The organism is Actinomadura sp. 7K534, from assembly GCF_004348575.1.
In the GTDB taxonomy this organism is placed as follows: Bacteria; Actinomycetota; Actinomycetes; order Streptosporangiales; family Streptosporangiaceae; genus Spirillospora; species Spirillospora livida.
This window is the reverse complement of the sequence record NZ_SMKB01000040.1, coordinates 1-42,578: the sequence shown is the minus strand read 5'-3', so window position 1 is coordinate 42,578 and position 42,578 is coordinate 1. Positions and strand designations below refer to the sequence as shown.

Below are 42,578 nucleotides of genomic sequence, written 5' to 3'. Positions count from 1 at the left end.
GGGGGAAAGTGGTGTCCCCGTCCGGGATCAGAACCCGATCACCGTGGAGCACAATGGTTCCGCGTTCAACACGAACATCGCGGAGGGCGTTCCGACGACGTACTGTCGGTTGGGCGGGCGCAAAGGGCGACGCACCGGCTCGCGGTAGGGCGGCCCCTCCGAACACGGACGGGCCCGGCAGGGCCCTCAGGGTCAACCGCGCGGCCGGACGGCTGAGGAGGGTTTGGTGGCAGTAGGAACGCACGGCGAGTCGTTCATGGAGACCGACCCCCCGGCATCCCGCCCGGCCCGCCGCGCCGACGCAGGGCGCACCGGGCCGGGTCCAGGGCTCGACGGCCTCGCCCAGGTCGCGAACAAGATCAGGGACGCGGTCGAGTCGGTGATCGAGGGCAAGCCCTCGGTGGTGCGGCTCGCGCTCACGGTGCTGCTGGCGGAGGGGCACCTGCTGATCGAGGACGTGCCCGGCGTCGGCAAGACGATGCTCGCCAAGGCCCTCGCGCGCTCGGTCGACTGCTCGGTGCGGCGCGTGCAGTTCACGCCCGACCTGCTGCCCAGCGACATCACCGGGGTCAGCGCCTACAACCAGGAGCTGCGCGAGTTCGAGTTCAAGCCGGGCCCGGTGTTCGCCAACATCGTGGTCGGCGACGAGATCAACCGCGCGTCCCCGAAGACGCAGGCGGCGCTGCTGGAGTGCATGGAGGAGCGGCAGGTCACGGTGGACGGCACCACCTACCGGCTGGAGCCGCCGTTCATGGTGATTTCGACGCAGAACCCGGTGGAGATGGAGGGCACCTACGCGCTGCCCGAGGCCCAGCGGGACCGCTTCACCGCCCGCATCGCGATGGGGTACCCCGACCCGGCCGCCGAGATGGAGATGCTGGAGAACCACGGTGAGGCGTCCCCCCTCGACCGGCTGAGCCCGGTCGCGCACGCCGCCGACGTCCGCGACCTCATCGAGGTGGTGCGCAAGCAGCACGTGTCGACGGCGGTGCGGCAGTACGCCATCGACCTCGTCTCGGCGACCCGCAGCCATCCGGAGCTGCGGCTCGGCGCCTCGCCGCGGGCGACGCTGCAGCTGGTCCGCGCCGCGCGGGCGTACGCGGCGCTCGACGACCGCGACTACGTCGTCCCCGACGACGTGCAGGACCTCGCCGTCCCCGTCCTCGCGCACCGGCTGCTGCCCACGGCCGAGGCGCAGGTGGAGCGGCGCCGCCCCGAGCAGGTCGTCGCCGACCTGGTGAAGCGCCTGCCCGTTCCCTCTCCCCGGAAGTGACGTGAGACGAGCGCTCGCCGGCCTCACCACGCGCGGGCGGTCCTTCGTGGCCGCCGGCGCGACCGCCGTCGTCTGCGCGTTCGTCCTCGGCGAGCGCGACCTGCTGCGCGCCGGGGTGCTCGTGCTCGCGCTGCCGCTGCTGTGCACGCTGGCGGTGGCGCGGACCCGCTACCGGCTGGCGTGCGCGCGGCGGCTGGACCCGCCGCGGCTGCCGGTCGGCCGCGAGGCCCGCGTGGACCTGCGGCTGGAGAACGTGTCGCGGCTGCCGAGCGGGCTGCTCATGGTGGAGGACCGGGTGCCGTACGCGCTCGGGGGGCGGGCGCGGTTCGTCCTGGACCGGATCGAGCCGCACGGGAAGCGCGAGCTCGGCTACCGGATCCGCTCCGACGTGCGCGGGCGCTACCGGGTGGGGCCGCTGACGGTGCGGCTGGCCGACCCGTTCGGGATGGTCGAGCTGATCCGCTCGTTCAGCCTGTCCGACACGCTGACGGTGACGCCCGCGATCGTCCCGCTGCCGTCCGAGCGGCTGAGCGGGGCGTGGACGGGCGGCGGCGACAGCATCGCCGGCGCGGTGTCCGCGGCGGGCGAGGACGACGTGATCCCGCGCGAGTACCGGCACGGCGACGACCTGCGCCGCGTGCACTGGCGGTCCACCGCCCGGCACGGCGAGCTCATGGTCCGGCGGGAGGAGCAGCACTTCCAGAGCAGCGGGACGCTGTTCCTCGACACCCGCCGCTCCGCGCACTGGGGCGACGGCGTCGGCGGCTCGTTCGAGCAGGCCGTGTCGGCCACCGCGTCGATCGGGGTGCACCTCGTACGGACCGGGCTGCACCTGCGCTACGTCACCGACGCCGGCGAGGCGCTGCCGGCCGCGTCCGCCGACGGCGGGTTCGAGGGGCTCCTGCTGGACACCCTGGCGGTGGCGCGCAGGTCGAAGGGCACGTCGCTGACGGCCGGGATCGCGGCGCTGCGCGGCAGGACGGGCAAAGAGGCGGACGGGCTGGTCATCGCGGTGTTCGGCGTCCTGTCCGCCGAGGAGGCCCGCTCCGTCGCGGCGGCGCGGCGCGGCACCGGGACCTGCGTCGCGGTCCTGGTCCGGGGGCACGGGCCCGCGGGGCACGCGGGCGGCGGGGCGAGCGGGAGCGCGGGCAGCGACCCGGCGGGGCTGCTGCGCGCGAGCGGCTGGCGCGTGGTGGCCGTCAGGTCGGCGGCGGACCTGCCCGGGGTGTGGGCGCAGGCCGGCCAGGCCGGTGAGGACTTCGTCAGGGACGGCGCATGAGAATCCGCATGACGGTCATGGCGGGGCTGGCGACGCTCGCCGGCTCGATCGGCCTCTACCCGCTGTTCGAGGAGCACGGCTGGTTCGCGGCGGGGCTCGGAGCGGTGCTCGCCGTCGCAGCCGGCGGGCTGCTGGCGCGGCGGCTGCGGCTGCCCGCCGCGTTCAACGCGCTGTTCGGCCTCCTCGCCCTGCTCGCCTATCTGAACCTGACGTACGTTGCCGACGCGGCGTGGCTGGGGTTCATCCCCTCGCCGGAGTCGATCAACCGGCTGGCCTCGCTCAACGAGGCCGGCTGGCAGGCCGCCAACCGGTACGCGGCACCCGTCCCGCTGCTGCCGGGGATCTCGCTGATGGCCGCCGCCGGGATCGGGCTGGTCGCCGTCCTGGTCGACCTGCTGGCCGTACGGCTGCGCCGCACCGCCCCGGCCGGGCTGCCGCTGCTCGCCATGTACAGCGTGCCGGCCGCGGTCCGCGAGGACGGCGTGAGCTGGCTGGCGTTCGGCGTCGGCGCGCTCGGCTTCCTGGGGCTGCTGATGGCCGACGCCCGCGAGCAGGTCGGCGGCTGGGGCCGGACGGTGACGACGCACCGGCGCCAGCGCGACGTGCCGCTGGCGGGCGCCGAACCCCGCCCGGAGGAGGCGGCCGCGAGCCTCGACGCGGGGGCGCTGGCGGCGAGCGGCCGCCGGATCGCCGCCGCCGCCGTGGCCGTCGCGGTGCTGGTGCCGGCGGCCGTGCCGGGGCTGCAGCCGCGCGGGATGTTCGACCTCGGCGGCGGCTCCGGCGACGGGACCCAGACCGTCACGACGCCCGACCCGCTGGTCAGCCTGAAGCGGGAGCTGACGCGGCTCGACGACTCGGCCGTCCTCACCTACCGGACGGACGACCGGCAGGCGCCGGACTACCTGCGCCTGTACGCCCTCGACCGCTTCGACGGCGACAGGTGGACCTACAGCCCCCTGCAGAGCAGCTCCCGGGACCGGCTGACCGGCGGCGAGCTCCCACCGCCGCCGGGCCTGACCGTCGCCTCCTCCAGGAAGGTGACGACCAGGGTCGAGGTGCGGCCCGAGGTCAAGAACATGACCTTCCTGCCGGTGCCGTACGCCCCGTCCAAGGTGTCGATCAAAGGCGACTGGCGGGTGCACGGGCCGTCGCTGATGGTCTACTCGCTGCGCGACTCCGCGGGCGGGCGCTCCTACACCGTCGAGAGCCGGCGCGCGGAGCCGACGACCGCGCAGCTCGCCGGCGCCGGCAACTACCCCGCCGAGGTCGTCGCGCACTACACGGCGGTGCCGCGGAACATCCCCCGGCAGGTCAGGGACCTCGCGCAGAACGTCACCGCCGGGTCGGCGACCGCGCTCGCGCAGGCCGTGAAGCTGCAGCGCTGGTTCAACCAGAGCGGCGGGTTCAGCTACGACCTGTCCGCGCCGGCTCCGCAGCAGGGCAGCGACCTGGTCGACTTCCTGCTGCACAGCAAGCGCGGCTACTGCGAGCAGTTCGCCGCGTCGATGGCGCTGCTGGCCCGGATCATCGGCATCCCGTCGCGCGTGGCGATGGGCTACACGCCGGGCTCGGAGGTCAGGCCGGGCCAGTGGGTCGTCCGGTCCCGCGACGCGCACGCCTGGCCGGAGCTGTACTTCCAGGGCACCGGCTGGGTGCGGTTCGAGCCGACCCCGGCGGGGGCGGCCGGGCAGGGCACCGCCGACGCCCCCTCTTACAGCCTTCCCCAGATCACCGGCGGCGGCGGGCCGGAGAGCCGGTCCGAGCCCGCGCCGGAGGCGTCGGCGCCCGCCGAGGACGACTCCGCCGAGCCCAGCGCCGCCGCGCGCAACCGCAGCGACACCGGCCCCGAGGGCGAGGCCGCCGCGCAGGAGGGCGAGGAGGACGGATTCTCCGCGGTGCCCTGGCTCGCGGGCGGGCTGCTGGTCCTGCTGCTCATGGCGGTCCCGATGGCGCTGCGGGTGCTCGCCCGGCGCCGCCGCTGGGCCGCGCTGACGGCGCCGCGCGGGCCGGAGGACGGGCCGCGGCCGGGACACCCCTCCCAGAGACCGCCCGGCGCGGCCTACGGCGGGCGGCCGCGGACGCCGGACCCGGCGGACGCCGCGCACGCCGCGTGGCGGGAGATGCGCGCCGACGCGCTGGACCACGGCCTCGAATGGCGCTCCAGCGATTCGCCGCGTGCCACCGCCCGCCGCCTCGGCGAGCTGCTGGAACTCGACCCGGAGGGCGCGGGAGCCCTCGGCCGCATCGCCCGCGCGGAGGAACTGGCCCGGTATTCGCTGTCCCGCTCCCCCGAGCCGCCGGAGCGGCTGCGCGCGGACGTCCGCACCGTCCGGGAGGCGTTCGCCGCGTCGGTGGGCCGCCGGGCGAGGCTGCGGGCCCGGCTGCTGCCGCCGTCCACGATGGAGCAGACGCGGGAGACGCTCCGGTCCGCGACCGACCGGGTGCTCGAACTGGGCACGCGCGTCAACGAGCTGCCGTCGCGCCTCCGCCGCAGATGACCCGTCGCAGATGACCCGCCGCGGGTGATCCACCGGGGGGGTGGCCCCGGAGCCGGGGCCACCTTGCGCACGCGACCCTGTACGCACAGCCCGCACACGCGGGCCCCGCGCGCAAACCCCCGGGCACACGAACGTCCCGGTTCCGCTCGGTGGGGCCGTGCGGAGCCGGGACGATCAGCGGACCGGCGGCGTCAGTCGCCTTCGGTGCGGCGGCGCCAGCGCTCTTCCATGCGCTCCATGAAGCCGGACTTGGCGGGCTTGGCCTGCCGGCCGCCACCGCCGCCCGGGGCGCCGGGCGCGCTGGGCGCGGGGTCGCTTCCGATACCGGTCATCCGCTTCCAGCTCGTCAACGCCCAGACGCAGCACACCACCATCAGCAGGAACCCGGTCACGCTGATCGCGATGGTCGCGGTCCCCGCGTTGATCACGAGCCCGGCCATCAGGGCGAAGACGCCGACGACGAAGCCGAGGGCGGCCTTGACGATCCGGCGCTTGTAGTGGATCTGCGGGTTGGTCGAGCGAACCGCGTGAGCGAACTTGGGATCCTCGGCGTACAACGCCGATTCGATCTGTTCGAGCATGCGCTGCTCGTGCTCAGAGAGCGGCACGGCACCTCCCAACGACAGCCCCGCGGCGGGGTATCCGATGCAGGACGCGAACGTCAACGGTGATATGCCCAGAATACGAGCACTGTCGAGCGTACGAAAGCGAACGGCCCGTCGAGGGCCCGGTGCCGGTCACCTCACAGCCTTCTTTCATTGTCTTCCGTCCCTGCCGTCACGTCCGTCACATCGGTCACATCGGCACGCGGGACGAGCGCGGCGGGGCGGACCGCACCGCGGCCGAACCTGTGCGCGACCTGGTCCATGGCTCGCTCGGCCTCACGCCAACCGCGTTCCGGCTCGTCGAAGGCGAGCTGACGGGGGGCCTCGCCGGCCGGGCCCAGGTTCTCCACCCTGACCCCGACCAACCGGAGACGTACCCCGTCGAGCCCCGCACCCTCATAGAGGGCGCAGGCTGTGACATAGATCACACGAGCGAGATCGGTCGGCTCGTCCAGCGTCCGCGCCCGCGTGATCGTCTTGAAGTTCGCCATCCGGAGTTTGACGCTCACCGTCCGGCCCGCGTTCCCGCTCTCCCGGAGCCTGGCGCCGACCTTCTCGGCCAGCCGCAGCAGCTCCCGGCGGACGACCTCCGGGTCGTCGATGTCGGTGTCGAAGGTCTCCTCGGCGCCGATGCTCTTGTCGGGGGTGTGCGGGACGACCTCGCGGGGGTCGCGGCCCCACGCCAGCTCGTACAGGTGGGCGCCCGTCGCGTTGCCCAGCTCGCGCTGGAGCGTCGCGAGCGGCGTCTCGGCGAGCTGCCCGACGGTCCGGAGCCCGATGCGGGTCAGCGCCTGCTCCGTCCGCTCACCGACGCCCCACAGGGACGCGACGGGGAGCGGGTGCAGGAAGTCGGTGGCGCCGTCGGCGGGCACCACGAGCAGCCCGTCGGGCTTGCACCGGGTGGAGGCCAGCTTGGCGACGAACTTGGTGCTCGCGACGCCCACCGAGCAGGTGATCCCCTGCTGGTCGCGGACCTGCTCGCGGATCATGGCGGCGATCGCGGCGGGCCGGCCGAGCCGCCGCCGGGCGCCCGCCACGTCGAGGAACGCCTCGTCCAGCGACAGGCCCTCCACCAGCGGCGTGACGGACCGGAAGATCTCGAACACCGCCGCGGACACGCGGGAGTACTTGCCGTGGCTGACCGGCAGCACGACCGCCTGCGGGCAGAGCCGGCGCGCCCGGCTCATCGGCATCGCCGAGTGCACGCCGAACCGCCGGGCCTCGTAGGACGCGGCCGACACCACCCCGCGCGGCCCCGCGCCGCCCACGATGACGGGGCGGCCGCGCAGCTCCGGGCGGTCCAGCAGCTCGACGCTGACGAAGAACGCGTCCATGTCGACGTGCAGGACGGTGCATCCGGTGTCGTCGGCGGGCGGCCCCGGCTGCGGCCCCGGCCGGTGCAGCTGCTGCTTGCGGCTCACGCGTCACCCGGCCGGTTTGTCGGCCACCAGGTGCAGCTGGGTGGCGAGGTCCCGCAGGACGGGGTGGACGGCCGCGACCGCCTCCAGGGCGATGAGCGCGTCGGCCGAGTCGGCGTCGGAGTCCAGCATGCCGCTCGGCACCAGGTCGGCGAAGATCCGCACGCCGTGCATCTCGGCGACGCGGAGGTGGGCGCCGCGCACGAGCGACGACAGCGTCTCGCGGGTGAACCGGCGGGGCATCCGGTCGCCCTCGCCCCACCGCCCGGACGGGTCGGTGAGCACCGCGCGGGCGTCGTCGAAGTGCCCGGACACCGCGCGGTGCAGCGCCGCGGCGATCTGCCCGGCGACCAGCACGCTGACCGACCCGCCGGGGCGGACGGTGGCGGTCAGCGCCGCCATGGCGGCGGCGGGGTCGTCGACGTACTCCAGGACGCTGTGGCACAGCACCAGGTCGGCGGCGTCGCGGCCCAGCAGGTCGGGCAGGTCGACGGCGTCGCCCTGCATCGCGCGGACGGTCACCCCGGACTCGGCGGCGCGGCGTTCCAGCGCCGCCAGCGCGTCGGGGTTGGCGTCGACCACGGTGACCCGGTGCCCGAGCTCGGCGAGCGGGACCGCGAAGCCGCCGGTGCCGCCGCCGACGTCGACGACCTCGCTCCGCCCGGCCTCCGGGGCGATGCGGTCGAGGACGGTGCGCAGCGCGTCCCAGAGAACCGCGCTGCGCACCCGGCTGCGTCTCATCGCGGCGTCCTTGGCGGTCGGGCCTTGGAGGCCCTCCCCTCGGCGGACACCGCGTGCGATCGCAGCGTGGTCGCGACGCCGGCTGACGTGATCACAGTAATGAGAACCGCTTGGCCTTTCATCTCCGCCACCGCTTGCTCCCAGGCTAGAGGGTCAGTGATGGTTTCAGCTGCTGGAGGCGCGAGAGGAGGCCGTTGACGAAGCGGGGGGACTCGTCGGTGGACAGCTCGGTGGCCAGCACGACCGCCTCGCTCACCGCGACCCCGTCGGGGACGTCGTCGACCCACAGCAGCTCGTAGGCGCCCATCCGCAGGATGTTGCGGTCGACCGCGGGCATCCGCTCCAGCGTCCAGCCGGTGGCGTAGGTCGCGATCAGCTCGTCGATGCGCTCCCGGTGCTCCTGGACGCCCTCGATCAGCCGGACGGCGTGCGGGTACTCGGCCGGCTCGTCCTGGTTGGGGCGGCCGCGCCCCTCCAGGACCGCGGTCGGCAGCTCCTCCCGCAGCTCCGCCGCGAACAGGATGTCCAGCGCGAGCTTGCGCGCCTTGGTGCGAGCGCTCATGGTCCCGCTCCGCTCGGAAGTTCCGCTCCCATCCTCAGCCGCGGCCGAGGTATTCGCCGGAGCGGGTGTCGACCTTGACCTTCTCGCCGGTCGTGATGAACAGCGGCACCTGGATCTGCGCGCCGGTCTCCACCGTGGCGGGCTTGCTGCCGCCGGTGGAGCGGTCGCCCTGCAGTCCGGGCTCGGTCTCGGTGATCTCCAGCACGACGGCGGCGGGCAGCTCGACGTACAGCGGGTTGTCGTTGTTGAAGGCGATCGTGGCGTTCTGCTCGGGGAGCAGGTAGTTCGCCGCGTCGCCGACGACGGCGCCCGGGATGTGCGGCTGGTCGTAGGTCTGGGTGTCCATGAAGACGAAGTCCTCGCCCTCGCGGTAGAGGTACTGCATCTCCCGCTTGTCGACGCTGGCCACCTCGACCTTGGTGCCGGCGTTGAAGGTCTTGTCGACGGTCTTGCCGGACAGGACGTTCTTCAGCTTCGTTCGGACGAACGCGCCGCCCTTGCCGGGCTTGACGTGCTGGAACTCCAGGACGGTCCACAGCTGGCCGTCGAGGTTCAGCGTCATGCCGTTCTTCAGGTCGTTCGTCGTCGCCACTGGCTGTTCTCCCGGTCGCGGTCCCGCGCGCTAGAGCACGAGCAGGTCCTTGGTCGTTGTGGTGAGGAGCTCCGGACCGTCCGCGCGGACCACGAACGTGTCCTCGATGCGGACCCCGCCCCGGCCCGTGAGGTAGACCCCCGGCTCCGCTGTGATCGGAACTCGGTCCATCAGCTTACCGGTCTTGTCGTACCCCAGGAGCGGAGCCTCGTGGATCTCCAGGCCGACGCCGTGCCCGAGCCCGTGCGTGAACGCGTCGCCGTGCCCGGCGGCCTCGATGACGTCGCGGGCGGCGGCGTCGACGTCCTTGGTCTCCGCGCCGGGGACGGCCGCGTCGAGCCCGGCGCGCTGGGCGCGGTGGACGAGGTCGTACACGTCGCGCTGCCAGCCGGCGGGCTCGCCGATCGCGACGGTGCGGGTCATGTCGGCGTGGTAGCCGCCGTACCGGGCGCCGAAGTCCATCGTGACGAGGTCGCCGCGGCGGAGCTCGCGGCCGCCCGGATGGTGGTGCGCGATGGCGCCGTTCGGCCCGGACGCGACGATCGAGGCGAAGGCGGGGCCCTCGGCGCCGAGGTCCACCATCGCCCGTTCCAGCGCGACGGCGACCTCCCGCTCGGTGACCCCGGCGCGGATCCCGGGGAGGGCGGCCTCGAACGCGCGGTCGGTGATGGCGCACGCCTCGCGCAGGAGGGCGATCTCCTCCTCGTCCTTGACCCGCCGGAGGTCCTCGACCAGGTGACCGAGTGCGGCCAGCTCTATCTCGGCCTGGCCGCGGAGCTCCGCGTGCTGCTCGACGGTGACGTCGTGGGCCTCGAAGCCGAGGCGGGCGTGGCCGTCCGCGGCGGCGCGCGTCACCAGCGCCGCCGCGACCTGCCGGTCGACGATGACGGGCAGCTCCGGGCAGACCTGCGCGGCCATGCCGGCGTACCGCCCGTCGGTCGCGAGCACGGCCGCGCCGTCGGCCGGGACGAGCAGCGCGGCCCTGGAGCTGTCGAGGCCGGTCAGGTAGCGGACGTTGACGAGCCGGGTCACCAGCAGGGCGCCGGCGTCCCGCTCGGCGATCAGTGCGGCGAGCCGGCGCCGCCGGGCGTGGTGCGTCTCCCCCATGGTCAGGACTCTAGGGCACGGCCGGGGACGCGGGGATCCCCGGCGCCGCACGGACTCGGCGCGGTCACAAAACATGAAGAACCCTCGACTTTGCCGCGCGCGCTGCCCTAGCGTTACCGGCCGTGTGACCGTCCGTCCCCCCGCTTCTGGACTCCCCCCAGGAGGATCACGTGACCCGAGTCAGCCGCCGCAGACTGCTCGGCACAGGTGCGATCGCCGCCGCCGGAGCCGCCGCCGCCGGAGCCGCCGCCGCCGGGGCCTCCGCGGCCGCGGCGCCGGCCGCCGCGGCCCGCACCTCGCCCGCCGCCACCGCCGACGTGGTGATCGTCGGCGCCGGCCTGTCCGGCCTGACCGCAGCCCGCGACCTCGTCGCGGCCGGGCGGTCGGTCCTCGTCCTCGAGGCCAGGGACCGGCCGGGCGGGCGCGTCTACGGCCTCCCGCTCGGCGACGGCACCACCAGCGAGGGCGGCGCCGAGTTCATCGGGCCCACGCAGGACCGCATCGCCGCGCTCACCCGCGACATGGGCGTGGAGACCTTCAAGACCTACAACACCGGCAAGAACGTCTACTTCCGCAACGGCACCCGGTCCCTGTACGAGACCGACGGCATCCTCGGCGCGGTGCCGCCGGACTGGGGCGTCATCGACCTGCAGATCGCGCTGCTGCGGCTCGGCGAGATGATCAAGCAGGTGCCGGTCGGCGAGCCGTGGAAGGCGCCGAAGGCCGAGGAGTGGGACGCGCAGACGTTCTACACCTGGTCCCGGTCGAACTCGCTCAGCGGCGGCGCGCGGTTCCTGATGGACGCGTTCGCCTCCTCGACGCTGTCGATGCGCTCGCAGGAGGTGTCGCTGCTCTACCTGCTGCACTACGCCGCCGCCGCGGGCAACGAGACCACGCCGGGGACGATCGACCGGCTGATCAACACGAAGGGCGGCGCGCAGGAGTCCCGGTTCGTCGGGGGCTCGGAGCAGGTGCCGATCCGGCTGGCGGCGCGGCTGGGCGACATCGTCCGCTACAACTCCCCGGTGCGGTCGATCGTGACCGGTGCGGACGGCGTGACCGTGACCGCGGACGGGATCACGGTGTCGGCGAAGCGGGTCGTGGTCGCGATGTCCCCGGCCATCGCCGGCCGGATCGACTACTCGCCGGCGCTGCCCGCGAGCCGGGCGCAGCTGATGCAGCGGTACCCGATGGGCTCGATCGCCAAGTTCGTCGGCGTGTACGACACGCCGTTCTGGCGGGCGGACGGCCTGACCGGGCAGGCGGTCGCCGACAGCGGGGCGATCGACGCGACGTTCGACAACAGCCCGCCGGACGGGTCGCGCGGCATCCTGATGGGCTTCATGAACCAGGCCAACATCCGGCGGCTGGACGGCGCGTCGGCGGACGAGATCCGCAGCGCGGGGCTCGCCTCGTTCACCAAGCTGTTCGGCGACAAGGCCGCCGCACCGCGGATCACGGCGTTCCAGCGCTGGGACAACGAGATGTGGAGCGGCGGCGGCCCGACCGGCATCGCCCCGCCCGGCGCGCTCACCGCCTTCGGGCCCGCGCTGCGGGCGCCGTGCGGCCGGATCCACTGGGCGGGCACCGAGACGTCCGACTACTGGACGGGCTACATGGACGGCGCCGTCCGCTCCGGCGAGCGCGTCGCCGCGGAGGTCCGCGCCGCCCTCTGAGCGGGAGTCCCGGGTCCGGCCGCCGCGCGGCGGCCGGACCCCGGCGACGAGGGGGGTCCGCCTACAGGTCGGCGGCCATCTCCTTGACCTTCTCGACGAGGGCGAGGCGGCCCTTGTGGTCGCCCGCGATCGGGGAGACGTTCAGCGTGGTGACGCCGGACTCCTTCATCGCGGCGAGCCGCTCGCGGACGTGGCCCTCGGAGCCGATCAGCGACATCTTCTCCAGCAGCTCCTGCGGGACCTTGGCGGCGGCCTCGTCCTTCTTGCCGTCCAGGTACAGGTCCTGGATCTCCTCGGCCTCCTTCTCGAAGCCGTACCGGCGGGCGAGGTTGTTGTAGAAGTTCTTGCCCTTGGCGCCCATGCCGCCGATGTAGAGGGCGGCCATCGGGCGGCCGAACTCCAGGTAGCCCTGCACGTCGTCGCCGATGGCGAGCGGGGACTGCCCGACGACGTCCAGCTCGCCGAGGGCCGGGTCGCGCTTGGCCTTCCCGGCGGCCAGGGACTCGCCCCAGACCTCCTGCGCCTTCTCCGGCATGTAGAAGATCGGCTCCCAGCCGTTGGCGATCTCGGCGGTCAGCTCGACGTTCTTGGGCCCGATCGCGGCGACCATGACGGGGATGTCGGCCCGCACCGGGTGGTTGATGATCTTGAGGGCCTTGCCGAGGCCGGTGCCCTGCCCCTCCGGGAGCGGCAGCTGGTAGTGCTTGCCGTCGTGCTGCACCCGCTCGCGCCGCCACACCTTGCGGCAGATCTCGATGATCTCGCGCGTGCGGCCGAGCGGCGCGGTGTAGGGCACGCCGTGGAAGCCCTCGATGACCTGCGGGCCGGACGCGCCGATGCCGAGCGTGAACCGCCCGTCCGAGACGTAGTCGAGGCCCGCGGCGGTCTGCGCGATCGCGGTCGGCGTCCGGGAGTAGATGTTGAGGATGCCGGAGGCGATCTCCAGCCGCTGGGTCTTCGCGGCGATGTAGCCCATCTGGCTCACCGCGTCGAAGCTGTACGCCTCCGCGACATAGACGATGTCGAGGCCGGCCTTCTCGTAGTCGGAGAGCTCCTCGACGGTCTCCTTGAAACCGCCGGAGTAGCTCAGCGCCATCCCGATGCGCATCGACGTCCCTTCCCGTAACCGAATGTGATTCAGTCGAACGTAACCTACTCCGGCGGCCCGCCCGGGGGCGAGGGTCAGCCGAAGGCCGGGCCGGTCAGCGCGGCCAGCGCCGGCCCGTACAGGTCCGTGCGGATCTTCCCCACGGTCCCGCCGTTCTTGCCCGCCAGGGAGGCCGCCCACTCGACCGCGGCGGGCAGGACCTCCGCCTCCGCGGCCGTGCGCTGGACGATCCCGGCCGCCACCGCCTGCTCCGCCGTGTACCGGCGGCCGGTGATCATCGCCTCGTGCGCGGTGCGCTTCGGCAGGCGCGCCTGGATCAGCGCGCTCATCCCGGGCGTGAACGTCATGCCGAGATCGACCTCGGGCAGGCAGAAGTAGCCCCGGTCCGTCCGCATGACGGCGAAGTCGTGGGCGAGGGCGAGCATCCCGCCGCCCGCGAACGCGTGCCCGTTCAGCGCCGCGACCGTGGGCATCGGCAGCGACAGCAGGCGCGCGTACAGGCCGTGGACCCGGCCCAGGTACTCCTCGAACCGGTCCTGGTTCGCGCCGAGCCAGTCGAGGTCGAGGCCGTTGGAGTAGAACTTGCCGGTCCCGACGGTGACCAGGGCGCCCGGCCCGTCGTTCTTCGCCACGGTGTCGAGCGCGCCCTCGGCCGCGCCGAGGAAGTCGGGGCTGAAGCGGTTCTCGCCCGCGTCGAAGCGCAGGACGAACACGTCCCCGTCGCGCTGGAGGTCGATCACGAGTCTCTCCTTCGTCCCTGCTCGACACCCGCCGGCCGGTATGACGTCCGGCATATGCCAGGGTTCCTATGACATGCGTCATGGTCAATGCGGACACCTTATGATGAATGTCATAATCAGGCCATGGGGACCGACAGCCGGGAACGCATGGTGCGCAGCGCCGCCTTCCTCTTCCGCGAGCGCGGCTACAGCGGCACCGGCTTCCGCGACGTGATCGCGCACAGCGGCGCACCGCGCGGGTCGATCTACCACCACTTCCCCGGCGGCAAGGCGCAGCTCGCCGAGGAGGCCGTCCGCTACGCCGGGGACTTCCTCAACGCCGGCATCCTCGCCGCCACCGAGGGCGGCGACCCCGCGTCCGCCGTGGACGCCTTCGTCGGCTGGTGGCGGCAGGTCCTGATCAAGAGCGAGTTCCGCGCGGGCTGCCCGGTCGTCGCCGTCACCGTGGAGAGCCACGACGAGGCCCCGCAGCTCGCCGCGGCCGCCGCGGCGGCGTTCGGCCGCTGGCAGGACACCCTCGCCACCGGCCTCGGCAACGCCGGCGTCGCCGACGACCGCGCCGCCCGCCTCGCCCGGCTGATCGTCGCCGCGGTCGAGGGCGCCACGATCCTGTGCCGCGCCCACCGCGACGTCGCGCCCCTCGACGACGTCGTCACCGAGCTGAAGGACATGACCCGGAAGGCCGTCCGGGAGGGCTAGGACCCCTCGGCGGCCAGCTCCGCGACGGCCTGGAGCGCCAGGACGTACGACATCGTGCCGAAGCCCGCGATGGTCCCGGTCGCGACGCCCGCGACGACGGAGGTGTGGCGGAACTCCTCGCGCGCCGCGGGATTGGTGATGTGCACCTCGATGAGCGGCGCCGTGAGCTGGGCGAGCGCGTCCCGCAGCGCGTACGAGTAGTGGGTGAACGCGGCCGGGTTCAGCACGACCGGGACGCGCTCGTCGGCGGCCTCGTGCACCCAGCGGATCATCTCCGCCTCGTCGTCGGTCTGCCGGACCTCGACGGCCAGGCCCAGGCCGCGGCCGGTGTCCCGGCACAGCCCGGCCAGGTCGTGGAAGGTGGTCGTCCCGTACTTGTCGGGCTCGCGGATGCCGAGGCGGCGCAGGTTGGGCCCGTTCAGCACGAACACGCGGGTCATCGGCTGCTCCTTTCCGGGGGACGCCCCCCGGACCCCCGGCCGATCGGCCGACGATCCTCGCTCCGCTGGAGCTCCACTGCGGTCATCGGCCGATCTCCCGGTAGGCGGCGGCGAGCAGAGTCTCGTCGGGGGCCTCCAGGCGGCCCGGCTCGGCGATCCCGTCGAGGACGACGAAGCGGAGCGTGGCGCCCCGCGACTTCTTGTCGATGCTCATGGTGGCGCGCAGGCCCGGCCAGTCGGCGGCGTAGGAGACCGGGAGGCCGACGGAGGCCAGCACGTCGCGGTGCCGCTGGACCACGTCCGCCGGGAGGCGTCCGGCGAGCCGGGCCAGCTCCGCGGCGTAGACCATGCCGATCGCGACGGCGTGGCCGTGCCGGAACCGGTAGTCCTCCGCCTTCTCGATGGCGTGGGCGAGGGTGTGGCCGTAGTTGAGGATCTCCCGCAGGCCGCCCTCCTTCAGGTCGGCGGACACCACGTCCGCCTTGACCTGGACGGCGCGCTCCACCAGCTCGCGGGTGTGCGGGCCGTCCGGGGACGCGGCGCCCGCCGGGTCGTCCTCGACCAGCTCCAGGATCTTCGGGTCGGCGATGAACCCCGCCTTGATGATCTCCGCGAGGCCGCTGATGTAGTCCTCGCGCGGCATCGTCGGCAGCGTGGCCAGGTCGCACAGCACCCCGGCCGGAGGGTGGAACGCGCCGACGAGGTTCTTGCCCTCGGGGACGTTGATGCCGGTCTTGCCGCCGACCGCCGCGTCGACCATGCCGAGCAGCGTCGTCGGGACCAGCACCACCCGCACCCCCCGCAGCCACGACGCCGCGGCGAACCCCGCGAGGTCGGTGGTCGCGCCGCCGCCGACGCCGACGACGACGTCCGTGCGGGTCATGCCGAAACCGGCGAACGACGACCAGAGCCCGGCGAGGACGCCGACCTCCTTCGCGGCCTCCCCGTCCGGGACGGGCAGCGCGTGCACGGCGTATCCGGCCCGCTCCAGCGCGCCGCACACGGGGCGGGCGATCTCCGGCAGCCCCTCGGCGTGGACGACCGCGACCGTGCGGGCGCGTTCGCCGACCAGGCCGGGCAGCTCGCCGAGGACTCCCGTCCCGATGACGACGTCGTACGGGTCGGCCCCGCCGACATGGACCCGCGCCTGCGTCACGCCGCGCCCTCCAAGCCCTTGACGATCTCGTCGACGATCTCGGCGGGCGCGCGGCCGTCGGTCTCGACGGAGACGGTGCCGAGCCGCTCGTAGATCGGCAGGCGCTCCTCCAGGAGCTTGCGCATCTGGCTGCGCGGGTTGAGGACCAGCAGCGGCCGCGCCGACGCGAGCCCCACCCGCTTGATCGCCTCCGACAGCCCGACCCGCAGGTAGACGACGGTCTGCCCGGCGAGCGCCTGCTGCGTCTCCGCCGCGAGGACCGCGCCGCCGCCGAGCGCGACGACGCCCTCGTGCTCGCGGAGCGCCGCCGCGACGGCCGCGCGCTCCAGCTCGCGGAACCGCTCCTCGCCGTCGTCGATGAAGATCTCGCCGATCGGCTTGCCCGCCGCCCGCTCGATGTCGGTGTCGGTGTCGCGCAGCGGGACGCCGAGCCGCTCGGCGAGCGCGCCGCCGATCGTGGTCTTGCCGGAGCCGGGCGGCCCGATGATGACTGCCTTCGGTCGCATGGTCAGCGGATCCAGTTCACTTGGCGGAGTTCACTTGACGGGCAGCGAGGACAGGTATCCCCGCAGGTTGCGGGCGGTCTCCTCGGCGGAGTCGCCGCCGAACTTCTCCAGCGCCGCGTCCGCGAGGACCAGCGCCGCCATCGCCTCGGCGACGACCCCGGCGGCGGGCACGGCGGTGACGTCGCTGCGCTGGTTGATGGCCTTGGCGGGCTCACCGGTCCGCACGTCGATGGTGTCGAGGCGGCGCGGGACGGTCGAGATCGGCTTCATCGCGGCCCGCACCCGCAGCGCCTCGCCGGTCGTCATGCCGCCCTCGACGCCGCCGGCGCGGTTCGTCCGCCGCCGGACGCCCTCGGGCGTGCCGTCGATCTCGTCGTGCGCCCGCGAACCCGGGCGACGCGCGGTGGTGAACCCGTCGCCGAGCTCCACGCCCTTGATCGCCTGGATGCCCATCAGGGCCCCGGCGAGCCGCGAGTCGAGGCGGCGGTCCCAGTGGACGTGGCTGCCGAGGCCGGGCGGCAGCCCGTAGGCGAGGACCTCCACGACGCCGCCGAGGGTGTCGCCCGCCTTCTTGGTCTCGTCGATGTGCGCGACCATCGCCGCCGAGGCCGCCTCGTCGAAGCAGCGCACCGGGCTGGCGTCCACCACGGCGAGGTCGCCGGGGCCGGGCAGGACGCCGTCGGGCGCCTCGACCTCGCCGAGCGCGATCACGTGGCTCAGCACGTCCACGCCGAGGGCCTGCTTGAGGAACGCCTTGGCGAACGTGCCGAGCGCGACCCGTGCGGCCGTCTCCCGCGCGCTCGCCCGCTCCAGTACCGGGCGGGCGTCGTCGAAGCCGTACTTCTGGATGCCGACGAGGTCGGCGTGGCCGGGCCGCGGCTGCGACAGCGGGGCGTTCCGCGCCTGGGCCGCGAGGACGGCGGCGTCCACGGGGTCGGCCGACATGACCGTCTCCCACTTGGGCCACTCGGTGTTGCCGACCTCGATCGCGACCGGCCCGCCGAGCGTCACCCCGTGCCGGACGCCCCCGACGATCGTCACCTGGTCCTGCTCGAACTTCATCCGGGCGCCCCGCCCGTGCCCGAGCCGCCGGCGGCGCAGTTCCTCGGCGATCTCCCCCGAGGTCACGCGCACACCGGCTGGCAGCCCCTCCACGATCGCGGTCAGGGCCGGGCCATGGGACTCCCCCGCGGTCAACCAGCGCAGCATGCCCCCGATCCTATTGACTCCGCGCCCCCGCCCGTGCCGCCGTCCACCATCTGAGAGGCTCGGCGGCGGAGGTGGGCGATGAGGAAGGCACTGCTCGTCCAGGCGCGGGAGTGCGCGCAGCTGGGGTCGCCGATGTACGCGGAGCTGCTGACGCGTGCGGCGGACGACCCCGGCGGGACGGTCGCGGAGGTGCTGGGGGGCCGGGCGGTGCCCGGGGCACTCCTGCGGATGCTGGGAACGGTCCACCGGCTCGTCCTGGAGGGCCGGGCACCGGACCTCGCGGCGCACTACCCGACCGCGGGCGGGACCGAGGACCCCCTCGCCGCCTGGCCGGCGGTCCGGGACGTCCTGGTGGAGCACGCGGCGGAGATCCGCGCGGGGCTCGCCGTCCCGCCGAAGACGAACGAGGTCGGGCGGTCGTCCGCGCTGGTCGGAGGGCTGCTCTCGGTGGCCGCGGCGACGGGCCTGCCGGTCAGGCTGCTGGAGCTCGGTTCGAGCGCGGGCCTGAACCTGCGCGCCGACCATTTCCGGCTCCGGCACGAGGGCGGCGCGTACGGGCCCGAGTCGCCGGTAGTGCTGGAGAACGCCTGGCGCGGCCTTCCGCCGGTGGACGCGCCGCTCGCGGTCGCCGAGCGGCTGGGGTGCGACCCGGACCCGCTGGACCCGGCGGCACCGGAGGCGCAGCGGCTGCTCCTGTCGTACGTGTGGCCCGACCAGCCGGTGCGGGTCGCGCGGCTGCGGGCGGCGTTCGAGGTGGCCGCGCGGGTCCCGGCGACGGTCGTGCGCGCCGGCGCCGCCGACTTCCTGGCGGACCTGGCCCCGAAGCCGGGCGTGGCGACGGTGGTGTGGCACTCGACGATGTGGGCCTACCTGTCCGAGGACGAGGCGGCCCGGCTGCGCCGCCTCCTGGAGCGCGCCGGAGCGGCCGCCACCGGGGACGCCCCGGTCGCGCACCTGTCGTTCGAGCCCCGCGACCCGTCCCGGCTCGATCCGGCCCAGGTGGTGACGCTGCGCCTGTGGCCGGACGGGGGCCGAACCGTCCTGGGAGAGGGTCCGGCGCACGGCCTGCCGATCACCTGGGCCTAGCGCCCGAGGCCGCGGTCGATCGCGATCCTCACCGGCGACGACGCGGGGAGCGGGCCGGAGGGGAGCAAGGGCGGCTGCGCCATGAAGCGGGGTTCCGTGCCGTGGTGCGGCTGGGCGGCGTGGACCAGGAACGGGTGGCACAGGTAGACGTCGCCGGCCTCGCCGGTCGCCAGGGCGACCGGGCGGTGCTCCGAGGCGGGGACGGCCCTGGCCGCCAGCTCCATGAAGGGAAGGCCCGTCTCGCCCACCGGTTCGAGGATCGGCGGGACGTCCAGGTGGGAGCCGGTCCGGATGCGGGTGGGCGCGTCGTCGTCGCTCACGTCCGAGAACAGGAACAGCATCAGCAGGGCGCGGCCCTTAGAGTCCGCGTTCACCCGGTAGGACATGAAGTCGGCCGGGTCGTCGCCGGGGAAGCTGGCGTCGATGTGCCAGCCGTCGTCGCCCGGCTCCTCTTCGCTGGGGAACCGCACCGGGAACGTGCCGAGGCCGCCGCGCGGCAGCCAGGCGCCCTCGCCGACGACCGCGTCGAACGCGGCGTGCAGCCGGGGTGCGCCGGCGGCGGCCCGGAACGGCTCCTGCGCGTAGTCGCCCAGGCGCACGACCGGCCGCGTCCACGTCGAGCGGTCGGCGGGGTCGCAGCCGGTGTCCCGCCAGAGGATCTCGCGGCAGTCGGCGGCCAGGTCGCGGGAGAAGGCCCCCTCAACCCGGACGAAGCCGTCGGCGATAAACGAATCGACGTCGATCATGCCGCCAAGCGTGCCGCCGGGCGGGACGGACCGCCAGCGAATTATCGGCGCCCCGCTTGCCCCGGGCGCCGCCTACCGGCGGACGACGTTCAGTTCGACGCCGCCGACGATGCGGCCGCGCAGCACCTCGGCGAGCCGGTCGGAGACGCGCTGTACCGTGCGGCGCTCGTCGTGGCCGGGGACGACGGCGAACCGGACTGCCACGTCGGCGGACGTGCCCTCGGTGACGCGGACCCCGGTCACGGACTGGTCGGAGCCGAACGCGGCCTCCACGGCGGCGAGGACGTCGGGGTCCTCGTGGGGAGCCGGGATGGGTCGGCCCTCGGCGAGCAGGTGCAGGCGCAGGCCGTCCACGGCGAACGGGACGGGGCCCGCCACGTCCACGACCAGCGCGTCGGCGCCCTCGTCGAGGGTGGCGCGGCACGCGTCCTCGGCGCGGACGGCGACGGGACGGGCGTCGGCGCGCCACGCCTGCATCGTCTCGGTGCAGGTGAAGCCGAGCACGCCGCGCCGCCCGTCGTCGCCGATCAGCGTGGGCAGCGCCATGTCGCTCGACTTCTCGCGGCGCAGCTCGCCGGGGGCGACGTCCTCCTCTTCGGTGAGGACGGCGACGATGGGCACCAGCAGCCGCGCCTTCCGCAGCCGCCGCAGCACGGTGTGGACGCCGACGCGCCCCGCCGCGTACCCGGCGAGCGCCTCGCACAGCCGCGGGTCGGCGCTTCCGTCGTCACCGGGGAACTGTGGTTCGGGAATGGTCAGTCCGGACACGCCAGGAAGGCTATAACCTCCGCCGGACACCGTGGGTGACTATCCGGACACGATACGGCTTCAACCCGGTCGGCCGAGGTCGGCGATCGCCGCGACGGTGCCGCCGCCCGACGGACCCTGGTGGACGGCCGCGACCGACACGAACACCGCGGGGTCGCCCGTGACGGACGCCGCGACGCCCCCGACGCACGCCTTGATCTGCCGGTGCCAGTGCACGTCCGAGTCGTCCAGCATGATGTTGCGGCGCCCTCGAACCGAGCCGCCCGGGTCGGCCTCGCACTTGATGAAGACGTTGACGAGGCGGTCGCCGAGGTCGGCCGTGCGGGGCCGTTCGGGCAGGTCGAGGCCGGTCGCCCGGATCGCGTCCCAGATGCCGTCGGCGTCGAGTGCGTCCTTCATCACACCGTGCCCGGCGCGGTACCGGCCGCCGATGCCGCGCACGTTGCCGACGACGACGATCTGCGCCCGGTCGAGCTCCACGCCGGACGAGCACGACGCCACCGACGAGTACAGCGACAGGTCCCTGTGGATCTGCCCGGCGGACGGCGGCTCGATCTCGCCGAGCGCCACGGCGATGCCGAGCGCGGTCGTGGAGTTGGAGATGTCCATCGACTTGAGGGTGTCCTCGGTGACGACGTCGCGGCCGCGGGACTTGGCGTCGTTGATGGTGTCGAGGGTGAGCAGCGGCGTCTTGGTCTGCACGTAGTGGACGTCGGCGGGGTCGTCGATGCCGGCGGTCTTCATGGCCTCGCGGACGCCGGCGGCGACCGTCTCGACCATCGCGGGGCGGCCGATGTCCTCGGGCAGGATGACGTCGCTCATCGCGACGCCGACCGAGAGGCGCGGCTCGTCCGTCTTCGGCACCGCGGCCGGGTCGACGGTGGCGAACACCGTGGCGTGCGGGCTGAGGACTCCGTCGGTCCCGCCCGACCACACCAGCGGGACGCGCCCCACCTCGTCCGCCGGGCGGGTCCCCTTCTCGATGAGCACCTCGCGGAACGCGCGGTCGGCCAGCAGGCGGGTGTAGTCGTTCACGCCGCCGTTGCCCTCGGTCTTGCCGACGACCGCGAGGACCCGGTCGGCCTCCAGGACGCCGTCGTCGATCAGCCGGGCCAGCCCGGACGCGTCGGTCACGCTCTCGATGGGGATCTTGCGTACTTCGATCGGATCGGGCACGTCATCGCTCCTCAGCTGCTCTGATCACTCGGTCACCACCCTGGTCGCGCTCTACCCCGGTCACGCCTCGACGACCGTCCCGGAGGCGCCGTGCGCGGCGTCGCCCAGCCGCTCCAGCGACGCGATCGCGGCGCGCCGGCCGCCCGCGGCGACGAACCGCCGCACCGCCTCCACCTTCGGGCCCATGCTGCCGCCGGCGAAGTGCCCGGCGGCCGCGAGCCGGGCCAGCTCCGCGGCCGTCGTCCGGCGCAGGGGGCGCGCTTCCGGGGTGCCGAACCCGGTCATCGCGTGCTCCACGTCGGTCGCGATGACCAGGATCTCCGCGCCCAGCCGCCGGGCGAGCAGCTGGGCCGCCAGGTCCTTGTCGACGACGGCCTCGACGCCGCGGAGCGTCCCGGCCACCTTCGCGACGGGCGCGCCGCCGCCGCCGGCCGCGACGACGATGTGGCCGGCGTCCAGCAGCGCCGCCGCGGCGCCGGCGTCCAGGATCTCCAGGGGCTCCGGCGAGGCGACGACGCGGCGCCAGCCGCGGTCCCCGAACTCCCGCCACGTCTCGCCGTGCGCCATGGCGCGCCGTGCCTGCTCTTCCGGGAAGTAGCGGCCGACGGGCTTGGCGGGGCCGGCGAACCCGGGGTCGGCCGCGTCCACCAGCGTGCGGGTCACGACCGTGGCGACCGGGCGGGACACGCCCCGCGCGGCCAGCGCCCGCTCCAGCGCGTTCATGATCATCACACCGATGGTGGCCTGGGTCTGCGCACCGCACCAGTCCAGCGGGACGGGCGGCACCACGCCCGCCGCCAGCTGGTTCTTGATCAGCAGGTTGCCGACCTGCGGCCCGTTGCCGTGCGTGAGGGCGACCCGCGCGCCGGCCGCGACCAGGTCCGCGACCGGGGCCATCGCCCGCTCGATCGCCGCCGCCTGGGCGTCCGGCGTGGCGCTGCCGTCCGACGCGGTCATCGCGTTGCCGCCGAGCGCGATCATGATGCGCGCACCCGTGATCCGCTCCCCGCCGACGCGCTCGCCGTCGAGCGCGTCCCCGCCGTTCCAGCCCACGGCCGAACGCTAGCCCGCGCGGAGGACGGCGCTCATGGGCGAAAGCAGCCCAAGGAGCGCCGCCCGTTCGGCAATCTCCGCCCAACCGCTCAGGGCCGTTGTCTTCAGCGCAGGCGGGCGAGGCGTTCGACGGCCTCGTCGATGACCTCGTCCCGCTTGCAGAACGCGAAGCGGACGAAGTGCGCGCCGGCCTCGGCGTGGTCGTAGAAGACCTGCGAGGGGATCGCGACGACGCCCGCCTTCTCCGGCAGGGCGCGGGTCAGCTCGATCCCGTCGGTGAACCCCAGCGGCCGGATGTCGGCCTGCACGAAGTAGGTGCCCTGCGGCCGGAAGGCGGTGAACCCGGCGGCCTCCAGGCCGGTGATGAGGCGGTCCCGCTTGGCCTGGAGCGACTTGCGCAGCTCCTCCACCCACGGGATCTCGTTGGCCAGCGCGTACGCGGCGGCCCGCTGGTAGGGGGCGCTGACCGCGTAAGTGAGGAACTGCTTCACCGTCTGGACGGCCCGGATGTAGGGGGCGGAGGCCATCACCCAGCCGGTCTTCCAGCCAGTGACGGAGAACGACTTGCCCGCCGACGACACCGACACCGTCCGGTCGCGCATCCCGTCGAGCGTGGCCAGCGGGATGTGCTCGGTGTCGTCGAACGTGAGGTACTCGTAGACCTCGTCGGTGATCGCCACCAGGTCGTGCTCGCGGCAGACGTCCGCGATGGCCTCCAGCTCCGCGCGGGTGAACACGGTCCCGGCCGGGTTGTGCGGCGAGTTCACCAGGATCGCCCGGGTGCGGGGGCCGATCGCGGCGCGCAGCTCGTCGGGGTCGAAGGTGAACCGGCCCTCCGCCGGGCGCAGCGTGACGGGCCTGCGGACCGCACCGGCGAGCGCGATCACGGCGGCGTAGGAGTCGTAGTACGGCTCGAACACGACGACCTCGTCGCCCGGCCCGGCGAGCGCCAGCACCGACGCCGCGATGCCCTCGGTGGCGCCGACGGTGACGAACACCTCGGTCCCCGGGTCGTAGGAGAGCCCGTATCGGTGGAGCCGCTGCGCGGCCACGGCCTCCCGCAGCTCCGGGAGCCCCGGCCCGGGCGGGTACTGGTTCGCCCCCGACCGGATCGCGTCCACGGCGCTGTCGAGCACGGCCTGCGGTCCGTCCTGGTCGGGGAAGCCCTGACCGAGGTTGATGGCGCCGGTCCGCACGGCGAGAGCCGACATCTCGGCGAAGATCGTCTCGCCGAATCCCTGCATGCGCGCTACGAGAGGCTCACCCACGCGACCAGACTAACCGCGCCGGCCCGGCCCATCCGCCTGCCACCGGTCAGCGGGCGACGGCGACCGTGTGCCCGATGGCGGACGCGTCGTCCGCGAGGTCGAGCAGGGCCGCGGCGAGGTCTTCCCGGGCCAGGGAGAAGCCGCCGAGGATGTGGCGGTCGACGGCCTTGCGGTAGCGGCCGGCGCCCGCGCCCTCGGTGAGCCGCGGCGGGCGGACGATCGTCCAGTCGAGCCCGGAGCCGCGGACGACCTCCTCCGCGGCGCGCATGTCGGCGAACGCGTGCTTCAGGATCCGCTGCAGGATCAGCGGCTTGACCACGAACCGGGTCAGCGGGTCGTCGCCGGGCCCTGCGTCCAGTCCGGACGCGCTGACGGCCACCAGCCGCCGGCTCCCGGCGGCGCGCATCGCGGCGACGATGGCGCGCGTGCTGTCGGCGCAGACGGTCGTCGGCGCGCGGCCCTCGCGGGTCCCGATGGCGGTGATGACGGCGTCGCTCCCCTTCACCGCCTCCTCGATCGCGGCGGGGTCCACGACGTCGGCCTGGACGACGCCGGCCGCCTCCCGCAGTCCGCCGGGCAGCCGTGCCGGGTCGCGGACGACGGCGGTCACCTCGTCCCCGCCGTCGAGCGCGCGCCGGACGAGCCGGACGCCGGTGCCGCCGGTCGCCCCGAAGATCGTGAGTCTCATGCCCCACCTCGGTTAGTGAATTTTTACTAACCCCTACCCTGGTCAGTGTTCACTCACCTGTCAAGGCGGGCTTCGGCGCAAGGGAGCTTCATTGGGCGCGCGGGAACGGATTCTGGACGCCGCGGCGGACGTCATGCGCCGGGACGGGGTGGCCCGCGCCACCACCAAGGAGATCGCGAAGGCCGCCGGCTACTCCGAGGCCCTGCTGTACAAGCACTTCCGCGACAAGGAGGAGCTGATGCTGCACGTGCTGAAGGAGCGGATGCCGGCCTTCACCGCGTCGCACGCCGCCGGCGAGGGGACCGTGGAGGGCAACCTCGTCGCCGTCGTCCACGGCGCGCTGCGCTTCTACCGCGCCGCGTTCCCGATGATGGTCTCCATGGTGGCGCAGCCGCGGCTGATGGAGACGATGCGGGACTCGCTGCGCAAGTACGGCGCGGGCCCGCGGGAGCCGGTCCTGGCGCTGGCCCGGTACCTGGACGCCGAACGCGAGCTCGGCCGCGTCGCGGCGGGCGCCGACACCGGCGCCGTCGCGGCGCTGCTGATGGGCGCCTGCTTCCAGCAGGGGTTCCTGCGCTACTTCGCCGAAGGCCCCGCCGGCTCCGACCCGCCGGAGTCGGCGGCGCGCGACCTCGTCCGGCCCGTCCTGGCCGAATTGGCCCCGGGAGCTAAGGCGCCAGGCGGGTCTTGACGACCTTGCCCATCGCGTTGCGCGGCAGGGAGTCGACCAGGTGCACCACGCGGGGGCGCTTGTGCACCGACAGACTGCCGGCGACGAAGTCGATGAGCTGCCTCTCCCCCACCCCGTCCGCGACGACGTAGGCGGTGACCTGCTCGCCGAGGTCGTCGTGGGGGGTGCCGACGACCGCGGCCTCCCGGACGGCGGGGTGCGCGAGCAGCGCGTTCTCGATCTCGCCCGCGCCGATGCGGTAGCCGCCGCTCTTGATGAGGTCGGTGGACGCGCGGCCGACGATCCGGTGCCAGCCGTCCGGGCCGATGGTCGCGATGTCGCCGGTGCGGAACCAGCCGTCCCCGGTGAACGACTCCGCGGTGGCCTCGGGGCGGTTGAGGTAGCCCTTGAACAGCAGCGGCGCCCGGACGTGGAGCTCGCCCGGCGTCTCCCCGTCGCGCGGGGCCGGGCCGCCGTCCTCGGCCGCCAGCCGCGTCTCGACGCCGGGCAGCGGGGTGCCGACGTAGCCGGGGCGCCGGTCCCCGGCGGCGCGCGCGCTGACCGTGATGAGGGTCTCGGTCATGCCGTAGCGCTCGACCGGGCGGTGCCCGGTGAGGTCCGCGAGCCGCTCGAAGACCGGCACGGGGAGGGGCGCGCTGCCGGAGACGAGCAGCCGCGCGCCGCGCAGCGCCCGCGCCGCGGCCGGGTCGGCCGCGGTCCGCGACCAGACGGTGGGGACGCCGAAGAACAGGCTCCCGCCGTCGTCCTGCGCCGCCGCCGCGTACGCCTCGGGCTTCGGGCGGCCCGTGTGGACGAGCGGCGACCCCACCCGCAGTGCCCCGAGGACCCCGAGGACGAGGCCGTGCACGTGGAAGAGCGGCAGCCCGTGGACGAGGACGTCGCCGGGCGTCCAGGCCCAGGCCGCGGCGAGGGCGTCGAGCCCGGCGGCGATCGCCCCCCGCGAGATCAGCACGCCCTTGGGGGCGCCGGTCGTCCCGCTCGTGTAGAGGATCATCGCCGTCGCACCGGCGTCCGCCCCGGTGCGCTCGCCTCCGTTGCGCGGGAGGGCGTCGACGGGGACCAGCGGCGGATCGCCGTCCGCCCGCTCGGCGCCGCCGGCGGCCAGCAGCAGGCTCGCCCCCGAGTCGCCGAGGATGTGCGCGCGTTCGGCGGGCCCGGAGTCGGGCGGCAGCGGCACCACCGGGACGCCTGCGAGCACGCCGCCGACCACGGCCGCGACCGTCTCCGCCGTCGCGGTGGCGTGCACCGCGACGGCGTCCGCGCCGCGGATCTCGGCGGCGACGGCCGACGCCCAGCCGAGCAGCTCGTCGCGCGCCAGTTCCCGCCCGGCGATCCGCACCGGGCCGCCCGACTCTCCGAACAGGTCCATCACTCGCCCCTCTCCCGCTCGTCCTGCGTGTCCATCTCGTCCAGCCAGGCCAGCACCGCCGCGTTGTGCTCGCCGAGCAGGGGCGGCGCGGTGTGCTCGCGCGGCGGCGCGCCGTCGAAGCGCAGCGGCGGCCCGGGCAGCTCGATCGGCCCGAGCCGCGGGTGGTCGACCTCGATGACGAGGCCCTGCGAGCGGGTCTGCTCCCACTCGTACACCTCGTCGATCGACCGGATCGCCCCCGCGGGGACGCCCGCCTCGCCGAGGCGCGCCAGCCAGGTGTCGCGGGTGTCGCCGCCGAGGACCCGCTCGATGTCGGCGGTCAGCGCGGCGCGGTTCGCGGAGCGGTCCGGGATCGTCGCGTACCGGGGGTCGCCGGGGTCGAGGCCGACGACCGGCGCGAACCGGCGCCAGATGTTCTGGTTGGCGACGCCGATCTGGAGCTGCCCGTCCTTGCAGCGGAACGTTCCGTAGGGCGCGATCGCCGGGTGGTCGTTGCCGGCCGACTCGGGGACCTCGCGGGCGACGGTCCAGCGCGTCCCCTGGAACATGTGGGCGCCGACCACCGACGCCAGCAGCGACGTGCGGACGACCGTGCCGCGCCCGGTGCGGGCCCGCTCGTACAGGGCGGCCAGGACCCCGGCGACGCCGTTGCCCGCGGCGAGGAGGTCGGCAATCGACAGCCCGACCTTGCTCGGCGTGCCCGGCGGGCCGGTGACGCTCATGATGCCGGCCTCGCCCTGCACGATCGCGTCGTAGCCGGGGCGCCCGCCCTCCGGCCCGTCGTGCCCGAACCCGCTGATCGACAGGACGATCAGGCCCGGGTTCAGCTCGTGCAGCCGCTCTACCGGGAAGCCGAGCCGGTCGAGGACGCCCGGCCGGAAGTTCTCCACGAGGACGTCGGCGTGCCGCACCAGCCTGGCCAGGGTGTCGCTGCCCTCGTCCGACTTCAGGTCGAGGGTGACCGACTCCTTGTTCCGGTTGATCGACAGGTAGTAGGTGCTGATCCGGTCGTCGCCCGCGAACGGCGGGCCCCAGCCGCGGGTCTCGTCGCCGCCGGGCTGCTCGACCTTGATCACTCTGGCGCCGAGGTCGGCGAGCGTCATCGTGGCCTGCGGGCCCGCCACGACGCGGCTGAGGTCGACGATCACGACGCCTTCGAGCGGTCCGGGCAAGGACGTCCTCCTTCGGGGGGCGGCACCAGGCAGTATGCCGTCCGCCCCCGGCCGGGCGGGACCCGCCCGGCGCGGCCTCACCGGCTCAGCGCGGTCTCCCGCTCGATGCGCGACAGCTTCTCGGGGTTGCGGACGATGTACAGCCCGGTGATGAGGCCGTCCTCGACCCGCATGGCCACGGCGCCGTGGAGCTCGCCGTTCATCCGCAGGACGAGGCCGGGCCATCCGTTGAGCTGGAGCGGCACGCCCGTCAGCCGGCCGCCCACCTTGTCCCAGCCGACGGCCAGCAGGCGCGCCACCTTGCGGGCCCCGGCGACGGGCCGCGGCACGGCCTTCCTGACTCCGCCGCCGTCGCTCATGAGGACGACGTCCGGCGCGAGGACGTCCAGCAGCCCCTGCAGGTCCCCGGTCTCGACCGCCCGCTGGAACGCCTGGACGGCCGCCCGGGTCTCGGCCGGGGACGCGGCCTCGCGCGGCCGCCGGGCGGCGACGTGCGAGCGTGCCCGGTGCGCGGTCTGGCGGACCGTCGCGGGGTTCTTGCCGACGGCTTCGGCGATCTCGTCGTAGGGCACGTCGAACACCTCGCGCAGCACGAACACGGCGCGTTCCACGGGGTTGAGCGACTCCAGCACCAGCAGCATCGCCATCGAGACGCTCTCGGTCAGGACCACGTCCTCCGCCACGTCGGGCGTGGTCAGCAGCGGCTCGGGCAGCCACGATCCGATGTAGGACTCCCGGCGGCGGCCGAGCGTGCGCAGCCGGGTCAGCGCCTGGCGGGTGGCGATCCGCACCAGGTACGCGCGCCGGTCCCGGACCGTGGCGAGGTCGACGCCGACCCACCGCAGCCAGGTCTCCTGCAGCACGTCCTCGGCGTCGGCCGCCGACCCGAGCATCTCGTAGGCGACGGTGAACAGCAGGTCGCGATGGGTGACGAAGGTGTCGGTGGCGGAGTCCATGCCCATGGGACTCCACGCCCGCTCTCCGTGTGACATCCGGAGCCGGTGGCGCACATCACAGGACGGCCCTGTCACGGGGGGTTGGGCCGCCGGCATCTCTTGCGTGACCAGACGTCCTACCAGCGAACCTTGCCACCAGGAGAACCTCGTGAACATCGCTTTGTGGATCGCCGCCGGCCTGCTCGCCGTGATCGCCCTGGGCGGCGGCGTCACCAAGACGTTCCTCCCGAAGGAGAAACTGTCCGCGCACAGCGGCGGCGAATGGACCCGGCACGCGCCGGCCGGTTTCGTGAAGACGCTCGGGGTCCTCGAGCTGCTGGCGGCCGCCGGCCTGGTCCTGCCCGGAGCGCTGGACATCGCGCCGGTCATGGTGCCGGTGACCGCGGTCTGCTGGGTCCTGCTCATGATCGGCGCGATGGTCACCCACGGGCGCCTGGGCCAGTTCGGCCTCGTGCTGCTGAACGCCTTCTACCTCGCCGCGGCGGTCTTCGTCGCGGTCGGCCGTTTCGCCGTGGAGCCCTTCACCGGCTGACCTGTGCGCACGCCCGGCCCGGCTCGGCACCGGGTAAATCGCTGGTGCGGTGATCTTGGCGGCTGCCAGGATCACCGCATGACCGTTGCGCGCGTGGACATGCTGAACCGGCAGCTCGACATCGCCTGGGCACTGCTCGAATACCACCTCGACGGCCTCGACGACGCGCTCTGCCTCTGGGAGCCCGAGGCGTACTGCTGGACGGTCCGGCCGGACGCCGAGGGACGCTGGGTCGCCGACTGGGAGGTGCCGGAACCCGATCCCGTCCCGGCCGTCACGATCGGCTGGGTGACCTGGCACATCGGCTACTGGTGGACCACCACGCTCGGGCACTGCTTCAAGGGCGGCGCGCCCGAGCGCACCGAGATCACCTGGCCGGGCGGTGCCGATGCGGCGGCCCGCTGGCTGCGCGAGCTGCACCAGGAATGGCGGACCGGCCTGGCCGGGCTGGGCGACGCCGACCTCGACTCCGCCGACCGGACCGCCGGGCTGCCGTGGGCGGCGGAGCTGACGATGGGGGACGTGGCGGGCTGGGTGAACATCGAGCTGACCAAGAACGTCGCCGAGATCGGCCTGCTGCGCAACCTGCACGGCGCGCGCGGCATCACCGCCGGCCGCTGACCGGAGCCGGCGCGGCGGTGCCGTCCTTGGGGGCTAGGTAGCATCGGCACCGCGCGCCGGGGGGAGGGCACCGCATGCCGATCGAGAGCGACCACCGCGGGTCCGACTCGCCGTACATCGCGCGTGTGTGGCGCGGGCGCGCCAGCGGGACGGGGCGCCTGACGTCGGTCGCGACGTCGCACTGGGAGTTCGTCTTCTGGGAGTTCGAGGGCGTCCTGCACGCCTCGCTCCGGGGTCCGGAGACGGCCGCGTCGACCGTGGAGATGGCGGGCGAGTCGGAATCGTTCGGGATCGCGCTCGCGCACGGGACGTCGATGCCGCATCTGCCCGCCGCCCGGCTCGTCGACTCCGAGTTGGAGAGCCCTCACGCGGACGGGCGCGTCTTCGTCCTGCGGGGCGAGGAGTGGGCCATCCCCGGCTTCGACAGCGCGGAGGACTTCGTCGGGAGGCTCGTGCGCGAGGGCGTGCTCAGACGCGACCCGCTCGTGGACGAGGTCGTGCAGGGCGGTACCGCCGGCGTGGGGGCCCGGTCCGTTGAGCGGCGCGTCGCCGCCGCGACGGGACTGACCCAGGGCGCGATCCGGCAGATCGATCGCGCCCGGCACGCCGCCGTGCTGCTGCGTGAGGGCCTGCCGTGCCTTGAGGTCGTGCACCGGCTCGGCTACTACGACCAGCCGCATCTGGCGAGGTCGCTGCAGCGGTTCATCGGCCGGACGGCGACTCGGCTGCGGGAGCCCGAGCGCACCGCGGAGCCCCTGTCGCTTCTGTACAAGATCGAGGGCGACGCGCGTTTCTAGGGTTGGTCCCCCGCGGCGAACGACCGCGCGGACCGACCTCAGAAAGGCACGACCCTATGTCGCAGGGCACTGTCACTTCGGCCGACGGCACCGCCATCGCCTACACCGCGTGGGGCGACGGCGACCCGATCGTCCTGATCGACGGCGCGACCGCGCACCGCGCCACGACCCCGGAGAACGCGCAGACGGCGGAGCTGCTCGCCGGCGGGTTCCTGGTGATCAACTACGACCGGCGCGGGCGCGGGGACAGCGGGGACACCGCCCCCTACGCCGTCGAGCGCGAGTTCGAGGACCTCGCCGCGATCATCGAGCGGGCGGGCGGCGGTCGTCCGGCGACCGTGTTCGGCTGGTCGTCCGGCGGGCACCTCGCGCTCAACGCGGCGCAGGCCGGCGTGCCGATCGCGCGCCTGGCGCTGTTCGAGCCGCCGGTCATCGCCGACGACGGCCATCCGCCGCTTCCGCCCGACTACGTCGAGCGGCTCGACGCCGCCGTGGCCGAGGGCCGCCCCGGGGACGCCGTGGAGCTGTTCCTGACCGCCGTCGCGGGGATGCCCGAGGAGGCCGTCGGCGGGATGCGCGAGGCCGACTTCTGGCCGGCGCTGGAGGCGGTCGCGCCGACGATCGCCTACGACGGCCGGAACGTCGGGGACACCATGTCCGGCAAGCCGCTCCGCGGCGACCTGTGGGACAAGGTCGGCGTGCCCGTCCTCGTCCTCTACGGCGAGGACACCTGGCCCCACCTCGCCACCGGCGCGCGGGCGCTGGCCGACCACCTGCCGACCGCGACGCTGAAGGCGGTCCCCGGCGAGAACCACAGCACGAGCCCGTCCGTCCTCGCGCCGGTGCTGCGCGACTTCGCCGAGGGAGCCTGACATGGGGAAGATCGTCGTTACCGAGTTCATCTCCCTGGACGGCGTCGTCGAGGCGCCCGGCGGCGAGGACTTCAAGTACCCGAACTGGAGCTTCGAGTTCGACCGCGGGCCGGACGGCGAGCAGTTCAAGACCGACGAGGCGCTCGCGTCCGAGGCGCTGCTGCTGGGCCGCGCCACCTACGAGGGGTTCGCCTCCGCCTGGCCGCACGAGGAGGGCGAGCTGGCCGACAAGTACAACGGCATGCCGAAGTACGTCGTCTCCGGCACGCTCACGGACCCCGGATGGAACAACACGTCCGTGCTCTCGGGCGACCTGGCGGAGGAGGTCGGCCGGCTGAAGCGGGACGTCGGCGGCGAGATCTCGGTGGCGGGCAGCACCCGGCTCGTCCAGGGGCTGCTCGCGGGTGACCTGGTCGACGAGATCCGGCTCATGTGGTTCCCCGTGATCCTCGGCCACGGCCGGCGGCTGTGGACGGAGACGCCCGACATGAGCGCCTGGACCCTGACCGAGACGACGAGATACGGCAAGGACGCACTGGTGACCATCCACCGGCGCGCCCGCTGACGTCCGGGTTCCGCCTGCGGCCGATCACCGGGGCGGAAGGGAGATCGCGCCGGGCGTGTAGGGGGTGATCTCGATCTCCGTGACGAGCCCGGCCCCGAGCCGGAAGCGGACCAGCGCGAACGCGTGGCCGCCCGGCGCGATGACCGCTCCGGGGTGCCCGGCCACGAGGACCGGTGCGGCGGCGGCGATCCGGTCGATGAAGGACCTCGTCTCCTCGGCCACGGCCGCGGCCCCGCTGACGCGGCCCTTCGCGCCCGCCGGAAGCAGCCGGGGATCGGCGGTCCGGACGGCGTCCGGCGCCATCAGGGTGACGAGCCGCGCGATGTCACCGCCGCGCGCCGCCGCGAGGAAGGCCTCGACGATCTCGAGGTGCCCGGGATGGGCGGCGGGCTCGGCCGGGCGGGGCCCGCGGAGCCTGGCGCGCGCACGGCTGGCGAGCTTCTTCGCCGACGCCGGTGTCGTGTCGAGCACGGCGGCGATCTGGTCGAACGGGACGGCGAACAGGTCGTGGAGGACGTAGGCCACCCGCTGTCTCGGTGACAGTTCGCCAAGGAGCACGAGCAGCGCCCTGGACACGGCCTCGCGGCGGAGGAACGCCTCGTCGGCGCCGAGCTGCTCGCCCGGGATGTCCGCGGACGCCAGCGGGAGTTCGCCGCGCCGCTCGCGGGCCCGGAGGAGGTCGAGGCACAGCCGGGCGGTCACGGTGGTGAACCAGCCGTCCAGGTTGGTGATCTCGGCCGTGTCCGCGGCCTGCACTCGCGCCCACGCGTTCTGGACCGCGTCCTCGGCGTCGTGGTGCGAGCCGACGATCCGGTGCGCCAGCGACAGCAGCCGGGGCCGTGCCGCCTCGAACCGTTCAACGAGTTCCACGGGAAGGGTCACCTTTCATGCGTGCTCGGCGTCAGGAGGGACGAGAGCACAACGACATGACGAGCACGTCCCGTGGAGGACACGACAATGAGCGTACAGATCGTCCGGTTCAGCACCGACGCCGGGCGGATACCCGAGGTCGAGGACGCCGTAGGCAAGCTCTTCGCCGCGCTGGAGGAGGCGGCGCCGGCCGGTACGGAGTACACCGCGGTCCGTGCAGGTGAGGACGGCGAGAAGGCGGAGTTCCTGCTGACACTGCGTCTCGCCGACGGCGCCGCCAATCCCCTTTTGCAGCTCCCGGAGGCCCTGGCGTTCAGGGCCAAGGTCGCGGAGTGGGCGGGGGCGCCGGTCCCGCCGCAGCCGGTCACCGTGCTGGGACGGTACTCGCGCTGATGGCGGCGCTGGAGACCGGGCTGCTCGTCGCGACCGTCGGCTGCGTGCTGGCCAACTCCTTCGAGGTGGTGGCCAAGGCCGTCCGGGCGGACTTCGTCATCCAGAACTGCACCGAGGTCGGCGTGGCGCGGAAATGGATTCCGCACCTCGCCGTCCTTGAGGGAGCCGGGGTCGCGGGACTGGTCCTCGGACTGCTCGGCCTGCCGCTCCTCGGCCTGGCGGCCGCCGCCGGGCTGGTGCTGTTCTTCGCCGGAGCGGTCGTCGTCCACGTCCGGGCGCGGGTGCTGCACAACATCGCCTTCCCGCTGCTCTTCCTGGGTCTGGCGGTGGCGGCCGCGGCCCATTTCGCGCAGTGACCCGGCTGACTCGTCGTCGAGGACGGCGGAAAGGGCCGTCACCCGTCCTGACGGTGCCGGAGCCGGCGCAGATCCTCCTTGGCCCGCCGCGCCGCCTCCTCGGCCCGCCGCGCGATCTCGGCCGACGCCTGCTCCGCGGCCCCCCGCGCGTCCCCGCCCAGCTGACCGGCCGCCCGCTCGACCTCGGCCTGCCGGGCGGCGATCCGCTCGGTCAGCTCGCGCCGGGCGGCCCCCACCCGGGCGGACTCCCGCTCGATCGCCGCCTGCCGGGCGGCTTCCCGGTCGGCCCTCGCGTCAGGGTTCCGGGCCTCCCGTCCACCGCTGCGTCGTCTGATGACGACGTATGCGATCGGAAGGCCGAGAAGAACGGCGATCACCGCCGCCGCGAAGAGCCACCAGGCCAAGCCCACAACGCGCCTCCTGGGAGGGGGTAAGCGAATCGAACTCCTGCCGGTAATCGTTCCACGGGCCGGTGGTGTCAGGAGTCGAGGACGGCGGCGACGGCCTCGATCTCCACGAGCTGGTCGTCGTACCCCAGCACGGTGACGCCCATCAGCGTGCTGGGGACGTCGTGGTCGCCGAACGCGTCCCGGACGACCTCCCAGGCGTTCACCAGGTCGGGCCGGCGGCTGGACGCGACGAGCACCCTCGTGCTGATGACGTCCTCCAGGGACGCCCCGGCGTCCTTCAGGGCGGTCCGCATGTTCTCGACGGCCTTCGCCGCCTGCCCCGCGTAGTCACCGGGCGCCGCCGTGGACCCGTCCTCGTTCAGCGGGCAGGCCCCGGCCAGGAAGATCAGCCGGGCCTCGGCGGGGGCCGTCGCCGCGTAGGCGTATTCGGCGACGTCGGACAGGGAGGAGGAGCGGATCAACGTGATGGCACGACCCACGGCTGTTTCCTTTCGCATGAGGGAGAAGCCTGATCATCGTGTCAAAGAGCGCTCGGCGCGGTTGAGGTGCTCCAAGGCGGCGGACGTGGCGTCGTCGGCGGGGAGGTAGACGATCAGCAAGAAGTTCCGCGACGCCGCTCGCCACCCCGAGGTCGCCTTCTCCGTGGACGACCTCGCGTCCATCGACCCCTGGGCACCGCGCGCGATCGAGATCAGGGGCCGCGCGGAAACACACCTCACCGGCGGCGAAGAGGTCGGCAAGCGCATCAACGCGAACATGCCGTTCGACGCGGCATGGATCCGCATCCACGCCCGCCGCATCCTGACCCGGGGAATCGACACCGACCCCTTCGACCTCTCCGCCAGAGACGTCCCATGACCCACCCCCGACATCAGCACTGCCCCCACTGGAGGCCGGAGGGGCGGAATCCGAGGTGCGTGCTGTAGCGGGCGCCGTGAGGCGCGGTGAGCCGGGTGCCTCGGTGGAGCGTCCCGGTCTCGAAGGCGATGACCGTTCCCGCCGGTCCGGCACCGGGTCAGCCAGCGCGAAAGATGCACACAAATCCTTTCCGCCCCGAAGTGATTCGGCGCGAACGAAACCGGCATATCGCGGTGATCAGCTCTATAGCCTGACGAGATGAGCAACGATGATCGGCTCGCCACGGGGATCGGGCCGGCTGCGGTGACCGCACTTCCCCAGGCTGCGGCCGCGGACGACACGGACACCGCGCCTCTCTGGTGCGCGCGGCTGGCCCAGTTCGGGATGATCGGGGCGGCCCAGGACCACTTCCGTCCGGCGGCCGAAGGCGGCGACCTCGCCGCCGTCAAGTGCATGGTCTGGCTGGCCTGGGAGGCGGGTCAGGACGGGGACGCGGTGACGTGGCTCCGCCGGGCCGCCCAGGCCGACGACCCGTGGGCGATGTTCGAGCTGGGACGCTCCCTCCCCGGCGAGGCGGAGCAGTGGTACCGCAGGGCCGCGGAGAAGGGCGACGGCCTGGCGATGAACAACCTCGGCTCCCTCCTCAGCCGCGCCGGTCGCCGCGAGGAGGCGATGGACTGGTACCGCCGCGCCGCCGAGGCCGGGGTCGAACTCGCGATGAACAACCTCGCCGTCCAGCACGTCCTCCAGGGCGACACGGAGAGCGCCGGGCAGTGGTTCCGCCGGGCCGCCGACGCGGGCAACGTCGACGGGATGGCCAACCTCGGGCGCCTGAAGCTGGAGACCGACGACCTCCGGGAAGCCGAGACCTGGCTGACCCGCGCGGCCGAGAGGGGCCACCCGGGCGCCGCGGAACTGCTCGCCGATCTGCTGACGCGGACCGGCCGCCCCGGCGAGGCCGAGAACTGGCGGGCCGGGAGGGTCCCCGGGCGGTGATCGTCAATGTGGATCGGAGCAGCGTCGCCATGGGCGATGACGTTCTCCCGCATGCCGAGACGGTCGACCTGCCGCCCGAGACGTCCCTGGCCGACGTCGTCGCGCACCTCCTGGAACGGCGCTTCCTCGCCCTGATCGCGGGCGGCGAGGCCACGTGGATCCTTGAGGCGGAGCGTCCGCTCGCGGTAGTGGCGCAGCAGTGGGACGAACCACGCTTTCTCGTCGATTCGTCACGGCCGATCAGTTCCTTCGGCGCCGGAGGCCGGGTCTCGCTCATGTTCCGATACTGGAAGCAGAACGACCCCGGCCATGTCTTCGCGGAACTCGCCGCCGGACGCGAACCCGAGCGCTGACACGGCCGAAGCACCCGGAGCACCATGCCCCTGGCGTTCTCAGAGGGTGTCGAGGGGTGCAGAGGGGAGGCCGCCGGAGAGTTCGGGGTAGCCCGGGCCCCGGTCGAAGAAGGGGGCCGGGCCGCGTTCGGTGCGTAGGCGGTCGCGCAGGGCCGTGGTCGCTTCCTCGTCCACGGTGCCGCCGGTCAGGATGACGCCGTAGTCGGTGCGGGCGCCTTCGATCGACACCTTGCCGTCGCGGACGTCGGCGGCCACGCGGGACGGGTCGCGGTTCAGGGGGTCCCCCCAGCCTCCGCCGCCCGTGGTGCGGATGCGGATGACCTGGCCCGCCTTCACCGGGTGGTCGTCCACGAGCCCCTCCATCTCCTCGCCGTCGATGTCCACGCGGAAGGGGCGTCCCGCGCGGCCGCCGTTGACGCCCCAGCACGACAGGATCGACCGGTCGGCGATCGACATGAACGAGGCGTCGCGGAGCATCCGGATGTGCTTGTCGTAGCCGAGGCCGCCGCGGAACTCCCCCGGGCCGCCGGAGTCGACGGCCAGGCCGAGCCGCTCGACGACGAACGGCCAGCGGGCCTCGGCGAACTCGGCGGGGATGTTGCGGGAGTCGGGGACGACGTGGATGGTGTCCTCGCCATCGGCGTAGTACCGGCCGCCGGAGCCGCCGCCGAGGACCTCGCGCATCAGGTAAGGGCCGCGGTCGTCCTCGCCGTAGACGCCGGTGTAGCGGATGGTCTCCTGGTCGGCGGGCATCCGGCCGTTCGTCGCCTTCGCCAGGACGCCCGCCAGGACGCCGAGGAGGCGCAGGATGACGAACGTGCGGGCGTTGGTCGGGGCGGGGAAGACGGGCGTGAGGAGGGTCCCCTTCTCCGGGAAGCGCATCTCGATGAGGGGCACCACGCCCTCGTTCACGTCGAGTTCGGCGGCGCGTTCGGGGGTGTCGGCCAGGTTCCGCAGGACGGGCGCCAGCCATTTCTTCAGGAACACGCCGTCCGCGTAGTCGCCCGCGTGGTTGATGGGGCCCTTGGCCTGCGGCGATGTGCCGGCGAAGTCGATGACCAGGGGGACGTCCGCCGACTTGTCGACGGTCAGCGTGATGCGCTGGGCGTGCAGGCGGGGCGGGTCGACGCCGTCGTGCTCGGCGTAGTCCTCCCAGACGAACGTCCCGTCCGGGATCTTGGCGAGCAGCTCGCGGCGGAACGTCTCGGTGGTCTTGTCGATGACGGCGTCGAAGCACGCCTCGACGGCCGCGCGGCCGTAGCGGTCGAACAGCTCGCCGAGTCGCCGGGCGCCCATGAGGCAGGCCGAGCATTCGGCGTCCAGGTCGCCGGCGAGGGAGTCGGGCATCCGGGAGTTGCGGGTCATGATGGTCAGCGCGGCCTCGTTCGGGACGCCCCGGTCCCACAGCTTGATCGGGGGGACCATCAGGCCCTCCTCGAACGCGCTGCGGGCGTGGCTCGGCATCGACCCCGGGACGGCGCCGCCGATGTCGTCGTGGTGCCCGAACGCCTGCACGAACGCGACGACCTCGCCGCCGTGGAACACCGGGACCGTCACGCACAGGTCGGGCAGGTGCCCGATGCCGCCTTCCGACAGGTACACGTCGTTGTGGAAGAACACGTCGCCGGGACGCATCTCGTCGAGGGGGAAGTCGCGGGCGATCGGCTGGACGAGGGCGGAGTACGAGCGCCCGGTGAGCTTGCGGAGGCGGCGGTCGTGGATGCCCGCCCGGAAGTCGTGCGCGTCCCGGATCATCGGGGAGCGGGCCGTGCGCGCGATGGCCGTCTCGACCTCGCGCTCGACGGACGCGAGCGTCCCCTCGACGATCTCCAGCAGGATCGGGTCGATGCCGGTGCCCGTCGCCGTGTTCATGACCTCGCCGTTCATGGCCGCACCCTTCCGCCGCTCGCGGTGATCACGAGGTTGCCGCGGGGGTCGGGTTCCGCGGTGAAGCCCGGGTGGAGCGGGACCGTCGAGCCGAACTCCTCGATCACGGCGGGCCCCTCGACCACGTCGCCCGGGGCGAGTCCCTCGCGCCGGTAGACGGGCGTCTCCTGCCAGTCGTCGAAGAAGACGGGCCGAACGCCGGTGCGGGCGCGCGACGGGTCGCCGTCCCCCGGCGGACGCTCCGGGAGGCGGGGCCGGGCGATCGGGCCGATGCCCGAGACGCGCAGGTTGACCCACTCGACGGGATGGCGCGGATCGTCGCGGTGGCAGTAGCCGTACAGGGACTCGTGGGCGTCGTGGAAGCGGCGGACGACCTCGGCGCGGAACGCGTCGTCCGGCTCGCCGGCGGGCGCGGGGACCCGCACCTCGAACGCCTGCCCGTAGTACCGCAGGTCCGCGGAGCGGGCGGCGCGGCCCGCACCGGGCGCGAAGCCCTCCAGGGCGAGGGCCTCGGCCGCCTCGGCCTCCAGGTCGGCGTAGATCCCGGCGAGGAGCGCGGGGTCGAGTTCGGCGTCGCGGACGACGCGGGTCCGGACGTAGTCGTTCTTCACGTCCACCGTGAGCAGCCCGAACGCCGACAGGTTGCCGGGGTTCTCCGGGACCACCGCGGCGGGCATGCCGAGGACGTCGAGCAGCCGGCACGCGAGCAGCGGGCCGGAGCCGCCGAACACGACGAGCGGGTAGTCGCGGACGTCCAGGCCGCGCTTCACCGTGATCTGCCGGATGGCGTTGGCCTGGTTCCACGCCGAGATCTCCAGTACGCCCGCGGCGGCCTCCTCGAACCGCAGGCCCAGCTCGCCGGCGAGGGCGTCGACGCCCGCCGCGGCGGCGCCCACGTCCAGGGGCACCTCCCCGCCGAGCAGGTGCGGCGGGATGCGGCCGAGGACGGCGTGCGCGTCGGTGACCGTCACCTCGGCGCCGCCGCGCCCGTAGCAGAGCGGCCCCGGGTCGGCGCCCGCGCTGCGCGGCCCGACCTTCAGCGCGCCCTCCGGCGAGCGCCACGCGACCGAGCCGCCGCCCGCACCGACCGTGACGATGTCGATCATCGGGATCTTGACGGGGTGCCGCCCGATCGACCCCTCGGTGGTGAGGGCCGGCTCGCCGTCCAGGACGACCGCGACGTCCGTGGACGTCCCGCCGCCGTCGAGCGTCACCACCGACCCGTGCCCGCTGCGGGCGACGACGAACGCCGCGCCGAGCGCGCCCGCCGCCGGGCCGGACAGCACGGTCGTGATCGGCTGCCGCGCGACCTCCTCCGCCGACAGCACGCCCCCGTTGCTCTTCATCACCAGCAGCGGGGCCGTCACCTGCCCGGCGATACGGGACAGGTAGCCGTTCATCGCGGGCTTGACGGCGGCGTCCACGAGGGTCGTGACCGACCGCTCGTACTCGCGGTACTCGCGCAGCACCTCGCACGACAGCGACACCACGGCGTCCGGGTGCTCGCCGGCGAGGATCTCGCGCATCCTCAGCTCGTGCGACGGGTCGGCGTAGGAGTGCAGGAGGCACACGCCGATCGCGAGGATGCCCGCCTCCCGGAACCAGCGGGCCGCCGCGACCGCCGACTCCTCGTCGAACGGGCGCAGCTCCGCGCCGGTGTGGTCGAGCCGCCCGCCGACCGTCCGCACCCGGTGCACCGGGACGATCCGCGGCGGCTTCACCCAGAAGTAGCTGTTGCCGTACCCGTCCGGGACGCTCTGCCGCGCGATCTCCAGGATCGACCCGAAGCCCTCCGTGGTGATGAAGCCGAGGTCGTCGAGGCGGTCCTCCAGGAGCCGGTTCGTCGCGACGGTCGTGCCGTGCGACAGCGCCGCGACGTCGCCCGGCTCCCCGCCGAGCAGGCCGAGGACCTTGGCGACGCCCGCCGCGAACCCCTCCGCGGGGTCCGCGGGCGTCGAGGGCGTCTTGGTGGTGACGAGCCCTCCCCCGTCCTCGTCCAGCGCGACGACGTCGGTGAACGTCCCGCCCGTGTCGATCCCGATCCGCAGCCGCCGTGCCATGCCCAAGGTCTACCGGACGGCCCCCACCTGCGGAACCGTCGTGATCTGCCAACGGACGCGGTGTTCTTTCGTCAGGCCCCGCTCCCGCTAGGCTGGGCGGTTCCATCCGACCGACGCATCCGACGAGACCGCTGGAGCCCCTACATGGCGCTTGAACGCCCCGAGATCGACTTCCCCGAGGGCCGGCCGCCCGAGTACCTCGACATCACCGACATCACCGAGGGCGACGGCCCCGAGGCCGCCAAGGGCTCGAACGTGTCGATGCACTACGTCGGCGTGTCGTGGTCGACGGGCGAGGAGTTCGACGCGTCCTGGAACCGGGGGTCCACCCTCGACTTCCAGCTCGGCACCGGCCGGGTCATCAAGGGCTGGGACATGGGCATCGCCGGCATGAAGGTCGGCGGGCGCCGCAAGCTCGTCATCCCGCCGCACCTCGCCTACGGCGACCGCAGCCCGAGCCCCGCCATCAAGCCCGGCGAGACCCTCATCTTCGTCGTCGACCTGGTGGACGTGAAGTAGCTCAGCGGTCGCGGGACCTGCCCAGCAGGTAGCCGAGTGCGACGCCGGTCAGTGCGGCGGCCGCGCCGGCGCCGAACGCGGCGGCCATCGGCCAGGCCGCGGACTGGACCTCCGTCCGGGGGGCCGGTGCCGCCGCGGCGCGTCCCGCGTAGACGGTGCCGGTCCCGGAGGGAGTCCCCGGGGCCGGCGCCGCGGCCTCGGGCGTGGCGGCTCCCGGCTGGGCCGCCTCGGGCGGGGCGGCGGGGCCGGCGGCCGCGGCGAGTGCCGTGAGGTCGCGTTCGACGGCCGCGAAGAACTCGCCGGCGGTGCGCTTGGCGACGCTGCCGAGCATCCGCTGGCCGACGCCGCCGACCATGCCGCCCACGGTCGCGTCCGCGTCGTAGTCGATCCGGGTCGAGCCGTCGCCGTCGGTCAGCCGCACCCGGACGACGGCGTCCACCGTGCCGGGCGCGCCCTGCCCGCGCGCCCGCAGGACGAACGAGCGCGGCGGGTCCGGCTCGGCGAGCTCGACCTGGCCCACGTAGGTGCCCTGGATCGACGCGACGCCCGCCGTGACGGTCATGCGGTACCTGTCGGGGCCCGTCTCCTCCAGCGAACTGCATCCCGGGATCGTCCGCGCCAGGACGGCCGGGTCCTGGAGCGCGTCCCACACCCGGGCGAGCGGCGCGGCGACGGTGACACTGCCGTTGAGCTGCATGACCCGACTTTAGGCAATGACGCCGCCCGGCCACACGGCAACTTCTGCCGACCACACGCCGAGGTTTGGGCGAAGCTGTTCCGGAGCCGCCGGGAAATGGTCAGATAAGTCCGGCGGATTCCGTCGGCTGCGAACTCCCGCCGGCACCGGCGCGTCAACCGAGGAAGATCGCCGAACCGACCGGCACACTGAACGCCGAACTGAAGAACAGGTCTCCGACCGAACGAACGGGGTACGCGGCAGATGCGAGGGAAGACGCCCGTCATCACCATGGTGGCCGCCGGAGTGCTCGGCGCGGCCGCGGCTGGCTGGCCCGTCGCCGCCGCCGTCGCGGGCGGGTCGGAGCCGCCGATGCGGGCGCAGCTCGCCTCGGTGCTCGGGCACAAGACGTGGGCGACGCCGAAGCCCGGCTCCTGGACGGTCCCGCAGCCCGCCAAGGACGGGCTCCCCGCCGTCATCAAGAACATCGAGACGAAGGAGCGCGTCGTCTTCCTCACCATCGACGACGGCTACACCTACGACTCCGAGTTCGTGGACCTCGTCCGCAAGGAGAGGGTCCCCATCATGACGTTCCTGACCTCCACCTACATCAAGGGGCAGGGGCAGTACTTCTGGGCCATGCGCAACGCGGGCTCGGTGATGGAGAACCACACCGTCAGCCACCCCAACATGGCGACGCTCGGGCCCGAGGAGCAGAAGCGGCAGATCTGCGAGGCGTCCGACCACATCGCGAAGAGCTACGGCCGCCGCCCCGAGATCCTCCGGCCCCCGTTCGGCAGCTTCAACGAGACCACCCGCCAGATGGCCAAGGAGTGCGGCATCAAGTCGATCCTGCTGTGGTCGGCGGAGTTCTACAACGGCACGTCCGGGCCCGGCGTCGGCTTCAACGGCTTCGCCCGCGGCGACGGCGGCAAGGGGTTCAAGCCCGGCGACATCGTCCTCATGCACTACCGCAAGGGCCTCGCCGGGCAGCTCAAGATGATCCTCACCTGGATCGAGCAGGCCGGCTTCCGGCCCGCCGCCGTCGAGAACTACCTGCCGCGGTCCCTCGGCGGCAACGCGCCCGACAAGCCGCCGGCGCACGGGTGAAAGGCGACCTTCCCGGAGGAATCCCGTTAACGCCGAAGGCCCAGGTCAGCGTTCACTAGGGTCAACACGCTGGCGGGGTTGAGGTCCCCCGCAACCCGAGCCGACCCCGCCAGCATCACCC

The 42,578-nt window shown here is 73.7% G+C and carries 46 protein-coding genes; 19 read left to right on the top strand and 27 right to left on the bottom strand.

All coding sequences use genetic code 11. The features are described from left to right. Positions 1 to 226: 226 nt before the first annotated feature. The 3 genes from E1266_RS11455 to E1266_RS11445 are packed head-to-tail and all read left to right on the top strand — an operon-like array spanning position 227 to position 5,050. Positions 227 to 1,273, top strand: a complete 1,047-nt coding sequence (locus E1266_RS11455) for a MoxR family ATPase (protein WP_243718367.1) — start codon at positions 227 to 229, stop codon at positions 1,271 to 1,273. Position 1,274: 1 nt separating this feature from the next. Next, positions 1,275 to 2,552, top strand: coding sequence for a DUF58 domain-containing protein (locus E1266_RS11450; protein ID WP_132046307.1), 1,278 nt, complete (start codon positions 1,275 to 1,277; stop codon positions 2,550 to 2,552). Positions 2,553 to 2,560: 8 nt separating this feature from the next. Then, positions 2,561 to 5,050, top strand: coding sequence for a DUF3488 and transglutaminase-like domain-containing protein (locus E1266_RS11445; protein ID WP_132046310.1), 2,490 nt, complete (start codon positions 2,561 to 2,563; stop codon positions 5,048 to 5,050). Positions 5,051 to 5,241: 191 nt separating this feature from the next. On the opposite strand, the gene E1266_RS11440 is transcribed toward E1266_RS11445, so the two are convergent. From E1266_RS11440 to E1266_RS11415, 6 genes are all read right to left on the bottom strand, one after another. Continuing rightward, entirely contained in the window at positions 5,242 to 5,658 is a 417-nt protein-coding gene (locus E1266_RS11440) for a DUF3040 domain-containing protein (protein ID WP_132046306.1), read from the bottom strand. Between the two features lie 134 nt (positions 5,659 to 5,792). Beyond that, positions 5,793 to 7,076, bottom strand: coding sequence for a DNA polymerase IV (locus E1266_RS11435; protein WP_132046305.1), 1,284 nt, complete (start codon positions 7,074 to 7,076; stop codon positions 5,793 to 5,795). A gap of 3 nt (positions 7,077 to 7,079) precedes the next feature. Beyond that, entirely contained in the window at positions 7,080 to 7,814 is a 735-nt protein-coding gene (locus tag E1266_RS11430; RefSeq protein WP_132046304.1) for a methyltransferase domain-containing protein, read from the bottom strand. A gap of 145 nt (positions 7,815 to 7,959) precedes the next feature. Continuing rightward, positions 7,960 to 8,376: a transcription antitermination factor NusB gene (gene nusB / locus E1266_RS11425; protein ID WP_132046303.1), complete on the bottom strand. Its 417-nt coding sequence runs from the start codon at positions 8,374 to 8,376 to the stop codon at positions 7,960 to 7,962. 34 nt (positions 8,377 to 8,410) lie between these two features. Then, entirely contained in the window at positions 8,411 to 8,968 is a 558-nt protein-coding gene (efp, locus tag E1266_RS11420) for an elongation factor P (RefSeq protein ID WP_132046302.1), read from the bottom strand. A gap of 30 nt (positions 8,969 to 8,998) precedes the next feature. Beyond that, a complete protein-coding gene (locus E1266_RS11415) occupies positions 8,999 to 10,075 on the bottom strand; it encodes an aminopeptidase P family protein (RefSeq protein WP_132046301.1) in 1,077 nt (358 codons plus the stop codon). A 170-nt stretch (positions 10,076 to 10,245) separates the two neighbouring features. On the opposite strand from E1266_RS11415, the gene E1266_RS11410 reads away from it, so the two are divergent. Continuing rightward, positions 10,246 to 11,751 (top strand): flavin monoamine oxidase family protein, encoded by a 1,506-nt coding sequence (locus tag E1266_RS11410; protein WP_207945571.1) that lies wholly within the window; start codon positions 10,246 to 10,248, stop codon positions 11,749 to 11,751. Positions 11,752 to 11,812: 61 nt separating this feature from the next. Here the strand turns inward: E1266_RS11410 and E1266_RS11405 are convergent, their stop codons facing one another. Continuing rightward, positions 11,813 to 12,859: an LLM class F420-dependent oxidoreductase gene (locus E1266_RS11405; RefSeq protein WP_132046300.1), complete on the bottom strand. Its 1,047-nt coding sequence runs from the start codon at positions 12,857 to 12,859 to the stop codon at positions 11,813 to 11,815. 74 nt (positions 12,860 to 12,933) lie between these two features. Next, the gene (locus E1266_RS11400) at positions 12,934 to 13,599 is read right to left on the bottom strand and encodes an enoyl-CoA hydratase-related protein (RefSeq protein ID WP_132046299.1); all 666 of its coding nucleotides are present in this window, start codon (positions 13,597 to 13,599) and stop codon (positions 12,934 to 12,936) included. Between the two features lie 123 nt (positions 13,600 to 13,722). On the opposite strand from E1266_RS11400, the gene E1266_RS11395 reads away from it, so the two are divergent. Continuing rightward, a complete protein-coding gene (locus tag E1266_RS11395; RefSeq protein ID WP_132046298.1) occupies positions 13,723 to 14,298 on the top strand; it encodes a TetR/AcrR family transcriptional regulator in 576 nt (191 codons plus the stop codon). On the opposite strand, the gene aroQ is transcribed toward E1266_RS11395, so the two are convergent. The 4 genes from aroQ to aroC form a co-directional block, all read right to left on the bottom strand. After that, the gene (aroQ, locus tag E1266_RS11390) at positions 14,295 to 14,738 is read right to left on the bottom strand and encodes a type II 3-dehydroquinate dehydratase (protein WP_132046297.1); all 444 of its coding nucleotides are present in this window, start codon (positions 14,736 to 14,738) and stop codon (positions 14,295 to 14,297) included. The two genes, E1266_RS11395 and aroQ, sit on opposite strands and share 4 nt — an antisense overlap. Before the next feature lie 82 nt (positions 14,739 to 14,820). Beyond that, positions 14,821 to 15,894 carry a 3-dehydroquinate synthase gene (gene aroB, locus E1266_RS11385; RefSeq protein ID WP_132046296.1) on the bottom strand — a complete coding sequence of 358 codons (1,074 nt, stop codon included), beginning with the start codon at positions 15,892 to 15,894 and terminating at the stop codon, positions 14,821 to 14,823. Then, positions 15,891 to 16,400, bottom strand: a complete 510-nt coding sequence (locus E1266_RS11380; protein WP_132046295.1) for a shikimate kinase — start codon at positions 16,398 to 16,400, stop codon at positions 15,891 to 15,893. The genes aroB and E1266_RS11380 overlap by 4 nt, the downstream gene beginning before the upstream one ends. Before the next feature lie 30 nt (positions 16,401 to 16,430). Next, complete coding sequence (aroC, locus tag E1266_RS11375; RefSeq protein ID WP_132046294.1) at positions 16,431 to 17,609, bottom strand: chorismate synthase; 1,179 nt, start codon at positions 17,607 to 17,609, stop codon at positions 16,431 to 16,433. Positions 17,610 to 17,687: 78 nt separating this feature from the next. Between aroC and E1266_RS11370 the strand changes: the two genes are divergently transcribed. Further along, complete coding sequence (locus tag E1266_RS11370; RefSeq protein WP_132046293.1) at positions 17,688 to 18,695, top strand: DUF2332 domain-containing protein; 1,008 nt, start codon at positions 17,688 to 17,690, stop codon at positions 18,693 to 18,695. Here the strand turns inward: E1266_RS11370 and E1266_RS11365 are convergent. From E1266_RS11365 to E1266_RS11340, 6 genes are all read right to left on the bottom strand, one after another. After that, positions 18,692 to 19,441, bottom strand: coding sequence for a phytanoyl-CoA dioxygenase family protein (locus E1266_RS11365; protein ID WP_132046292.1), 750 nt, complete (start codon positions 19,439 to 19,441; stop codon positions 18,692 to 18,694). The genes E1266_RS11370 and E1266_RS11365 overlap by 4 nt on opposite strands. Before the next feature lie 72 nt (positions 19,442 to 19,513). Continuing rightward, the gene (locus tag E1266_RS11360) at positions 19,514 to 20,209 is read right to left on the bottom strand and encodes an SseB family protein (protein ID WP_132046291.1); all 696 of its coding nucleotides are present in this window, start codon (positions 20,207 to 20,209) and stop codon (positions 19,514 to 19,516) included. Positions 20,210 to 20,269: 60 nt separating this feature from the next. Continuing rightward, positions 20,270 to 21,385, bottom strand: coding sequence for a ring-opening amidohydrolase (locus E1266_RS11355; RefSeq protein ID WP_132046290.1), 1,116 nt, complete (start codon positions 21,383 to 21,385; stop codon positions 20,270 to 20,272). Positions 21,386 to 21,445: 60 nt separating this feature from the next. Further along, positions 21,446 to 22,438: a carbamate kinase gene (locus E1266_RS11350; protein ID WP_243718366.1), complete on the bottom strand. Its 993-nt coding sequence runs from the start codon at positions 22,436 to 22,438 to the stop codon at positions 21,446 to 21,448. Positions 22,439 to 22,542: 104 nt separating this feature from the next. Continuing rightward, positions 22,543 to 23,706 carry a pyridoxal phosphate-dependent aminotransferase gene (locus tag E1266_RS11345; RefSeq protein ID WP_132046289.1) on the bottom strand — a complete coding sequence of 388 codons (1,164 nt, stop codon included), beginning with the start codon at positions 23,704 to 23,706 and terminating at the stop codon, positions 22,543 to 22,545. Positions 23,707 to 23,752: 46 nt separating this feature from the next. Beyond that, entirely contained in the window at positions 23,753 to 24,394 is a 642-nt protein-coding gene (locus tag E1266_RS11340; protein WP_132046288.1) for an NAD(P)H-binding protein, read from the bottom strand. 91 nt (positions 24,395 to 24,485) lie between these two features. Here E1266_RS11340 and E1266_RS11335 point away from each other — a divergent pair, with 91 nt between their 5' ends. Next, positions 24,486 to 25,085 (top strand): TetR/AcrR family transcriptional regulator, encoded by a 600-nt coding sequence (locus E1266_RS11335; RefSeq protein ID WP_132046287.1) that lies wholly within the window; start codon positions 24,486 to 24,488, stop codon positions 25,083 to 25,085. Here the strand turns inward: E1266_RS11335 and E1266_RS11330 are convergent. The 3 genes from E1266_RS11330 to E1266_RS11320 form a co-directional block, all read right to left on the bottom strand. Next, positions 25,063 to 26,454 carry an AMP-binding protein gene (locus tag E1266_RS11330; RefSeq protein ID WP_132046286.1) on the bottom strand — a complete coding sequence of 464 codons (1,392 nt, stop codon included), beginning with the start codon at positions 26,452 to 26,454 and terminating at the stop codon, positions 25,063 to 25,065. The two genes, E1266_RS11335 and E1266_RS11330, sit on opposite strands and share 23 nt — an antisense overlap. Next, positions 26,454 to 27,626: a CoA transferase gene (locus E1266_RS11325; protein ID WP_132046285.1), complete on the bottom strand. Its 1,173-nt coding sequence runs from the start codon at positions 27,624 to 27,626 to the stop codon at positions 26,454 to 26,456. Before E1266_RS11325 ends, E1266_RS11330 begins: the two co-directional genes overlap by 1 nt. A gap of 77 nt (positions 27,627 to 27,703) precedes the next feature. Beyond that, positions 27,704 to 28,588, bottom strand: coding sequence for an RNA polymerase sigma-70 factor (locus tag E1266_RS11320; RefSeq protein ID WP_207945570.1), 885 nt, complete (start codon positions 28,586 to 28,588; stop codon positions 27,704 to 27,706). Between the two features lie 142 nt (positions 28,589 to 28,730). On the opposite strand from E1266_RS11320, the gene E1266_RS11315 reads away from it, so the two are divergent. From E1266_RS11315 to E1266_RS11295, 5 genes are all read left to right on the top strand, one after another. Beyond that, a complete protein-coding gene (locus tag E1266_RS11315) occupies positions 28,731 to 29,114 on the top strand; it encodes a DoxX family protein (RefSeq protein ID WP_132046283.1) in 384 nt (127 codons plus the stop codon). A 78-nt stretch (positions 29,115 to 29,192) separates the two neighbouring features. Beyond that, positions 29,193 to 29,735 carry a DinB family protein gene (locus E1266_RS11310; protein ID WP_132046282.1) on the top strand — a complete coding sequence of 181 codons (543 nt, stop codon included), beginning with the start codon at positions 29,193 to 29,195 and terminating at the stop codon, positions 29,733 to 29,735. Positions 29,736 to 29,809: 74 nt separating this feature from the next. Continuing rightward, on the top strand, positions 29,810 to 30,532 hold the full coding sequence (locus tag E1266_RS11305; protein ID WP_132046281.1) for a helix-turn-helix domain-containing protein: 723 nt from the start codon (positions 29,810 to 29,812) through the stop codon (positions 30,530 to 30,532). 56 nt (positions 30,533 to 30,588) lie between these two features. Then, positions 30,589 to 31,404, top strand: coding sequence for an alpha/beta hydrolase (locus E1266_RS11300; RefSeq protein ID WP_132046280.1), 816 nt, complete (start codon positions 30,589 to 30,591; stop codon positions 31,402 to 31,404). Between the two features lies 1 nt (position 31,405). Beyond that, a complete protein-coding gene (locus E1266_RS11295; protein WP_132046279.1) occupies positions 31,406 to 31,969 on the top strand; it encodes a dihydrofolate reductase family protein in 564 nt (187 codons plus the stop codon). 24 nt (positions 31,970 to 31,993) lie between these two features. Here the strand turns inward: E1266_RS11295 and E1266_RS11290 are convergent, their stop codons facing one another. Beyond that, positions 31,994 to 32,839: a sigma-70 family RNA polymerase sigma factor gene (locus tag E1266_RS11290; RefSeq protein WP_132046278.1), complete on the bottom strand. Its 846-nt coding sequence runs from the start codon at positions 32,837 to 32,839 to the stop codon at positions 31,994 to 31,996. Between the two features lie 87 nt (positions 32,840 to 32,926). Between E1266_RS11290 and E1266_RS11285 the strand changes: the two genes are divergently transcribed. Together E1266_RS11285 and E1266_RS11280 are read left to right on the top strand one after the other, a co-directional pair. Next, entirely contained in the window at positions 32,927 to 33,232 is a 306-nt protein-coding gene (locus E1266_RS11285; protein ID WP_132046277.1) for a hypothetical protein, read from the top strand. Beyond that, positions 33,232 to 33,588 (top strand): DoxX family protein, encoded by a 357-nt coding sequence (locus tag E1266_RS11280; protein ID WP_132046276.1) that lies wholly within the window; start codon positions 33,232 to 33,234, stop codon positions 33,586 to 33,588. Before E1266_RS11285 ends, E1266_RS11280 begins: the two co-directional genes overlap by 1 nt. Positions 33,589 to 33,626: 38 nt before the next feature. Here E1266_RS11280 and E1266_RS11275 read toward each other — a convergent pair whose 3' ends face one another. Both E1266_RS11275 and E1266_RS11270 read right to left on the bottom strand, forming a co-directional pair. Next, positions 33,627 to 33,998 (bottom strand): hypothetical protein, encoded by a 372-nt coding sequence (locus E1266_RS11275; protein WP_132046275.1) that lies wholly within the window; start codon positions 33,996 to 33,998, stop codon positions 33,627 to 33,629. 68 nt (positions 33,999 to 34,066) lie between these two features. Beyond that, positions 34,067 to 34,495, bottom strand: coding sequence for a RidA family protein (locus E1266_RS11270; protein WP_207945568.1), 429 nt, complete (start codon positions 34,493 to 34,495; stop codon positions 34,067 to 34,069). A gap of 145 nt (positions 34,496 to 34,640) precedes the next feature. Here E1266_RS11270 and E1266_RS11265 point away from each other — a divergent pair, with 145 nt between their 5' ends. The 3 genes from E1266_RS11265 (at position 34,641) to E1266_RS11255 (ending at position 36,205) form a co-directional block, all read left to right on the top strand. Then, positions 34,641 to 34,856, top strand: coding sequence for a hypothetical protein (locus E1266_RS11265; protein ID WP_132046273.1), 216 nt, complete (start codon positions 34,641 to 34,643; stop codon positions 34,854 to 34,856). 258 nt (positions 34,857 to 35,114) lie between these two features. Beyond that, positions 35,115 to 35,852, top strand: a complete 738-nt coding sequence (locus E1266_RS11260) for a tetratricopeptide repeat protein (RefSeq protein WP_132046272.1) — start codon at positions 35,115 to 35,117, stop codon at positions 35,850 to 35,852. A gap of 29 nt (positions 35,853 to 35,881) precedes the next feature. Further along, positions 35,882 to 36,205: a hypothetical protein gene (locus E1266_RS11255; RefSeq protein ID WP_132046271.1), complete on the top strand. Its 324-nt coding sequence runs from the start codon at positions 35,882 to 35,884 to the stop codon at positions 36,203 to 36,205. A 39-nt stretch (positions 36,206 to 36,244) separates the two neighbouring features. On the opposite strand, the gene E1266_RS11250 is transcribed toward E1266_RS11255, so the two are convergent. Both E1266_RS11250 and E1266_RS11245 read right to left on the bottom strand, forming a co-directional pair. Further along, a complete protein-coding gene (locus tag E1266_RS11250; RefSeq protein WP_132046270.1) occupies positions 36,245 to 38,092 on the bottom strand; it encodes a hydantoinase B/oxoprolinase family protein in 1,848 nt (615 codons plus the stop codon). Continuing rightward, a complete protein-coding gene (locus E1266_RS11245; RefSeq protein WP_132046269.1) occupies positions 38,089 to 40,152 on the bottom strand; it encodes a hydantoinase/oxoprolinase family protein in 2,064 nt (687 codons plus the stop codon). Before E1266_RS11245 ends, E1266_RS11250 begins: the two co-directional genes overlap by 4 nt. A 144-nt stretch (positions 40,153 to 40,296) precedes the next feature. Here E1266_RS11245 and E1266_RS11240 point away from each other — a divergent pair, with 144 nt between their 5' ends. Next, positions 40,297 to 40,671, top strand: a complete 375-nt coding sequence (locus E1266_RS11240) for an FKBP-type peptidyl-prolyl cis-trans isomerase (RefSeq protein ID WP_132046268.1) — start codon at positions 40,297 to 40,299, stop codon at positions 40,669 to 40,671. Between the two features lies 1 nt (position 40,672). On the opposite strand, the gene E1266_RS11235 is transcribed toward E1266_RS11240, so the two are convergent. Continuing rightward, the gene (locus tag E1266_RS11235) at positions 40,673 to 41,368 is read right to left on the bottom strand and encodes a carbon monoxide dehydrogenase subunit G (RefSeq protein ID WP_132046267.1); all 696 of its coding nucleotides are present in this window, start codon (positions 41,366 to 41,368) and stop codon (positions 40,673 to 40,675) included. A gap of 243 nt (positions 41,369 to 41,611) precedes the next feature. On the opposite strand from E1266_RS11235, the gene E1266_RS11230 reads away from it, so the two are divergent. Next, positions 41,612 to 42,457 carry a polysaccharide deacetylase family protein gene (locus E1266_RS11230; protein ID WP_132046266.1) on the top strand — a complete coding sequence of 282 codons (846 nt, stop codon included), beginning with the start codon at positions 41,612 to 41,614 and terminating at the stop codon, positions 42,455 to 42,457. The last annotated feature ends 121 nt before the right edge of the window (positions 42,458 to 42,578 follow it).

Bases quoted from the DNA above. Each gene is read 5' to 3' on its own strand.
- E1266_RS11445 (WP_132046310.1), top strand. From the start codon at position 2,561: ATGACGGTCATGGCGGGGCTGGCGACGCTCGCCGGCTCGATCGGCCTC.
- E1266_RS11430 (WP_132046304.1), bottom strand. From the start codon at position 7,814: ATGAGACGCAGCCGGGTGCGCAGCGCGGTTCTCTGGGACGCGCTGCGC.
- nusB (WP_132046303.1), bottom strand. From the start codon at position 8,376: ATGAGCGCTCGCACCAAGGCGCGCAAGCTCGCGCTGGACATCCTGTTC.
- E1266_RS11415 (WP_132046301.1), bottom strand. From the start codon at position 10,075: ATGGGGGAGACGCACCACGCCCGGCGGCGCCGGCTCGCCGCACTGATC.
- E1266_RS11405 (WP_132046300.1), bottom strand. From the start codon at position 12,859: ATGCGCATCGGGATGGCGCTGAGCTACTCCGGCGGTTTCAAGGAGACC.
- E1266_RS11395 (WP_132046298.1), top strand. From the start codon at position 13,723: ATGGGGACCGACAGCCGGGAACGCATGGTGCGCAGCGCCGCCTTCCTC.
- aroQ (WP_132046297.1), bottom strand. From the start codon at position 14,738: ATGACCCGCGTGTTCGTGCTGAACGGGCCCAACCTGCGCCGCCTCGGC.
- E1266_RS11380 (WP_132046295.1), bottom strand. From the start codon at position 16,400: ATGCGACCGAAGGCAGTCATCATCGGGCCGCCCGGCTCCGGCAAGACC.
- aroC (WP_132046294.1), bottom strand. From the start codon at position 17,609: ATGCTGCGCTGGTTGACCGCGGGGGAGTCCCATGGCCCGGCCCTGACC.
- E1266_RS11370 (WP_132046293.1), top strand. From the start codon at position 17,688: ATGAGGAAGGCACTGCTCGTCCAGGCGCGGGAGTGCGCGCAGCTGGGG.
- E1266_RS11365 (WP_132046292.1), bottom strand. From the start codon at position 19,441: ATGATCGACGTCGATTCGTTTATCGCCGACGGCTTCGTCCGGGTTGAG.
- E1266_RS11340 (WP_132046288.1), bottom strand. From the start codon at position 24,394: ATGAGACTCACGATCTTCGGGGCGACCGGCGGCACCGGCGTCCGGCTC.
- E1266_RS11330 (WP_132046286.1), bottom strand. From the start codon at position 26,454: ATGGACCTGTTCGGAGAGTCGGGCGGCCCGGTGCGGATCGCCGGGCGG.
- E1266_RS11320 (WP_207945570.1), bottom strand. From the start codon at position 28,588: ATGGGCATGGACTCCGCCACCGACACCTTCGTCACCCATCGCGACCTG.
- E1266_RS11310 (WP_132046282.1), top strand. From the start codon at position 29,193: ATGACCGTTGCGCGCGTGGACATGCTGAACCGGCAGCTCGACATCGCC.
- E1266_RS11305 (WP_132046281.1), top strand. From the start codon at position 29,810: ATGCCGATCGAGAGCGACCACCGCGGGTCCGACTCGCCGTACATCGCG.
- E1266_RS11300 (WP_132046280.1), top strand. From the start codon at position 30,589: ATGTCGCAGGGCACTGTCACTTCGGCCGACGGCACCGCCATCGCCTAC.
- E1266_RS11295 (WP_132046279.1), top strand. From the start codon at position 31,406: ATGGGGAAGATCGTCGTTACCGAGTTCATCTCCCTGGACGGCGTCGTC.
- E1266_RS11285 (WP_132046277.1), top strand. From the start codon at position 32,927: ATGAGCGTACAGATCGTCCGGTTCAGCACCGACGCCGGGCGGATACCC.
- E1266_RS11280 (WP_132046276.1), top strand. From the start codon at position 33,232: ATGGCGGCGCTGGAGACCGGGCTGCTCGTCGCGACCGTCGGCTGCGTG.
- E1266_RS11270 (WP_207945568.1), bottom strand. From the start codon at position 34,495: ATGCGAAAGGAAACAGCCGTGGGTCGTGCCATCACGTTGATCCGCTCC.
- E1266_RS11260 (WP_132046272.1), top strand. From the start codon at position 35,115: ATGAGCAACGATGATCGGCTCGCCACGGGGATCGGGCCGGCTGCGGTG.
- E1266_RS11255 (WP_132046271.1), top strand. From the start codon at position 35,882: ATGGGCGATGACGTTCTCCCGCATGCCGAGACGGTCGACCTGCCGCCC.
- E1266_RS11250 (WP_132046270.1), bottom strand. From the start codon at position 38,092: ATGAACGGCGAGGTCATGAACACGGCGACGGGCACCGGCATCGACCCG.
- E1266_RS11245 (WP_132046269.1), bottom strand. From the start codon at position 40,152: ATGGCACGGCGGCTGCGGATCGGGATCGACACGGGCGGGACGTTCACC.
- E1266_RS11240 (WP_132046268.1), top strand. From the start codon at position 40,297: ATGGCGCTTGAACGCCCCGAGATCGACTTCCCCGAGGGCCGGCCGCCC.
- E1266_RS11235 (WP_132046267.1), bottom strand. From the start codon at position 41,368: ATGCAGCTCAACGGCAGTGTCACCGTCGCCGCGCCGCTCGCCCGGGTG.
- E1266_RS11230 (WP_132046266.1), top strand. From the start codon at position 41,612: ATGCGAGGGAAGACGCCCGTCATCACCATGGTGGCCGCCGGAGTGCTC.